Raw genomic sequence first — 57,671 nt, forward strand, 5'->3', positions numbered from 1 at the left:
GTGACCGATCAACCCGAGCACTCCGGAGGACTGTGGGACCAGGTGGTCTCCATCCTGACCTCCCCTACGGGGGCGCCGGAGCTAGGTATCGCCCCATTGCGCGCACCGCACAAGGCTCTCCTCCGATCAGTTACTCACACCGGTGATTTTCCGGGGTTTTTCCTGCTCAGCACCGAATCCAACATTGTGCAGGCTCTTGTAAAGGAAGAGCTCAAGGGCACGATCGAAACTGTCCTAGAGCACTTGACGGGTGAGCAGCTGGAAACCGTCATCACGGTTGCGGATCCGGCCGAGGCTGAAGGTGATGACAATCGTGGATCCGGGCAATCATCCTGGGGAACAAGCCCGCAGGCAGCACAGGGAGCTTCGCCCTCGCAGCCGACACAGCCGGCACAGTCCGCTCAGCCAACACCATCGGTCGGGCACCACGAGGTCACGCATCAGGCTTCGGCGCGCGATGCAAGGGACCTCGGCACAAGAGATCTGGAAGCACTGGATGTGCCGACTGCGCAGACTACAGCGGCCTCCCACACTCACCCCGCAACTGCGGCTGACCAGCACAATCAGCGTCAATTCGGCGCCGTCAACCACGGCACCCCGGATCAGATGAGCAAGCCCTTCGAGGAGCCCACGCTCAACCCGGCCTACACCTTCGAAACCTTTGTCATCGGCCCGCAGAACAAGTTCGCTGCAGCAGCTGCAATCGCGGTGGCCGAGGCCCCCGGTCGCACCTACAACCCGCTATTCATCTCCGGCGGCTCTGGCCTGGGCAAGACTCACCTCCTGCACGGCATCGGCCACTACGCGAAGAATCTGTACCCCAACCTGCGGGTTCGTTACGTTTCCTCCGAAGAATTTACTAACGACTTCATCAACTCGGTGCGCGACGACGCTCAGGAGTCATTCAAGCGCCGCTACCGCGACTTGGACATGCTCATCATCGATGACATCCAGTTCTTGGAGGGCAAGGAAGGCACCCAGGAGGAGTTCTTCCACACTTTTAACGCGCTCCACCAGTCGAATCACCAGATTGTGCTGTCCTCGGACCGCCCTCCGCGAGAGCTTAAAACCCTCGAAGATCGCCTGCGTACCCGATTCGAATGGGGTCTGAATCCGGACCTGCAATTCCCGGATTTGGAAACGCGAATCGCCATTCTGTCTAAGAAGGCTCAGCTGTCCGACCTAACCGTGTCGCACGACGTCCTCCAGTACATTGCCGAGAACACATCTTCGTCGATCCGCGAGCTCGAGGGGCGCCTGCTGCAGGTCAGCGCGCATGCTTCCATGATTCACGAGCCCGTGACCCTGAAGTTTGCTCAGGAAATCCTGGGCTCGGATGCCGTGGAAGTGCAGATTACGCCGGAGATTATTATCTCCACCACCGCCGAGTACTTCGATCTGACCGTCGCCGACTTGATTGGGCCAGGTAAGACCCGCCCTGTGGCGCACGCACGTCAGATTGCGATGTACCTGACTCGCTCTTTCACGGAATTGTCTCTGCCATCGATTGGCCGTGAGTTCGGCAACCGAGATCACAGCACCGTCTTGCACGCCGAACGCAAGATTGTGAAGGAAATCGCGGAGAAGAAGCCCTCAAAAGACCAGGTCAACGACCTAACTACGCGAATTCGCGACCGCGCCCGCGGTAATTCCTAAACAGCTGCAGCAGCCTCCCTCTTCCTTTTCGTCGAGGGAGGCTTAAAACTTGTGATTAACCCGCCAATTTCAGTGCACAGATCTGTGGATAAAAATCAGAATCTGTGGATAGAGTTCGTTTCTCCGAAACTATCCACAATCCGCGGAAGTTATCCACAATCCTTCCAACGGCTTGCGCACAGGAGAAAAAGCCTGTGGAGCAGCGACGATGGGTGAATTACACAATGTGCACAGCCCCTATTACTACTTCCAACCCTTAAGCTCTCAAGAAACTTTTGTTAAAAGGGGCCCTGCGTACAACCCCGAGCTAATCCATGAATCCTGTAATTCCAACTCCAGGTATCAGTTCCATTGCGCTCCTGTGCGGCCAGTCCGCTAGAGTTGTACGTTGAATTACTCGTAATTTCACGGTGGAGGAACGATGGAGCAGACCGAAGTCCGTATTCGCGCGGCAAAGGACGATCTCGCGGGTGCAGTGAGCTGGGTTGCTCGTAATCTGCCCTCTCGTCCGACTCAGCCGATTCTTCGAGGAATGGTTTTCCTCGCAGACGATGAGGGGCTTCAGCTCGCCGGATACGACTACGAGGTCTCAACTCAGATTCGCATTAGCGCTGAGGTTGATGAGCCAGGACGCTTTGCAGTTAACGGCAAGCTGGTCTCCGATATCGTCTCGAAGCTTCCGAATAAGCAGGTAGAGCTCCACTTCAATGGTACGAAGGTGATTGTGAAGTGTGGTTCTTCACGCTTCGAGCTGCCCAGCCTGACACTGGAGGACTACCCGCAGCTTCCGGTCGCCCCGGCCGACACCGGCACGATTGACGCCAGCCTGTTGGCCGAGGCCATCAGCCAGGTAGCCGTGGCTGCTGGCAAGGATGAGTCGCTTCCGATGCTGACCGGTATCCGTATGGAGACTGACGGCAACGAGGTAACTCTCGCAGCCACTGACCGTTTCCGCCTTGCGGTGCGCACTTTCGAGTGGAACCAGATTCCCGAGGGCGAAACTAAGCTACTCATCCCGGCGAAGACCTTCTCGGAGACCGCCCGCACCCTCGATACCAGTTCCAGCGAGCCCGTGACCTTGGCCTTTGGTGACGGCAGTGATGGCCGCGACATTGGCTCCGAGGGTATGCTCGCGATCCTCGCCGAACCCCGCCGCACCACCACGCGACTCCTCGATGCGGAATTCCCCAAATTCCGCCCGCTGCTTCCGAAGCAGCACACCTCCATGGCCGTCGCCCGCGTCGACCAGCTGCAGGACGCCATCCGCCGTGTTTCCCTGATGGCCGACCACGGCGCCCAGATTCGCATGGACTTCAGTGACGGACAGGTTGTCCTCTCTGCACACGGTGATGAGGTCGGCCACGCGGAAGAGGTCGTGGCCTGCGATTTCCACGGTGAACCGCTGCTCATCGCGTTCAATCCGCAGTACCTGCTGGAGGGACTCTCCGCAGTTCGTTCCCACCGCGTCCTCCTCGGCTTCACCCAGCCATCCCGTCCGGCAATCCTCATTCCGGAGCCGGAGTCTCTTCCGTCTGCCGACGAGGACGGCCAGTTCGCAACTCCGGAGACCGACTTCACCTATCTCCTGATGCCGGTCCGCTTGCCGGGCTAATGCATATTCGGTTTTTGTCCCTGCGTGATTTCCGCTCCTGGCCGGAGGTGGAAATCGACATCGAGCCCGGAATCACCGTGTTTACCGGGCAAAATGGCTACGGCAAGACCAATATCGTCGAGGCTGTCGGATACCTTTCGACGCTCAGCTCCCACCGCGTCTCCACCGACGCCCCGCTGGTGCGCTCGGGGTCCTCGTCCGCGCGGATCTCTGCGACGGCGGTCAACGATGGCCGCGAGCTGTCCGCTCACCTGCTGATCAATCCCCACCGCGCGAACCAGGCACAGATTAACCGGACTCGACTGAAATCCCCGCGCGAGCTTCTGGGCATCGTGAAGTCCGTGTTCTTCGCGCCGGAGGATCTCTCGCTGGTCAAGGGTGATCCCGCAGGTCGCCGCCGGTATGTGGATGACCTTCTCGCTTTACGACGCCCCGCTATGGCGGGCACGCGCATCCAGTACGACAAGATTCTGCGGCAGAAAAATGCCCTGCTGAAGTCGGCCGGTGCATCGCTGCGACGCGGCTATTCCTCGTCTGAGGGGCAGGCGGCGCTGGCGACCCTGGACACCTGGGATGCGCAGTTAGCGCAGGTAGGCGCTACTTTGATGGCGGCGAGGATGGAGCTCATCGAAGAACTGGCCGAACACGTCGCAGTGGCCTACCAAACGTTGGCACCTCACTCGCGTCCGGCGTCGATTTCCTATGCCCCGAAGCTGGATGCGTCAGGACCGGAGGGTCTGCCTGGAGACCCGGAGCTTTTGGAGGCGCTGCTTCTGACGAAAATGGCCTCGCGTCGCACAGCCGAAATTGAGAGGGGATCTTGCCTGGTCGGCCCTCACCGCGACGACCTGGAACTGGTTCTCGGCAATGATCCGGCCAAGGGTTTTGCCAGCCATGGCGAGACGTGGTCTTTTGCTCTCGCATTGAGGTTGGGCGCTTACTTCCTTTTAAAGTCCGAGGGCCCGGACCCCATCTTGGTGCTGGATGACGTTTTTGCCGAGCTCGATAGGCTCCGTCGTGAAGCGCTGATGGAGATTGCTCAGCAGGCGGAGCAGGTTCTAATCACTTCGGCGGTGGGAGAGGAGCTGCCGAGGGCGCTGGTCGAGGACTCCTCGGTCGCGTATCACACGGTGACCGTGGAACAGACTGAGCAGGGGCGAATTTCACTGCTGGATGCCAATCGGGCCGGTGCCGAGGCTGATTCGGACGTGGAACTATGAGCGACAAAGACCTGGTCAGTGACGTTTTCAACCGCATGCGTGAGGCTGCGAAAGAAGGAGGTCACAAGCTTCCCAACTTGCAGCGGCCACCGAAGAAGAACGGTGCATGGACTGGTCTCGAGGCACCTGCGCCGAATAAGGCTGCGGCGGAGATAGTTGGCGACGTCGAAAAGCAGAGGGAAAAGCAGGCGGAGGTTAGAGACCGCGCGGGCACGATGATTCCGCCGAGTCTGCTGCGTGAGAGTGGCATTCGGCTGTACCGGAAGTACGACCGTCGGCCCGCGCCGATTGGTGCGGTGCTGAACAAGGCGATTGTGGACCGTGGCTGGCAGATTCACATCGCGCACGGTGTGATTATGACCGAATGGGAACAGATGGTCGGCAAGGTCGTCGCGGAGCATTCGCAGGTCCGGGAGTTTAAGGACGGAACCCTGGTTGTCGAATGCAGGTCGACGGCGTGGGCAACGCAGCTGCGGCTGGCGCAGCGGCAGGTGCTCAAATCGATTGCGGACCGCGTCGGTGACGGAGTCGTGGAGGAGCTGAAGATTCTCGGCCCGAAGGCACCTAATTGGCGCAAAGGCCGCTTGCATATTGAGGGGCGAGGGCCGCGTGATACGTACGGTTAAAGCGACTATCGCCAAAAATTGCCTAATTTGGGCATTTTAGCGACCTGGCCCTCACCACAGTAGGGGACTACGTGGGGTAAGATGGTGGGGAATGTCGGCAGGCGACCAAACTCCCAACATTTCGGGGACGTGTCCGTCGGCCTGCTTTTCGTGCGCCGATTGTGGCGGGCGGAAGAAAGAAGAATAGGAGACGCGCCTACAGTGGCTGCTACCGAACATCATTATGACGCCTCATCGATCACGATTCTCGAGGGTCTGGAAGCTGTGCGTAAGCGACCGGGCATGTACATCGGTTCGACCGGTGAGCGCGGCCTGCACCACCTGGTGTGGGAGGTCGTAGATAACTCCGTCGACGAGGCCATGGCCGGTTACGCGACAAATGTCGAGGTCACCCTTCTGGAAGATGGCGGTGTCGAGGTCCGCGATGACGGCCGTGGCATTCCGGTGGAGATGCACCCGACGGGTATGCCGACCGTCCAGGTTGTCATGACTCAGTTGCACGCCGGCGGCAAGTTCGACTCCGAGTCCTACGCGGTCTCCGGTGGTCTGCACGGTGTCGGTATTTCGGTGGTCAACGCGCTGTCGACGAAGATGGAGACCGAGGTCATCCGCGACGGATACACCTGGTACCAGAACTTCGATCACGCGGTCCCAGCGGAGCTAATCAAGGGTAAGAAGACCCGCGGCTCGGGCACCACCCAGCGCTTCTGGGCTGACCCCGAGATTTTCGAAACTACCGAGTTCAAGTTCGACACCATTGCCCGTCGCCTGCGCGAGATGGCGTTTTTGAACAAGGGCCTGACCATCACGCTGGTGGACAAGCGTGTCTCCGAAGAGGAGCTCGAGGCCGAGGCTCTGGCTGAGGAAGCTGAGACCGAGGCTGCAGCGGTCGCGAAGGACGCGGACGAGGAGCAGCAGGAAAAAGCCGAAAAGACCTCTAAGCCGAAGGAAAAGCGCAAGGTCTTCCACTACCCGAATGGCCTGCGTGACTACGTCGAGACCCTGAACAAGTCGAAGACGATCATCCACCCGACCATCGTTTCCTTCGACGCGGCAGGCGAAGGCCACGAGGTCGAGATTGCGATGCAGTGGAACTCCGGCTTCTCCGAGTCGGTGCACACCTTCGCCAACACGATCAACACCATCGAGGGCGGTACCCATGAGGAGGGCTTCCGCTCCGCACTGACCTCGCTGATGAACCGCTACGCCCGCGAGCACAAGCTGCTCAAGGACAAGGAGAACAACCTCACCGGTGAGGACTGCCGTGAGGGCCTCGCCGCGGTAATCTCCGTCAAGGTTGCGGATCCGCAGTTCGAGGGTCAGACGAAGACCAAGCTGGGTAACACCGAGGTTCGCTCCTTTGTCCAGCGCATGGCCAACGAGCACATCGGCCACTGGCTGGAGGCCAATCCGGCCGAGGCCAAGGCGATTGTGAACAAGGCAATCTCCTCGGCGCATGCCCGCCAGGCGGCTCGCAAGGCCCGTGACCTGGTGCGTCGTAAGTCCGCGACGGATCTTGGCGGTCTTCCGGGCAAGCTGGCGGATTGTCGCTCGAAGGACCCGAAGCAGTCCGAGCTCTTCATTGTGGAGGGTGACTCCGCAGGTGGTTCCGCGAAGTCGGGCCGTAACTCGATGTTCCAGGCGATTCTGCCGCTGCGAGGCAAGATCCTGAACGTGGAGAAGGCGCGCCTGGACAAGACCCTGAAGAACGCCGAGGTCCAGGCGATTATTACCGCGCTAGGTACCGGTATCCACGACGAGTTCGATATCGAGAAGCTGCGCTACCACAAGATTGTCCTTATGGCCGACGCCGACGTCGACGGCCAGCACATTGCCACGCTGCTTCTGACCCTACTGTTCCGCCTGATGCGCCCGCTTATCGACGAAGGCCACGTCTACTTGGCTCAGCCGCCGCTGTACAAGCTGAAGTGGGGCAAGGGTGAGCCGGGATATGCATACTCCGACGCAGAGCGCGATCAGCTGGTGGAGGAAGGACTGGCTGCTAACCGCAAAATTAACAAGGATGACGGTATCCAGCGCTACAAGGGTTTGGGTGAGATGAACGCCTCCGAGCTGTGGGAAACCACCATGGATCCAACTCACCGCGTGCTGCGTCAGGTCACCCTGGAGGATGCTCAGAAGGCCGACGAGCTATTCACCATCCTGATGGGCGACGATGTCGCGTCGCGTCGCTCCTTTATCACCCGCAATGCCAAGGATGTCCGCTTCCTGGACGTCTAGCTGATCTGCTTCACGCATAGAAAATGGCCAAACCACTGATGTTGAGGTTTGGCCATTTTCGTGTTTAGGGCAAAAGCTAGTGCCCAAGTTCTTTAAATTCCCTGGCAGCTACCGGAAACCGGAACGTCATTGAACTTGGACAGGATGAAAGTCAATCCAAACGGGGCACCAGAGATTGCCTGGGCAAAATGGTTGTACCCTTTGATTTCAGGCAGGACGTCATCGCGATAGATAACTTCACCACCGAGGGAGCACCAGTTACGCGATAGGGTACGGGCCTGGCCGTATTCGACATTTAGGTCGTGCTTGCCTGAAACCACCATAGTTGGGACGCCGGGCTTCACAGATCCAATAAATTGTTCCTGCATTGCCTGGCGGCCAGTGGGTACATCGTCGAGAAGCTGATCCAGGGAACGCCCATCCTTCGTCCACGTGCTGGTGGTCTGGTGACCGTAGGCCGAGACAATCTCATTGGTGCACATGGTTGCAAGGTCATCGAGAGTCTCTTGTCCCTTTTCTGACAAATGCTTCTTCATGTCATCGGCCACGGCGGGGTAGCGGGCCACAAGGCCATTAATTGTAAACCCAATAGCCCCAACTAGATCGGAGCCGTCAATATTTGCTTGCACAGCATCCAGATCAGCCGGTGGTGCAGATGCGTAGGCAGCAGCACCGTCGAGATCCGGTGCGTAGGAACTTATCATCTCTGCCGCAGCAGCGGATGCCCCGCCACCTTGAGAGTGGCCATAAAATGCAACTTTACCTGGGGCTTCGCCTTTATCTCCAGCAAGGTTCAAAGCAGCGCGAGCACCGTCGAGCATGGCGTGACCCTGCTCCTTTCGGTTCATATACGTATGAATGCCCGGTGTGCCCATACCGACATAGTCAGTGACGAAAACGCGGACGCCCTCTGCGGCGAAAGCCCAATCATAGAGTCCCTCTAGAGCTACTAGGCGATTCGATGAAATGGGATCGGGCTGACCGTTAAGTGGCCAGTTGCGGCTTGGCGCGCATTTGTCACCTTGTCCAACAGTGCCGCGACCAATCACAACTGTGGGACGTGCGCCTTTGCCAGTCCACGGGACAGATGGCTCGACAAGGTACCCGCTGATTGCAGTTGGAGTGCCGTCGTGAAGCTTGGAAGAGTACAGGACTTTGGTTACGGAAGATGGTAGTGGATAGTCGATTCCCTTGGGCATCGGCGCGACTGGGGCAGATTGAGTTCGCAAGACGCTGCCGGGCTTGCCGATGGCGACAGTGGAGGTGTCGTAAAAGGGATCGTATTCGTCGTCCTGGGTACGTGGATCTGGCTGCTTCTTTTCTTCTCCATCGCCCGTTGGACTCTTCAGAGTCTCCGGATCGATGCTTAGGTCATTGAATTGGGGCAACTTGGTTTCTGCGCCACCGATACTGATTGATGGGTCAGAGTAACCAAGCGGAATACCAAATTCAGGCAGAATCGGTGCGGCTGTCGCCGGTGTTGCGGTGAATATGAGTGTTGATGTGGTGGCAGCAGCGATTGCGCCACGCAGGAGGCGTCGAGCCAACCTATGAATTATATCGTTTTGCATAGTTTAGTACTGTCAGTAAATGACTCCTTTGGTGCTGTTTTGGCAAATTTTGGGGCCAATGTGACAGCTCGTAACCAAACCGTTATTATTCTCGGCATGCGTGATAAGTTTGATATCCAAACTAAGCGAGGCGTGATGACTGATGGCCAGCCGTCTCGCGACCCGCTGTTGGTCCGTCAACAGCTTCCAGATGGCTCAATTACTCCGATGGCGCTACGTCGCCCTGATGGAACACCCCGTGGAATAGTCGTCCTGTGGCCGGGCTTTGGTATGGGTGCGAGGTACTATCGGCCGATGGCTCAGGAGCTGCAGCGTCGCGGTTTTTGCGTGCTCACATCAGAGTTGCGCGGTCAAGGAGCTCAAACTGCAGTGGCTTCACGACGACACGATTGGGGCTATCACGATCTTGCATCCATTGACTACCCGACTGCAGTGAATGTGGCTCGTCGGGAGTTTGAGTCCGAAGAAACGGGGCGGCTGCCCGTCTATATGATGTGTCACTCCATGGGAGGACAGATTGCATCGCTGTATCTGAGTCGACCTGAAGCAGACATCGACGGGCTTATCACCATTGGTTCTGGAACGCCGCACTATATTCGTTTTAAAGGGCGGGAGTACAAGCGTTTGCGTTGGGGTGCTCCATTGATGCAAGTCATTGCCCGTATTTTTGGATACTGGCCGGCTTCGAAATTGGATTTAGCGGGATACGGCCGTCAGGCTGGTACTCATGTGCGTGAGTGGGCAGGGTTTTCTCGAACTGGTCGTTTACAGGTGCATCATACGAACTTTCAGTACGAGCGAGAGATGCAACAAGTAACCACTCCCACATTGATGATTACGTGTGCTGCTGATCGTGATTGTCCGCCTGATTCGGCAATGGATCTGGCTTCGCGCCTACCGCGCGCTGCGAAGTTTACGTTCATTGACCAGCGACTAGGCCATAATCGATGGGCACGCGAACCGCAGGCAGTAGCGGACAGGTTTGAGCGGTTTATTGAAGAAATTCCCACTTGGTCGGTGTACGAGGACTAGCCATATTGCTCGACATCGGGCAGTATTCCTTGGCCAATTGTTTCTTCAAGAGTCATCTCTTCTCCCGAAAAATTAAGTACTAGCACCGCTAATAATCCAGCGAGTGCTAGATTTCCTGTATTTAAGGGGGCTAGCCGCAACGTTGCCTCTGCCGCTGTATGCGCCGCATGTTGTGGATTCCTGTGAAATACTTCTCCGCAAACAGGCTTCTGAATAGCTGCAACAAGCGCCGGAATTGCCCATGGACGATCTATGCGTAGGTTGTCTAGCTCGGTCAGCTCAGCGCGCAGTGCATTTATGGCGGCGAGGATGACACCCTCATGCAGATGTTTCACATGAAACATGCAGTCTCCTTTTTATGGTTCTCCAGGTAAACTCCCTGATCAAAGCAGTGATCGAAGTAGTGCGAGTTCATTGTCGGTAACTTGAGCAATGATTCGGCGGGCCTCGGTTGTGGTCAAGCTACGGCGCGCTTCGTTGGTGATTGCTCGTTTCACTGCCTCTTGTTTAGAGATTCCCTGACTGCCAGCAAGAAGGTTCAATGCAGCATCTTCTTCTGTGCTGAGCCTAAGTGTCATTGCCATAGATAACTTGCCTCGTGACCTGTCTTTCGGTTTTAGCGGTAAGCATCCTTGATGCTCGCCATAGTGATACCATAATGATACCGATATTGAGTTTATGGTGGGTTAAAACAGCGTGTAAAGGCCTGTAGTATTAAAGGGACTACTTTTTGAAGAAAAGGAATCCCTAAGTGAGCGACGACAATAACAACGATGGCTCGCTCTTCGGCGATGGAAATTCAAGCGACCAAGTTCGTCCGATAGACATCAATGAAGAGATGCAGTCGAGCTACATCGACTACGCCATGAGCGTCATCGTCGGCCGTGCACTGCCGGAGGTCCGAGACGGCCTCAAGCCGGTGCACCGCCGCATCCTGTACGCGATGTTCGACAACGGCTACCGCCCGGAGCGCGGCTACGTGAAGTCAGCGAAGCCGGTCTCGGACACCATGGGTAACTACCACCCCCACGGTGACGCCGCGATTTACGACACCATGGTCCGCATGGCACAGCCGTGGAACATGCGCTACCCGCTGGTCGACGGCCAGGGTAACTTCGGTTCCCGCGGTGACGACGGCCCCGCGGCAATGCGTTACACCGAGGCCCGCCTCACCCCGCTGGCCATGGAAATGGTGCGCGACATCCGCGAAAACACCGTCGACTTCCAGCCCAACTACGACGGCCGCACCACTGAGCCGGTCATCCTGCCCTCGCGCGTGCCGCAGCTGCTGATGAACGGCTCCGGCGGTATCGCCGTCGGTATGGCCACCAACATCCCGCCGCACAACCTGCGCGAGGTCGCAGATGCCATCAACTGGTGCCTGGACAACCCGGACGCGGACGAGAAGACCACCCTCGATGCGGTCATGGAGCGCATCAAGGGCCCGGATTTCCCGACCGCTGCGCAGATTGTCGGCGACAAGGGCATCAAGGAGGCCTACACCACCGGCCGTGGTTCCATCCGCATGCGCGGTGTGACGACGATCGAGCAGGAGGGCAACCGCCAGTCCATCGTCATCACGGAGCTGCCGTACCAGGTCAACCCGGACCGCATGATCGCCAATATCGCAGATCAGGTCAAGGATGGACGTCTGCAGGGCATCGCCTCCATCGATGATGAGACGGACCTGAAGTGGGGCATGCGTATCGTCGTCAAGCTCAAGCGAGACGCGGTGCCGCGCGTGGTGCTCAACAACCTGTACAAGCACTCGCAGCTGCAGACCAGCTTCGGCGCGAACATGCTCTCCATCGTCGACGGTGTGCCGCGCACCCTGCGCATTGACCAGATGGTCACGCTGTATGTGGCGCACCAGATTGAGGTCATTGTCAGGCGCACCCAGTTCCGCCTGGACGAGAAGGAAAAGCGCGCACACATCCTCCGCGGTCTGGTTAAGGCCCTGGACATGTTGGACGAGGTCATCGCCCTCATTCGCCGTTCTGCGACGGTTGATACCGCTCGCACCGGCCTAATGGAACTGCTCGATATCGACGAGATTCAGGCAGACGCCATCCTGGCGATGCAGCTGCGTCGCCTGGCAGCTCTCGAGCGTCAGAAGATCATCGACGAGTTGGCCGATATCGAGGAAGAGATCGCCGACCTGAAGGACATCCTGGCCTCCCCGGAGCGCCAGCGCGCCATTGTTAAGGCCGAGCTGGCCGAGGTCGTCGAAAAGTACGGCGACGAGCGCCGCACCCAGATCGTTGCCGCAGAAGGCGACGTGACAGAGGAAGACCTGATTGCCCGCGAGAACGTCGTTGTCACGATTACCTCCACCGGCTACGCCAAGCGCACGAAGGTCGATGCCTACAAGGCTCAGCGCCGCGGTGGCAAAGGCGTGCGCGGTGCAGATCTGAAGCAGGACGATATCGTTCGCCACTTCTTCGTCTGCTCCACCCACGACTGGATCTTGTTCTTCACCAACAAGGGTCGCGTCTACCGGCTCAAGGCCTACGAGCTGCCCGAGGCGACTCGCGCTGCCCGTGGTCAGCATGTGGCCAACCTGCTGGAGTTCCAGCCGGAGGAGCGCATCGCAGAGGTTCTTCAGATCCAGAGTTACCAGGACAGCCCGTATCTGGTCCTGGCCACCCACGAGGGCAAGGTCAAGAAGTCTCGCCTGGAGGACTACGAGTCCGCACGCTCCGCAGGCCTGATCGCCATCAACCTGCGCGAGGGGGACTCCCTGATTGGCGCTCGCCTGTGCTCGGCTGACGACGACCTGCTGTTGGTCTCCGAGCGCGGCCAGGCCATCCGCTTCAACGCCTCCGACGATGTGCTGCGGCCGATGGGCCGTGCCACCGCAGGTGTGACGGGTATGCGCTTCAAGGGCGACGACAAGCTGCTCAGCATGGTTGTTGTCGAAGAGGATCACAGCCTGCTCGTTGCTACCACCGGCGGTTACGGCAAGAAGACCAAGCTCGCCGAGTACGCGGCTCAGGGCCGTGGCGGTATGGGTGTCCTGACTCTGAAGTACGACCCGAAGCGCGGGCCGCTGATGGGCGCGCTGGTCGTGGACAACGACGACGAGATTTTCGCCGTCACCTCCGCCGGCGACATCATCCGTACCAACGTCAACGAGATCCGTGCGACCTCTCGCGCCACCAAGGGCGTGCGCCTGGTCAACCTCGCCGACGGCGTGGAACTGCTCGCTATCGACCGCAACGTCGAGGAAGAGGGCGAGGAGACCGCATCTAAGGTCTCCGAGACCGGAACCCTGGACGTCGTCCCGCAGCGAAACACTAACGTTGCAGGCGACAACGGTGATTCCGCCGGGTCGGCGTCGGACTCTGAGAAGGAGTAGCTAATGGCTGACACGCAACTCGTGGTTCGCAAGGTGAGCCCGTGGTCCGCCTTGAAAATCACGTCTGCCGTCGGCTTCATCGCCTTTCTGGTCTGGATGGCGGCCGTGGGGCTGCTGTACCTGATCCTCGCTGGGATGGGGCTCCTCGCCCCGATTAGCGAACTTGTCGGCGGTGAGGACACCATTAGAGCGGGACTCGTGCTTGGCATCGCTGCGGCCGTAGGGCTGCTGTGGTGGATCCTCACCGTTGGCCTCATGGCGATTGGCGCTGTCGTCTACAACGCCTGCAGTGATTTGGTTGGCGGCATTAAGGTGTCGCTTTCCGACGATGCTTAAAACTGCTAAAAAATATGCTCCTGACCAGGCGATTTGTGAAGTGCACGTGTTACGGGTTAAGTTATATCTCGTTCCACGGGCCTATAGCTCAGGCGGTTAGAGCACTTCGCTGATAACGAAGGGGTCGGAGGTTCAAGTCCTCCTAGGCCCACTCCGAACAAATAGTTTGGTCGGGAACGGGGCTTTAGCTCAATTGGTAGAGCACCTGCTTTGCAAGCAGGAGGTCAGGGGTTCGATTCCCCTAAGCTCCACACTGGAACAGGAAAACCCAGGTCGTTTTTACGGCCTGGGTTTTTCTTTATGCGGTGGGGTTACTCGTCGGGCGGGTCTGGTTGCGCGCGCGTGTTTTTTGGGGCGAAGTGGGCGCTGGGTTGTTTGGCGGGCGCTTAGTGGCGTTGTGAAGGTTCTTTGGGCCTTTCACCAATGCGGGGCGCTCCTCATCGTCCAATTCCACCTGTAGGGACGATATTCACTTGTAGGTGCGCTACAGCGCGCACACAACATGATTCCGCACCGACAAGTGGTGGCAGGTGCCGATAAATGACTGATCGCGTGCCAACAAGTGCCGGGGAGGACGCATTAAGTGCCCCGACACCCAGGCACCTCACAGCGCCTTAGGGCACCATGAAACCGAGCGTGCCCTGGGACTGCAGGAATACGACGATCCCGAGGAAGATCAGCAGGCCAATCGAGTACCGGAACGTATGCGACAGAATCTTCGACTCGCTGCCCTCGATATGAACCGTGGCTGCGGCAAGGGCGACGGTCTGCGGGGAAACCATCTTGCCCAGCGGGGCGCCAGCTGTGTTGGCGCCGACTAGCAGGTGGTCGGGCACACCAATGGTGTGAGCGGACTGGACCTGCATCTGCGCGAAAAGGGCATTGGAGGAAGTCGCCGAGCCTGTGACAAAAGTACCCAGCCAGCCGAGAACCGGCGAGATCAGCGGGAAGACGGCACCCGCGGAGGCGAGGAAGGCGCCGATAGCCGCCGTCTGCCCGGAAAGGTTCATGACGTACGCGAGCCCCATCACGGAGAAGATGGTGACGTAGGACCACTTCATACGGTTAAGTCCAATGAAAAGCTGAGCCAGCCCGACCTTCGCGTTGAACTTTGTGCGGTCGTTGTCCTTGGCTGCGGTGTAGACGAACATGGTCACCAGTCCGCAGAAGAACAGGATGGTGCCGGGCGACGATAGCCAGTTGAAGGTGAAGTTCGACGCGGTTGACGGGGTGCCGTCGACGGTGAGCAGCCTATCTGCCAGTCCCGGCCACTGGAATTGGATGTCGGTGGAGGCAAGGGCCTTGGGAATATTGACGCCGACAGTCCACAACTTCGTCAGTGAGAACACCACGACAATGAGGATGTAGGGAAACAGCGCTAGAGCCGTGTGCTTCGGGTCGAGGTCGGAGTGGTCGAGGTGCATGTGCGAGGCCTGATCCTCCGGGGTAGTCGGACCCCAGAACCGCAGGAATAGCAGGCCGAGACCCAGGGAGGCCAGGCAGGCGACGACGTCGGTTAGTTCGTAGGTGAAGTAGCTGGAGGTGAGGAATTGGCCGCCACCAAAGGCAACACCTAGCACGATGGCCATCGGCCAGCACTGCCGCACGCCGCGTAGGCCGTCCATGATTAGCAGCAGCAGGAATGGCGCGATAAGTGCGATAAGGGCGACGTTGCGCCCGGCCATCGCAGCCAGCGTGGAAGCGTCCATGCCGCCGAGCTTCGCGCCGGTTGTCACCGGAATTGCCATCGCGCCGAAGGCCACCGGGGCGGCGTTGGCTACCAGAGTCACCAGAACGGCCTTCAGAGGCTTCATTCCGATTGCGAGCAGCATTGCAGCCACGATGGCGATTGGCGCGCCGAAGCCGGCCAGAGCCTCGAGGAGGCTACCGAATGCGAATGCGATCAGCATCGCTTGGATGCGCATGTCGCCGCGGCCAATCTTGGAGAAAATGACGCGCATATCCTCAAAGCGGCCGGAAGCCACCGTCAGGTCGTAGGTCCACACTGCCATCCAAATGATGTAGATGACGGGGAAGATACCGAATGCCACGCCCTGGCTGAGGGACAGGAACGCTAGGTCCGTCGGCATGCGGAAGGCGAGGATTGCGACTAGCAGTGCGACAACCACGGAGGCAATCGCGGAGACGTGCGCCTTCCACTTGAGAACCATCAAGAAAATAAAAAACGCCACCAACGGCAAAACGCCGGTGGCAGCGGACAAGGCGACGGAGCCTGCGACAGCATCGGTGGCTGGGGTGAAAGTTGAAAACATGGGGATCTCCTGAGGGATTCACCGAGCGAAAGCCATGCAAAAATAGCTTGCCCAATTTTCTCAACTTTTTCGATTAAGCGGTAGGCAGGAGCAAGGAATGAGGTATTTGTCATAAAAGTTTTGCGCTTACCGACGAAAAGTCCCCGTTCAGCAAACGAAAAGGCACCCCGTGAACAAACGGGGTGCCCTAACGCGGAAGGCTTGAGATTTACTTGCGTGCCTGGCCCTGCTTCGGAGCCTTGTTAGCCGGCTTCGCGGAGATCTTCTTCGCGTCGGCTGCATTTGCCTTGTCGGCGGCCTTCTTCTCGACCTTAATCTGAGCCTGCTGGGAAGCCTCGGTCACCTTCTCCTCGGTGGCCTCCTTAGCTTCAGAAGTCTTTTCCTTGACCTCGGCGGCCTTGTCAGCAGCCTTCTCGGCGACGTCCGCAGCCTTCTGCTTAATCGGTGCCGGGTCGACCGGGAGCTTGTCAGTTGCGCGCAGCTTCCAGACGATTACGCCGACGATAGCGGCGACAACGGCGAAGACCAGGGAAGCAGTGGCGATGCGGCCGTTCTTAGCGCGCTCCGCCTCCTTGCCGGTGACCTTGTCGATGGCCTTCTGCGCACGCACCTCAAGATCCTTGCGGTTCTTGCGTGCTGCCTTCTCCGCCTTCTTAGCTTCCCTGCGGGCCTTGCAGCGGAGCTTCTTGCCGTCCTTCTGAGCCTGTGCAGTCTTCTTTGAGACCTCCTTGGAGACCTCGTCGACCTGGGCGACGACCTGCTTGCGGGCATCGGCGACAGCGGCCTTAACATCCTTACGGAGCGCCTCGGTGTCGACTACAGCCTTTTCACGAAGATCGGCGGCTTTCTCCTTAGCGGCTACGTTCTGGGCTGCAGCGGCTTTCTTGGCCTCCTGCATGGTGTCGTAGAGTTCCGCGGCCTTCTTATCTCGGTAATCGGCGTAGGCACCGTAGGCCTGCTTCACTCCCTTGAGCGCGAGAGAAAACGCTGCTGGGTTCATGACTTCTCCTCCTATTAGCAATTTGTTCGCTGTACTACAAAGAGATTTAGTCGTAGAAACAGCATGGCTAATTCCAGCTTAGGCATTTGCCTAGGCTAGTGGGGCGATGTTTAAGCAACTTTCGGTAACTAATTGAAGCGTTTCGCTGCAAGCGTCGGTATTCTATGGGACGTGACTATTAAGACTGCTACTGCAACCGTGCACACTAACCACGGCGATATCGTGATTGACCTGTTCGGAAACCACGCTCCGAACACCGTTGACAACTTCGTGGGCCTGGCTGAGGGCACCAAGGAGTACCAGGGCCAGAACGCTGCTGGTACCGAGTCCGGCCCGTTCTACGACGAGGCCATCTTCCACCGCATCATCGCTGGATTCATGATTCAGGGCGGTGACCCGCTGGGCACCGGCACCGGCGGCCCGGGCTACAACTTCGATGATGAGATTCACCCGGAGCTCCAGTTCGATCGCCCGTACCTGCTCGCCATGGCAAACGCCGGCAAGCGCGGCGGCCGCGGCACCAACGGATCGCAGTTCTTCATCACCGTTGTTCCGACCCCGCACCTCAACGGCAACCACACCATCTTCGGTGAGGTCGCTGACGATGCCTCCAAGAAGGTTGTCGACGAAATCTCTCGCGTTGCCACTGATCACTGGGACCGCCCGCTGGAGCCGGTCGTCATCACCGGTATCGATATCGCGAAGTAACCTGTATAGGACTTCCGTGGAGTAACTCCCGTACATTAAAAAGCTAGTACGTAGCTTTTAGCCCGCCTGCAGACCCGGAAAAGGGACGGCAGGTGGGCTTTTTGCATTGGTTTGCGGCCCGTCCGACCCAGATCCTGCGCGGTAGAGCTAGCGAGTCGCAGGGGAGGAGGCGTCTTGGATCTTTAAAGTATTTTCCGCGCTTAACCGTGTGCCGAACCTAAATGTGAAGTTTAGGGGTAGCGAGGGGTAGTAGTGAAAGAACGTATTTATCAACATGTCAACAGGGCTGTGGATAACTTGTTCCACTGTTTACCTAGGTGAACTCCTCTGTCTCGCCGCGTTACGGCTCAGCTTTTTCAAAGAGTTTGCGTATCCACAGTTGTCCACAGCTTTGTGCACACGTGTGGATAATACCAAACTTGTAATTTACGAATTCCCGTTCGAAAGGGTAGAAAATTGGCTGTATAAGCCAATCATGCACAGAGTGACTTGCAGAAATGTTACTTGTTCACAGAGTTATCCACAGGGTGTGGACACTGTGGAATCTTCGAAGCGGAGAGAAATTGGTTCCCGTTACGGTTTCGAAGATCGACCCTGTGGATAACTCAGGCGGTAATTTCTCCACAGTTATCCACAAATTACATGATTGTTACACAGGATTCTGTGGATAACTTTAAACACTGTTCCCCATAGTCACATCCGTAACATTCGAAAAACATGTTGGATTCGGGTGCACTAGAGGGGGTAGCTCTAACGTCGGGTTTTACAATCACGTCGGCTTATAGGCGTGGACCGATGCAGGGTATTCGCCGACATCAAGAAAGCGACCCGGGCCGGAAAAAGGGCAAAGAAAAACCGCATGCCTCAAGTGGCATGCGGCGAAAAGGAAGAAGATTAAGCGAACTAGCGCCAACCCATGGTCATCAACAGACCGACGATAAAGAGGCCGAACCCAATAACGTAGTTCCACGCGTTGAGATCAACCATCAGCGGAATCTTCGGACCGGCAATGTAGTTGACCAGAAGCCACCCCAGGCCGAGGAGCATGAACCCGAACATCAGGACCTTGTACCAAACCGGGGTAGAGGTGTTATTAATCTTGACCGGAGTGCGGCTGACGCTGGAACCGCCGGACTGCGGCGAACTGGTGCTATCGATCTTTGCCTTAGGCATGGGCGCTCCGATTCATGAATTCGTTAAACACTGGTTTGTTAGGGACAAACCTCTGATGAGTTTTCGCAACCTAACTTACCAGCCGGTCTGCCAAGCAGTAGAATTCCGATTTATGCAGATTCTCGTCGTCGACAACTATGACAGCTTCGTGTTCAACCTGGTCCAATACATAGGCCAGCTAGGCGAAAACGTCACAGTTTGGCGCAATGACGATGCTCGGCTGGCTGACGTAGACGCCGTCATCGAGCAATTTGACGCAATCATGCTCTCGCCGGGCCCCGGTGAGCCTGCCAATGCCGGGCACACGGAGGATATTCTGAAGGCGGCCACCCGCGCGGAAGAGCCAGTGCCGATTCTAGGTGTCTGCCTGGGCCATCAGGCGATTGGTGAGGTCTTTGGAGGCAAGGTTGTGCGCGCGGATGAGCTACTGCACGGCAAGACTTCGCCGGTTACACACGACGGATCCGGGGTGCTTGCGGACGTGCCCAGCCCCTTCATCGCGACGCGGTACCACTCGCTCACCGTGGATCCCTCCTCGCTTCCTGACGAGCTGATCCCCACGGCGTTCACGGACTCCGGCATGCTGATGGCGATGCGTCACCGCGACCTGCCGATTCACGGGGTTCAATTTCACCCGGAATCGGTCTTGACGCAGTATGGTCATCGGATGCTCTCCAACTGGCTGAAGTTGGCCGGCGGGAGTTACCCGGAGGAGCTGCTGAGCGAGCTAGAAAAGCAGCAGGCCGGCTACCAGAGTGCCTTTTGCGGACGTCCTAGCTAGCTAGCCTGCTGGGTCGGGTGGGGCCGGGGCGCACCCACTACCTGGGCAGCGGCAACTGCGGAATTGGGGGAATTAGCGGGCGGTTGCGGTCGGAGTCCTCCGAGTCCGAGGGCTTCGACGAGGGCAGCAGCTCGAACTTGTAGACCCGCAGGAGCACCTCGCCATTCTTATTGATGGTCGAGTTTGCGGACGGCGCGGCCTTATCGACCTTGTCGTTCTTCGAGATGTCGTTGGTGGCGACTTCCTCGAAACGAATGGTGCCTTCGAATCCGGCATCCTGCAGCATCGACTCAGCCTCCGACCTGGTGCGGCCCTCGACCTGCGGCATGCGGATCTGGTTTCCGCGGGAGACCTGCAGCTCGACAGTGGTTCCCACGGTTAGCTCCTCGCCGGCCTGGGGCACGCCGATGACTTTTCCTTCCTCCTGGTCGGAGTCGACTTCGGTGACCTGGACGACGAAGCCTGCGGACTCGAGGGTCGCACGCGCGGCATCGAGACTCTGGTTGGTGACGTTCGGGACCACCTTGGTCTCCAGACCAGTCGACACGGTCAGGGTCACGCGGGTGCCCTTCGACACCTGGGAACCTGCGGCGGGTGACTGATCGATGACGTTTCCGCGCGGAATCTCCTCGTGTGGCTCCTCGCGCAGCTTCGGATTGACAATCAACCCGGCCTTCTCCAGAGCGCGACGTGCGTCCTCGGCCTTCATATCGCGGACATCTGGTACCCCGGTAATCGCCGGGCCAGAGGACACGCGCAGTCGTATTCGTGAGCCCTTGGGGATACCGGAGCCGAAGCCCGGCTCGGTAGCGATGACGACATCACGCGGGACATCCGGGTTCGGTTCGTCGATGCGGGTGACCATGAATCCGGCATCCTCGAGGGTGGCGGTGGCTTCATTGGCGGTCATGCCGGTGACCTGCGGGATTGCCACGTTTTCCACATTTGCGGACGGGTCGAACAATCGGTAGGCACCGTAGCCGACACCGCCGAGGCCCACAATCGCCGCGATGGTCAGTGCGGCGATCTTGCCCGCGCTCTTCTTCTTCGGAGCCTTGTTATGCGACTCCGCAGAGGAACCTGAATTGGCGCGCGGGGGCGCCGGCGTCGACGCAGGTGCTGCAGCTGTTGGTGCGGCCGGCTCCATTCGCGTCGGTTCCTGCGCGAAATCGGCGTCGGCGTAAGCGTCGTCGTGGTTGGCGGATGCAGCTCCAGCAGCACCTGCACCAGCAGCGCCCGCAGCAGCACCTGCCACGCCAGCCGCCGGCATGAACTCGGTGGTCTTCGCGTCCTCGTTGTGGACAGTGTGGTGCGCCAGCGCTAAGGGCTTTTCACGCCGGCTGATGCGGCGCAAATCATCCGCGAATTCCTGCGCCGAGTCGTAGCGCTCCATCGGGTCCTTGGCCATGGCGGTCAATAGGACGGCATCAATCGCCTTAGCCGTCTCCGGATCAGAATCGGGCATCTGGGCCGATGGCTGCGGCGGCTGATCCTGAACATGCTGGTAAGCGACGGAAAGAGGAGTCTCGCCGGTGAATGGTGGATTGCCCGTTAGAGCCTCGTAGAGTACACAGCCGACGGCGTAGATATCCGAGCGAGCGTCCGCGGTCTTGCCGCGCGCCTGCTCGGGCGACAGGTACTGAGCCGTGCCAAGTACCGCCGCAGTCTGCGTCATAGTCGTCGAATCACCCAGCGCACGGGCGATTCCGAAGTCCATCACCTTTACCTTGCCGGTGTTGGTGAGCATGATGTTGGCGGGCTTGACATCGCGGTGGATGATCCCAGCCTGGTGGGAAATCGCCAGCGCCTCGCACACGGATGCCATAATCTCGGCGGCGCGCTTGGCCTCCAGGTGGCCCTCCCGGCGCACGATATCGCGCAGCGTCTCGCCCTGAATCAGCTCCATGACGATGAAGGGAACGAGGCCCATGGGGCTCTGCGTTTCACCCGTGTCGTAGACGGACACAATCGAGGGGTGGTTCAGCAGCGCCGAGTTCTTGGCCTCCCTGCGGAACCTCGCCAGGAAGTTTTCATCCCTGGCCAGGTCCGCGCGCATCATCTTCACTGCGACGGAGCGACCGAGGAGAGTGTCTTCAGCCTCGTAGACATCGGACATGCCTCCAACGCCGATAAGCTCGCCAAGCCGATAACGGCCGGAGAGTAGGTCGTCATTGCCAGACATCGTTAGTCATTCCCTTCGGAAGTCATCCGCGCGGAGGAAAAATCGCGGTGAACTGCTTTTTCTAGAATATTACTGGGCATTATTACCGCCCGACGTATTACCTGACTCATTCCCGCCGGCATTTCCACCACCATTTTCAGTGGCACTGCTGTTTCCGGTCTCGGCGCCCGAATTTCCGCTTGTGCTTGACGACGAGCCCTGGGTCTCACTCGGCTGCGAATCCTCGGTGTGGTTCTCGGTAATGCTCGGAACCCCGTAGTCCGGGGAGGATCCGTAGCCGGAGCCGGTGCCCCAACCCTGGTTGTTGTCCGGAGCCCACTGCTGACCTTCGCCTGCGCCAGTGCCGGTGTCGGTGCCGCCATCGGTCGTCTGCTCCTGCGATTGCGAGGGCAGCAATTCGTTCAGCGCCGGGATGTTGGGGATTGAACCGGTGCTCATGATGGCGTAGAGAACTGCGATTGCGCCGGCCAGCAGTGCGAGGAGAATCAGCAGGATGAAGCTGCCGCAACCGCAGCCACATCCGGACTTTTTCTTCGGCGCGGACGAGCTCGACCTCGGCGCAGGTGCCGGAGCCGGGCGCTGGGGAGTCTGCGGCGCTCGCGACGTCGGCGCCGGAATCGGACGCGGGCGCGTCATGGCGCCGAGCTCGCTGGTCGCCGGGTTCGCCGCATTGGACTGCCGGTGCACCGTTGGGGGCACGCCGCGGGGCTGCGGAGGCCTATGTCCCGCCCGCACCCGCAGGACGGCCTGCGCCAACTCGCGGCCGTCGGCGTAGCGGCGCTGCGGATCCTTGCGTAGCATAATGCCGATGAGCTCGCGGACGTGCGGATTCACCGTCGGAGGCAGAGCCGGCGGAGCCTCGGAAATGTGCGCGACGGCGACGGCCACGGTGGAGTCGCCCTGGAAGGGGCGACGGCCGCCAACCATTTCGTAGGCGACACAGCCCATGGAGTACACGTCGGTGGCAGGAGTAACTGCCTTGCCCTGAGCCTGCTCCGGGGATACATACTGCGCCGTGCCGACGACCATTCCGGTGCGGGTCAGCGGCACCGCCTCGGCGGCCTTGGCAATGCCGAAGTCAGTGATTTTCACCGTGCCTTCCGGGGTGACCAAGAGGTTGCCCGGCTTGATGTCGCGGTGAATCAGGTTGGCGGCGTGAATGGCCGACAGGCCGTGCGCGGTCTGCTCGAGTACATCGAGCACGAGGTGCTCCGGCAGCGTCTTGCGGCGCTGCAACACCTGCGACAGAGACTCGCCGCGGATGTACTCCATGACGATGTAGCAGGCGCCATGGCTTCCCGCCATGCCCTCCTGATAGGTGACGATCTGCACGACGTTCGGGCTGGAAACGCTCCGCGCGGCGGACGCCTCGTTTTGGAAACGCTGCCGGAACTCGACGTTGTCGGAGAGCTCCTGATTGAGCAGCTTGATGGCTACGAGTTTCCCGGACGTGGTGTCGTCGGCAAGCCAAACGGTGGACATGCCGCCGCGGCCGAGCAAGCGCTGCACGCGGTAGCGCCTGCCGACGAGATTTTGTACCTGGGCTGCGTCCATTCCTATCGACCCGCCTGCTCGACGGCGGAGATGAGCGCGCGCCCAATCGGCGCGGCGACCGATGCGCCGGTCGCGCTTTGACCCTGGCCGCCGCCATTTTCGACGACGACCGCGACAGCCACGTCGGAGTCCGGTGCGAAGGCGATGTACCAAACGTGCGGAGCGTACTCACCGCGGACGGCTCCGTGCTCGGCGGTACCCGTCTTGGAGGCGATGTGCGCGCTATTGCCGCCCGAGTGCGCCTCGGAGCCGCGCATCAGATCGGTGAGCGTCTTGGCGATCTCGGGGGAGACCGCTTCGCCCGCTTCGCGCGGTTTGAAGGACTTAATCTCGGACAGGTCGGTGCCGCGGATCGACTTGATAATTTGCGGTTCCATGCGCACGCCGCCGTTGGCGATGGTTGCGGCAATCATGGCGTTGTCCAGCGGGGTGAAGGACACGTCGCGCTGGCCGATGGAAGTCTGGCCCAGCGAAGCCTTGTCCGGGATGTCGCCGACCGTGGAATCCTCCGAGGGCAGGCCCAGGGAGTCGTGGTGCTCGCCGATGCCGAATCGCTTGGCGACATCCTTCAGCGCGTCAGCGCCGGTATTCATGCCCAACTCGGCGAAGGCCGTATTACAGGACTGGGCGAAGGCGTTGCGCAGCGTCGTGGTGGCACCACCGCAGGTCGAGCCTCCGTAGTTCTCCAGCGTGGTCACGCTGTCTGGAAGCGTAATCTGCGGCGCTCCTGTGACCTGAGTCTGCGGGTTCGCACCATTTTCCAGTGCGGCCGCGGTGGTCAGCACCTTGAAGGTCGAACCCGGGGGCAGCGGACGCTGCGTGCCATGGTTGAGAAGTGGCGCACCCTCGGTGTTGTTCAGCTTCTGCCACGTGTCCTGATCTCCCTGTGCGATCGGGTTCGGATCGAAGGAAGGCGTGGACGCCATCGCGAGAATCTCGCCTGTCGACGGGCGGACCGCCACCGCTGAGCCCACGTAGCCGCGCTCGGCCAACTGGTTGTAGGCGGTTGTCTGGGCCTGCGGGATGATGGTCAGCTCGGGGGAGGCGCCCTTCGGCTCTTTGCCGGTGACCACGTCGATGGCGCGGGAGGCGAACAGGGAGGGGTCGGTGCCGTTCAGGATGTCATTCTGGGAGCTCTCCAGGCCGGAGGAGCCGTAGACATCGGAGAGGTATCCGACGACCGGGCCGTAGGCCTCCGGGTTGGTGTCGTAGCTGCGGTTGAAGAATCCGTTTTGGTCCTTCTCGGAATGCGCGAGGATTGCACCCCCGGCGGTAATTTGGCCGCGCGGCCGGGATTTCTCCTCGAGGAACTGGCGGTTGTTCAGCGGATTGTAGGCGTACTTATCCTGCTGGAAACCCTGCACGTAGGTGAGGTTGGCCAGCAGCAGAACTATGAGTCCGAGGACGACGGCGAAGACCTGTCGAATTGTCTTATTCATTTACTGGTTCACCTCCTGGCTGTGGGCTGTGTCGAGTTCCTTCTGGGCATTGTTGGGAAGGGCCGGGTTGGCGCCCGCGGCGCCCCAGGGGCGGTGGCCCTCGTCGGAGATGCGCAGCAGGATCGCGAGCAGGATGTAGTTGGCCAGCAGTGAGGAACCACCGGCTGACATGAACGGGGTGGTCAGGCCGGTCAGAGGCATCAGCTTGGAGACGCCTGCAACGACGACGAAGAGCTGAATCGCCAGAGTGAACGCGAGGCCGGCTCCGAGGAGCTTGCCGAAGGAGTCACGGACAGAAAGGCCGGCGCCAACTCCGCGGGAAATCAGAATCGCGAAGAGGATGATGATGGCCGCCAGTCCTGTGAAGCCCAGCTCCTCGCCGAAGGCGGAGAGAATGAAGTCCGAGTGCGCCACCGGGATCTTGTACGGGTAGCCCTGGCCCAGGCCGGTGCCACCAATTCCGCCCCAGCTCATGCCGAACAGGCCCTGGGAGAGCTGGTAGCCGCCCTCGTCGAAGGAACCGATGGGGTCGAGGAAGTGCGCTACACGCGCTTGAATCTTGGAGGAGACCTGATAAACGGCGACACCGGCGACAGCGACGAGACCGAGGCCAATAATCAGCCAGGACCCGCGCGCGGTGGCGATGTAGAGCATGGCCAAAACGGTGCCGAAGAGCAGCAGCGCGGGGCCGAAGTCATTTTGCATCGCCATGATGGCCGTGGCGATGCCCCAAATCAGCAGGATCGGGCCCAGGTCGCGCAGGCGTGGGAAGTCGATGCCGAGGAAGCGCTTGCCGGCCACGTTGAACAGGGATCGCTTGTTGACCAGAAGCTGCGCGAAGAAAATCAGCAGCAGTACCTTGGCGAACTCGCCAGGTTGGACCGAGAACGGCCCGATGGAAATCCAGATGCGCGCGTCGGCGTTAATCGACGAAGGCCACACCAGCGGCAGCGCCAGCAGAATCAGGCCCGCAAGTCCCAGCAGGTAGGAGTACTTGGACAGGGAGCGGTGATCACGCAGGATCGCGATTACGGCGATGAACATGGCGACACCCAGAATCGTCCACATAATCTGGTTGCGCACCAGGTTCGTGTCGTTAGCGAGGTCCAGTCGGTGAATCATCACCAGGCCCAGAGCGTTGAGCGTGGCGGCTACCGGAAGCATCACCTGGTCAGACCAGGGAGCGAAAAGAGTCAGGGCAATGTGCGCCACCGAAAAGGTCACGATGAAACCGCCGATGATGTAGAGCACGTCGGCCGTAATCGAGTTACCCTGCGCCAGCTCCAAAGAGACGAGCGCCAAAAGCAACAATCCTGCTGAGAGCAGCAGGAGAAGCATTTCCTTAACCCGGAGTGGGCGTTTTACTGCGGTATCACTCATTTGGCTACCTCCCTGCAGTTAACCCCTGGTTCGGAGCCGAGTTTGTTGTCCTGAGTATCTTTTTTGCTATTGCTCTTGTCTTTGTTGTCCAGCGTCAGGCATACCGGTAGCGCGGATTCTGCCAGCCGACCAATCTGCTCGCTGACCCCGTCGTAGGAGTCGGCGGGAAGGCCCTCCAGGGAGCTGCGCGCAGCGGGGGAAAGATCCTTCGGCGACATGATGTGGCAGTCGACCTTGTCCTTCGCGGTGCCGGCCGGCGGCAGCTGCACCTTGTTGTCGTCGGTGAGACAGACGAACTGGTGCGGCTCCTGTAGCTTGAACCCGAGCAGCGACCCCGGGACACCGTGCATGAGCTGGACCTGGTCGTCGACCACGGCGAGGTGATACATCGACTCCTTCTTGTTCCAGCCCCACACGCCGATGCCGGCCACGGCGACGACAAGCAGCGCCACCACAGCAACGACCAGCCAGGTGCCCTTGGACTTCCGCTTGACCGGCTCCGTAGTCACCGCAATCTCCTGCGACTGACGAGGCCTCAGCGCCGCCGCCCGGCCCGCCGCGGTGTTCGGCCGCGGCAGCTCCTCCTCCGAGTTCCGCAGGGCACCCGCCAGGGAGGGTTCGGACGGTGTGCTTGCCGACGAATCCACCACGTCCGCGACCACAACGGTCACGTTGTCGGGACCGCCGGAGCGCAGGGCGAAGTTGACCAGCTTTTCGGCGGCCTCGGCGGGAGTGCCCTCCGATAGGGCATCCCGAATGGTCTCCGCGGAGACCGGATCAGACAGGCCGTCGGAGCACAACAGGTAGCGGTCGCCCTCGTGGACCTCGCGGTAGGAAAGGGTCGGCTCTACCGGGCGACCGGTCAGGGCCTTGAGAATCAGCGAACGCTGCGGGTGGACGGAGGCCTCCTCCTCGGAGATCTTGCCGTCGTCCACCAGTGACTGCACGTAGGTGTCATCGCGAGTAATGCGGATCAGCTCTCCGTCGCGCAGGAGGTAGCCGCGTGAATCGCCGACGTGGCACATGCCGAGACGCGTACCGTCGAAAAGCAGCGCGGTCAGGGTCGTGCCCATGCCCTGCGTGGCGGGGTTGTCATCGATCTCGTCGGCAATCGAGTTGTTGCCGGCGAAGCAGGCGCGACGCAGCGCGTCGAGGAGGTCCGCGCCGGGCTGATCGTTGTCCAACCGGGAAACGGCCGCAATCATCAGCTGCGATGCGACTTCACCTGCAGCGTGGCCTCCCATGCCGTCGGCAAGCGCGAGAAGGCGCGAGCCAGCATAGGCCGAGTCTTCGTTGTTCTGTCGGACCAGGCCCCGGTCCGACAGCGTGGTGTAGTCAAGTGCAAAACTCATGGTTGCAACCTCAGCGTCGTGCGGCCAATGCGGATTTCCATGCCAGGGGTCAGCCGTTCTGGTTGCTCAACGCGCTGGCCATTGAGGAAGGTGCCGTTGCGGGAGTCGAGGTCCTCCAGATACCAGACGCCATCGCGGCTGATGAGGCGGGCGTGCTGAGACGATGCGAAGTCGTCGTTGAGGACGAACGCGGAGCTCTCCGAGCGGCCGATGGTGATATCGCGCTGGTTGTCCAAGTTCATGCGCGATCCAGCCAGGGGCCCAGCGGTGACGAGAAGCTGCCGCGGGGTCTGCGAGCGCTGGAACCGCTTCGCGGGTGCGCCGCCACTCGACTGTTGGCGCACAGGCCGCAGGGTGGCCGAGCCGTTCGTCTCCGTCCGCAGCGTGCGCAGCGTCATCCAAATGAAAAACCACAGGACTACGAGCACGCCGATGCGCGAGAGCAGAAAAACAATGGCCTCCACGTCCGGGGAACCTCCTTATAAAGCGTTCGTGTACAACTTCAGCAACATACGAGCGCAATTATTCCAGGTATTGGCCGTCAAACCTAGAGAAAGCCTTTTAATTAGAAGTTTTAAGCCGGAGGTCGCGGGCCTATCGGATGCGGACCTCGAGCAGGGAATGACCGAGTGAAATGGTGTCGCCGTCGGCGAGGAGCCAGTTATCAATCTGCTCGCCGTTGACAATCGTGCCATTGGTCGAGTGCAGGTCAACCAGCACAGCGTCCTGACCATCCCAGGTAATCTCAGCGTGCTGGCGGGAGACGCCGGTATCCGGCAGGCGGAAGTCCGAGGCGGTGCCGCGGCCGATGATGTTCGAGCCCTCGCGGACCTCGAAAACACGGGAGGATCCGTCCTGTAGCAGCAGGGACACGGAGCGGGTCGGCGCCTGCGCCGGTGCCTCCGGCTCTGGATTCACGGCCGGGATTGGGCGGGAGGCGGTCGGGAACTCTTCTACCTCGGGCTCGGGTCCTGGCTCCGGTGCGGGCTGGGGCTCTGCAGGCAGGGCCGACTCCGGCTCCGGGCGGTAGGACGCCGAGGTAGCGGCGACATCGCCCGAGGGGGCGACACCAAGCTCCGGTGCCTCGCCGTCGAGCCCGATGAACTCCGAGTGTTCGGTGGTGTCCTCGGTGAAACGGCTCGCGGTCTTCAGCTGGCCGGTGTGGAGGGAATCCAGCGCCTGCAGGCGCACGGAGATAACGCCGGAGAAGCCCCAGCCGTTGTTACGGCAGTAGCGGGTCATTCGCTCGGCCAGCTGGCGCGGCAGGTTCGGATCGCCCTCGGAGAGGTTTTTGAAATCCGCAGCGCTGACGCCAATGCGGAAGTCGTTGGGAGCCAGGAATTGCCCGTCGGCATCTTGCATCAGGAAATCTTCAATCTCCTGCTTCAGGCATTCTTCCAGCTCATTCGGGACAACCTTGCCGCCGAATACGCGCGCGAAGCTGTTATCGAGCCCGCGCTGCAGCGAGCTGTCGAGCTTGCGGATGCGTCCTAGGAAATCCATATAACTTACGAAATTCGCCTTCTCCCACCAGGGTGCGATGGGTTGCATAGAAATTACACTTTGAAAAACAGTATAGAGCCCTGCACCTTTAGTTGAGGCCTAGCGATGGCTCAGGTTATCCAAATGTTGCCGAAATTATATGACTGCGCACGCCTTTAATTGCTCGCTTTTCGACGCTTACAGACCACGAAAAGGTGCCCTGTACTGCGAGTTTGGTGTTGTGTTGGCCGTGGGTGTTATAGTTTTCTTCGTTCCCACGGGCGAGTGGCGGAATGGCAGACGCGCTGGCTTCAGGTGCCAGTGTCCTTTACGGACGTGGGGGTTCAAGTCCCCCTTCGCCCACAGCGAGATTCCCGGAAACGTTGACTTAAAAGACTTAGCGTTCCGGGAATTTTTGTGTTGGTCGTGCAGGGTTCGTGGGTGTTGCGCGTGGTTTAACGCCAGAACTTGGTCATTCCTTCCTTTTCCTTCATATTGAATTCGATCATTTCTCCCAGCAGGTCCAGCGGCATGGAGGTGGCGGAGCCGTCGGCAGGCCAGGGGAAGCGGACCATCATTTTGCCGTAGGACAGGCCCCTGTGGTCGAACTCCTCGGAGAAGTGCTCGATGCCTGCGCGCTCGGGTGCGATAGACATGTGCTTCTTCGCGTAGGAGAAGCCAATAATGAAGGTCTCACCGAGGGTAAACATCGGCTGATTCCAGGCGATGCGCACCTTCAGTGCGGGGTAGCGCTCGTGGACCCACTCGAGGACTTCCAGGGCGACGGCGCGTTGGGTGTCGTCGTCGACGTGGGAAAGGTATTCGGCGAAGAATTCGGCGATTGTCTCGTCGGACATGTGTTGGACTGCCATGCGGCGATACTACCGTAGTTGCGCATATGTGCAGGTGGTGGATAGGTAGCGCTGTCGCCCACAGAGATTAGATGTCATGACAACTAATTTGGGGCAGGGGGCTTGCCTAGTTCTTGCATTGGGTGCAATATTCTTTGAGTGAATACATCAACAAACGAATTCGATAGCAAGCAGGCCTGGCCGGCACTGTGGACCGTGCTGCTCGGCTTTTTCATGATTCTGGTCGACGCGACAATCGTCACTGTCGGCATTAACACCATCCAACACGACCTGGGTGGCAAGCTTGACTCCGTCATGTGGGTGACCTCGGGCTACCTCCTGGCCTACGCGGTGCCACTACTAGTTACCGGCCGACTCGGAGACCTGTGGGGCATTAAGAAGACCTACGTCGCGGGCCTTATTATCTTCGTCCTGGCGTCCTTGGCCTGTGGCCTCGCGCCGAGCATCGGCATGCTGGTGCTGGCCCGCGTGGTGCAGGGCTTCGGCGCGGCACTGCTGACTCCGCAGACGATGGCGCTGATTACCCGCATGTTCCCGCCGACTCACCGTGGCGCTGCGATGGGCCTGTGGGGCTCGGCCGCCGGTGTCGCGGCGCTCACCGGACCGCTCGCGGGTGGTCTACTAATCGACCTGCTCAACTGGCGCTGGATATTCCTCATCAACGTGCCCGTCGGACTGATTGGCCTGTTCTGCGCCTTCCGCTTCGTCCCGACCTTCGACACGAACCGTCACAAGATCGACTACCCGGGCATCCTGCTCAGTGCCGTCGGCATGTTCCTGCTGGTCTTCGGCATTCAGGAAGGCGAGTCCGCCGGTTGGGCCGGCTGGATTTGGGCGTTGATCGCCGCGGGCATCGTCGTGCTCGCCCTGTTTACCCTGTGGGAGGCGAAGACCACCTCGGAGCCGCTGATGCCGCTGTTCCTGTTCAAGGACCGGAACTTCACGGCGTCGTCACTTGCGATTGCGGTGATGGGTGCGCTTGTGGTCTCCGTCGGCTTCCCGATCATCCTGTATGCGCAGAACGCGCGAGGCTTGACGACGATCTCCGCGGCGCTCTTGCTGGTGCCACAGGCGCTGATTTCTGGCTTCATGTCCCCGTGGACCGGCAAGCTGCTGGGGAAGCTGAAGTTCCGGGAATTCGGGCTGATTGGTTTCGGCGCTTCGCTGATTGGCATGTTGGGATTCCACTTTCTCATGCGCGAGGGCGTATCCGTGTTGTGGCTGCTACTGCCGTCGGCGGCATTTGGTGTGGCTAACGCGTTCATCTGGGGCACGCTGTCCACTGCAGCGACCCGAAACATCGACGGTACTCTGGCGGGCGCTGCCTCCGGCGTCTACAACACCATCCGCCAGATCGGCAGCGTGCTCGGCAGCGCCCTGATTGCGACCGTCATGGCCGCTGCACTGAGCGACAATCACGGTGATTTCACGCCGTCGATGAGCCTGGCGATGTGGCTGCCGGTCGCCTTGTCGGCAGCGGGCATTGCGGCTTCGCTGATGATCAAAAACCCGTCTGAGCAGAGCTAGTAACTAGGAACCAATGCGTCAGATTAACCGTAGGAGTTTTATTAAATTTGCGGGGGCACGGCCGGTACCGGTGCGGCGATCTCAACGACCACTGTGACGGCGACCGTGAATACCGCCCCGAGTGGGTGATGTCCGCTGCCGATTTCCGGAATTGGTGCGTGACACCACTTTCGATTTGGAGGCCAACCCGCATTTGAGGCCCTAGTCGACAACCTTTTCGTGGATGTGGCTGCGGTTTGGCTGTGGCCGCGGATTGACCCTAGTCCAAGTTCCTCTCGAACCCCGCGATGATGAAGTCGACCTTGCGATCGACCCAGCCACGCTCGCCCCACTGTTGAGTTGGGACAATACGAAACTCATTCTCGACGGCTGCGGTATCGGATTCTGTGGTGTGTGCTTCGGGGTTTTCCGACAGCTCGTCGCCGAGATGCTCTCGCAGCGCGACGAGCTGAAGGTGAGCGGCTAGAACAGTATCGCTGACGAAGTTGAGAGCGAACATCACTCGGCTGGGGCCGCCGTGGAAGCCCCGCTCGAGAATCATCTTGCCGATGAACTCGAAGAGCTGCACGAAGTGGGTGTGCGCCGTAGCTCCGAGCAGTACGCGGTCCAGGCCTTTCACCTCTTCCAGCATGGACCAAAGGAGATTGGTCATCGCACGGATGCAGTCCTGCCAGGTTCCGTCGATAGATTGCGCGCGACGCAGCATCTCCGAGTTGACGTCATCAAGGCACATCCCGACGAGGTCTTCCCTCGAAGAAATAACTCGGTACAGAGATGGAGTGGCGACCCCGAGGCGTCGCGCTACTTCGGAGAGCGTAAAGTTTCCCAGTCCGATTTCCGTTGCGGCACGCACAGCATCGGTCGCAGTGAAGGTTGGTTTCGGACCAGTTTTTTTCGACATAGATACGATTATTCCTTAAGTGATAACAATGCGAAAAGATAGATATCGAGAATCGGGGGGACGTTTCTGTAACGCTGCAGGGTGGCCTATATAACTGTGTTGCGCTGGGGTATATCGAATGTTTCACGTGGAACATTCACCGAAGCGCTCAACCATGTAATCTGCGATTCCAGTCGGGTCTTTGAGGAATTCACGAGTGGCGCTGACCGCGTTAGTGTCTTCGAAGCCGGTGATGGTGGCGTCGTCAAGCGAAAGAATGGTTGCCTCGGGGAGCGCCAGAAGAATGGGGGAGTGGGTGGCGATGATGATTTGCGCGCCGCGCTCGGCGAGGGAGCCAAGTCTGCCGAGGAGCTCGAGTTGGCGGAGGACCGACAGGCCCGCCTCAGGTTCGTCGAGGAAGATGAGTGATTCTGGGCTGAACCGGCGAGTGACCAGTGACATTATCGACTGTCCGTGGCTCATGTCGACAAGGTCGAACAGTTTGCGGTCGCCGATTTCGGAGTAGTACCGGGCCAGGTTCAGGTGCGCATCCCCTCGGAAGAAGAAGGTATCCGGAGGGTTGCGTTTGGTTAGCGCGAGGGGGAGTGCGGAGCGGTTGCGTTGTGTTTTGAAGCGAGATCCACCGTCGGTGTCCACGCCCATAGCCGAGGCGATGGCCTCCAGAATGGTGGATTTTCCTCGCCCGTTCTCGCCGGTCAGGACTGTAATTGCGGTGGTGAATTCCAATGGGAACGGCAGCTCGAGCCGACGGATGTGCTCCGGGATGTCGGCATCGTCGTGGATTCGGGCGTGGCGTAGGTAAATCACGGCAATTTGTCGATTTGCTTCAGTAGTTCGTAACCGTCCGCGCCCTCGATGAGTGGGACGTGCGTGCGCTCCAGGCGGTCGATCGGGAACGTTGTGCCGTGGGAAAGAATGTGTTCGCTAGGGGTTAGGTTGCGGATCGCGATGCCTGCGACGCGGTCCGGGTGTTCAGCTGCAATCTGGCCGTAAATTAGTGGGTCGTGCTGCCCGTCGTCGCCGACAAGGACCCACCTGATGTCGGGAAAATCGATGAAAAGATTTCTCAACTGAACACGCTTATGCTCCTGGCCAGAGCGGAAGAGCCCCGTCGGGGTCGGGCCCCAGTCAGTGAGGAGCAGCGGACCCTTGGGTAGAGCATTCGCTTGCAGGAACCTGCGCAATGTACCGAACGTGTTCCATGCGCCGGTGGAAAGGTAAAAGACGGGGGTTTGGGTGAGCGTATGGCGGTTTGGAGTATGGCGGCGGCGGAGTTCGGCGTAGAAATCGCTGAATCCGGGCACCGCTTTGCGGCTATCTGTGCGTACAAACCACGAGTTGTACGCGGCAATGAGCGCACGCGGGAGCATCGTGACTATGACGGTGTCGTCAATATCGGAAACAATTCCTACCTTTGCCGATGGGTCGATGATGAGGACTTCGGCGGAGGCCGATTGTTCTTCCGTGGGGCTATCGGCTGGGGCGATAGTGACTTCATGCCAGCCGGGCGTGAGTCCGTGACCTTCAACGAGGACCTCCAGATATCCGTTGTCATCAGTGACTGCCTCGATAGTCTTATCGCCGGCGGTGACACGAACGGGGAAACCGCCTACCTGGATCGTGAAAAACTGCCTAAACCCCCTGGCCGCGGCCGTGCGAGGCTCGCGGTGGGGAGCTCGCATAAGGACCCTGGCGAAAACGCGCACTTGTTCCTCGTTGCCGTAACCGGTGTAGCCGATGACCGACGGTACCCAGCCCGACTTTTTTGACCGATGAGTGTTGAACGCGTTGATTTTCGATTCGGCTTTCCGGACCACATCTGCCAGTGACATGCTTCCAGGATACGGGTTGGTTTCTGGAGCGCTGGGTTGACAGACCAGGGGGCATCTCGCGTAGGTTGGGCCGCCAAGAGAAGAAGTCAACCCATAGGAGTGTTCTCTTTTTATGCGTTTTTCGTCTAAGAAGTCCATTGCATCCGCGTTCGTCGTAGCAGCTGGCCTCGTTGCCGGCCCCGCAGCGGTCGCATCCGCTGCGCCAGTCGAAGCGTGGGACCAGGTCGCTGCGTGCGAGTCTGGTGGCAATTGGCAGACGAACACCGGTAACGGCTACTACGGCGGTCTGCAGTTCTCCGCTGAGACCTGGAACGGCCACGGCGGTGGAGAGTACGCGCCGACCGCTGACCAGGCCACGAAGGAGCAGCAGATTGACGTTGCCGAGCGCGTGCTTGCTTCGCAGGGCCCAGGTGCTTGGCCGAACTGCGGTGGCCCGCTGGGCTAGCAGAATCTAGGCGGGTTTATTCGGCCTCCGATTCGGGGCTATCGCTGTCATCGGCTTCGGTGCTTTCGATAATCTCGGTGTCGGACACTGAAAACGACATCAGCCAATCTATGTAGTGCTGTTGTCTCGCCTTGGTTCTGCGCGTTGCGCGTTGGTCAAAGGTTTGGCACCCGAATCCCGCCATTGGCCCAGACGGCACAGTCGTTGCGACTGTGCCGTCTACTGATGACCACACCTCCGTGGCATCCCTAAGGGAAGTGATTTCCCATAGGTGATGCGTCTTCAAATTGTGGTGCTTTCTGCACAAACAGTGGAGATTTTGGGTGTCGGTCGGACCGCCGTCTTGCGGGTTCTCTAGGTTGAAAGGCTGGATATGATCCACGTCGCAGTGGTGAGCCAGCACTTCGCAGCCGGGGAATCGGCAGGTGCCATCTCGACCTCGGACGCGGGCTATTTGTGCTTCAGTGGGCCTGTAAGAGTCAGTGGCGCTGTCGGCGGATAGGCATAAGTGGGTTACCTTTGTCATCCACTGCTGGGTAGCGAGTGCTGAGAGCCAGCCGGCTCCATCTAGCCATGCTTTGTCCGAGCCTGGCTCACGATAAATGTTAAGGGTGACATCTGCGCTTGTGTTTCCGCTGACTAAGTCGACGAGTGCCTGTGCTTGAGTCATGCCTTCTCTTGCGCGGCTGGCACTGCCTATAGCGGACATAATCTCAAGCGCCCGGTCAGAACGCAGAGTCGCAATAATTTGCGAATATTTGCCCCCGTTTAAGGTCATTAGCTGTACGGATTCACCCTTGATGATGGTTGGAATCGTGCCATCTCCGCGGGCTCAATCGTCATACTCGGCGACGATGTCCCCAATTTTGTTGGTCAGTGACCTGGGGCCAATCATGGCTTGGCGGGGCCTTGACGGGGTGACCAATTCCAGAACTTCAGTCTCGACAGCGTGAATCTGCTCGTCCGCGATAGTGCAGGTCCCGTGAGCGATTATGCCCAGTTGTCGCGGAGTTAGTGAATCTGTTGATTCAGCGCGCTGCGCCAGTCGTGGCATCCGTCGCAACATAAGACCTATATCGCAGATACGCAGGGCCTCTCCGCGAGTAATGCCCAGTCGGACACTAATCTTCGCCGCGTGGTGCTCGACGTCGGCGTCACCATTTGGGCAGCAGGCCCTTATCAAAGCGAGCTGAGCGCGGTTTGCCTCCCGGGCAAGTTTTGAGAGCTGGTCGGACGGGGTTTGTTGAGCCCAATATGCTTCGGTGAATGGTTGCTCTTTGTTGTCGTCAGAATTGCTTTGAGGCTGCATTAGAATCCCCCTGTATTCCTCGGCTAATGCCTCTGGCCGCAGGTTGTGGCCATAGATTTCAGTTCGCTAAATCCCCACAATTGTTTCGAACTCACTTGCTATCGTACATGCGTTCGTATAGTTTGTAAATAGGCCGTTTAGGGAAAATCTCCGAAAGGTGAAGGGGGCGTTGGGGTGGGGTGCTAAGAATGGCAATATGCTTACAGGTGCGTCGATAACCAGTGTTGTGGTGATGATTATCGGTTCCTTGGCAGCCGGTTGGGTTGACGCTGTAGTGGGCGGCGGTGGTCTGATTCTCGTCCCACTAATCATGATCATGAACCCGGCTTTTTCGAACGCACAGGCCCTCGGGGTGAATAAGGTAGCGGGAGTTTTCGGAACGTCCAGCGCGGCCGTGGTTCTTGCCCGCAAGGTGCCGTCGGCTCGCGGGGCGCTGAGGTTTGCGCCGCTTGCTTTGGCGGGCTCCATTGGAGGGGCGCTCCTGGCCTCGATGCTCGATAAGGCTGTTATGCGGCCAATCATTATATTTGCGCTGGTTGCGGTGGGAATTTTCGTTGCCCTAAAGCCTGAGTTTGGACAGGTCGCAATTCCTCGGCGGAAGACTCTCGCGGTATGGGCCGCAATTGCTGCGCTGATTGCGGTGATTGGCTTCTATGACGGTGCTTTTGGCCCTGGCACCGGCATGTTTTTGATTCTTTGCTTTACGACGCTCCTGGGTATGAATTTCAGGGATAGCGCGGCATGGGCAAAGGTGCTGAACGTCTTTACCAACCTCGGAGCACTCGTGACCTTTGCAGCGCAAGGGGAGGTGCTGTGGCTGCTCGGGTTGGTATTAGCTGCTGCGAACGTGATCGGCGCGCAGATCGGTGCCCGAATGGTGTTGACGAAGGGGTCGGGCTTTGTGCGTGCTGTGATTCTGGCGGTGGTTGTGGTTATGGCGTTGAAGCTGGGAATGGACCAGTTTGGTGTGAACCCTATCGGGTAGTTCTACCGAGATAAGGGCCTTTGCTGTGTTGCCTAAACCGACTCCGTCGCCCCCTTCCACTGATTGATGCCGCGGTCGATGGCCCACTTGTCAATCTCGGCCAGCTCCTCATCGCTAAATGGCGCGGCCTCCAGCGCACCGAGATTATCCTCCAACTGCTTGACCGAGGACGCTCCAATCAGTGCAGAGGTGATCTCTGGGCGACGCAGGACCCAAGATATGGCCATTTGCGCGAGCGACTGACCGCGTCGTAAAGCGATCTCATTGAGGGCGCGGATTGCGGCAAGAGTGTCCTCGCCCAGGAAGTCGGAACTCATCTTGTGCGCGCCGAGGCGAGAGTCTGCGGGGACTCCATCAAGGTAGCGGTCGGTGAGCAGCCCCTGTGCCAGCGCGGAGAAGGCGATGATACCCATGCCTTCGTTTGCGCAGGTGTCGAGAAGTTCATCCTCAATCCAGCGGTTGAACATGGAGTAGCTTGGCTGGTGAATGGTCAGCGGGGTGCCCAGCTCGCGGGCGATAGCCTGGGCACGGCGGGTCAGCTCGGGCGAATACGAGCTCACACCGACGTAGAGCGCGCGGCCCGAGCGCACCAAAAAGTCGAGTGCTGCGACGGTCTCCTCGATGGGGGTGTCCGGATCCGGGCGGTGGTGGTAAAAGATGTCCACATAATCGAGGCCCATGCGGTGGAGCGAAGCATCGCAGCTGGCCACAAGGTATTTTCGAGAGCCGCCGAAACCGTAGGGGCCGTCCTGCATGTACCAGCCGGCTTTGGAGGAAATAATCATCTCGTCGCGGTAGGGTGCGAAGTCCTTCGCCATGATTCGGCCGAAGTTTTCTTCGGCGCTGCCCTGTGGCGGGCCGTAGTTATTGGCGAGGTCGAAGTGGGTGACCCCGCGGTCGAAGGCCGCGCGCAGGATCTCACGCTGGGTGTCCAACGGGCGGTCGTCGCCGAAATTGTGCCAAAGCCCCAGCGTAATTGCCGGAAGCTTCAGGCCGGTGCTGCCGGACCGGTGATACGGCATGGTGTTGTAGCGGTTGTCGTCTGCCCGGTAGATATCTGGGTATGTCATGTGGCCGAGACTACGCTCGCTTGTCGACGATTTCCCGGTTCTTAGCGGGGATTTTATCTAGATGGCTACCCCAATGAAGATAAAAAATTAAATTCAACGGGAACAACTCTTGCTGGGTGTCCGACTAATAGTGCATGACTTCAATAGCCACAGGAACTGCCGCTGAAGATTCAGCCGCAAAACCCGTCGCAGAAAACCGTAATGACCGCAATGGTGGCCCCCGAGGATTCCTGCATCGTATGCATACGATTGCCGGTATTCTTGTCGCGCCCCTGCTTGTCATTGCGGCGGTAACGGGCATCGGATACGCGTTGTCACCGTCGATTGAGAAGGTCGTCTACTCCGAGCAGATGACCGCGACCTCTTCGCTTCCACCTCGTTCACTTGAACAGCAGGTTGAGGCCGCCCGCAAGCTGCATCCAGACCTTCCAGTCGATGCAGTCCAGACCTACGATGAACCCGGTCGTACCACTCACGTGCTCTTCGCGGATTCGTCCTTGCTTTCCAAGTCCTACCGCCGAGTCGTATTTGTCGATCCTGGTGACCTCTCAATCAAGGGCGATACTATTCAGTACGGTTCTGCCGCGGCATTGCCAGTGCGAACTTGGATTTCCGAAGGGCACAAGCGCCTGTGGAGCGGAAACAACATTGGGCGTCTCTACTCCGAGACCGCCGCGGCCTGGATGGGAGCCCTGACTCTGGCCGGCCTGTGGCTGTGGTGGGACCGCAGCCGTCGTGGACGTAACAAGGGAACGAGTAAGCGCGCGCACCATATGAGTCGTCATGCGCGTGTCGGTGTGTGGCTGAGTATTGGTTTGCTGTTCCTGACCGCGACTGGGCTGACGTGGTCCTGGGTCGCGGGATCGGGAATCAAGCAGGTCCGCGAGGCAATGGACTGGTTTGCCCCGAAGCCGAACACCGCGATTACGGCTGCTGCGACTCCGGGTGCGGCGGCGACGGATGCGCATGCCGGGCATGGTGCTTCTGCAAGCGCCGCTCCTGTTGAGGTGTGGAACCAGGCCGATACGGTGAACCGCGTGGCCAGGGACTCTGGTCTTGTTGGCAAGATTGAGCTGACCCCGCCTGCCGACGGTGATGCGTGGGTCGCTAAGGAAGCGCGCCAGGAGTGGCGGCTAGGAATGGAGACCGTCGCAGTTGACGGTTCGAATGGCAACATTGTCGATCGCGTGGCCTTTGCTGACTGGCCGCTGGCTGCGAAGTTGACCGAGTGGACGATTAATGCCCACATGGGGATTCTGTTCGGTTGGGTCAATCAGCTGATCCTGGTAGCGGTAGGCATCGGACTCATCGCAATTATCATTCGCGGTTATGCCATGTGGTTCGGCCGTGGCCGCGGTCGGCGTCCGGGTCGGCTGCCCTTGCCGACGAGGTGGCGCGACATCCGCCCCTCTGTTGCGGTGGCCATCATTGTGGCGCTGGTTGCTTACTCTGTGATTGCGCCGCTATTTGGCGTCACGCTGGTGTTGTTCGCTGTTGCGGATTGGGTGTGGCGAAAAATGCGTGGCGCTACAGGCGTGAAGAAAGACTAGACAATTACTTGCCAATACCCCCGGAATTGTTATGTTCAATTCTGGGGGTTGACTTTTTCTAATTCGTCGCACTTAAGGCAGGGGGTGCTGTTGTGTAGCAGGCCTCCGCGAGATGTTTCGGCGAGATACGTGCCGGGTTTGGTGCTTACTGTGCTCAGGGTTACGAGGAGTGGGGAACAAGATTGCGCAGAAGCATGTCCGGGCTGCGATTACGCCTACCTCCCGCAGGGGACTTCCGAGTTCACGCAGTATCTGAAGGAGCTGGGCTGGGCCGCGTGGGGTCGATGAGGTCAGTGACGTGGAAGTGGTACACCAACTGCGCCAGGTGCTGAATGTGAAGGGGACGTAAGAGGCGTCAGTGCGAAGTCAGAAGGAGGGAAACTCACCTGGTTTAACTTGGCCTGAAGTCTATTTTTCTTGGTCGACCAAGGCCGATATCTCAGTTTGCTGACGCGACCAAGTGCGAGAGTTTGGGTACTAGCCAGGCATCGAGAAAGCGCAGAAGTTCGAAATATTGTGCCTAAATTGGGTGAAGTGATTGAGAGTCGCGGAGCCTAGAAATATCCCAGAGAATCGCTGGGAGGGGAGAATAGAATTGCGGGATTGCACTGATATCCCCTGATAGACTTCGCCGACACCAACAAACCTCAACCCACCCGCTGGGGATTGGTTCTCATTTCCCCTGATAGACTTCCGTTCAATGCCGTCTACCACGCGGAAAGGCTGGGGATTGGTTCTCATTTCCCCTGATAGACTTCATCCGCTGGCAACCCCGCCTACCCAACGGCTGGGGATTGGTTCTCATTTCCCCTGATAGACTTCGCATCAGCCACGCCCTTCGACCTACCGCGCTGGGGATTGGTTCTCATTTCCCCTGATAGACTTCGAAAAAACAAAGATGGAAGCAACAGAAGGCTGGGGATTGGTTCTCATTTCCCCTGATAGACTTCCCGGCTTTCGCACCGTTGACCAGCACACGCTGGGGATTGGTTCTCATTTCCCCTGATAGACTTCCCACTGCAGCATCTCCCACCCGAGAGTCGCTGGGGATTGGTTCTCATTTCCCCTGATAGACTTCGTGGCTGGTCGATGGCCCACCGGTTGGGGCTGGGGATTGGTTCTCATTTCCCCTGATAGACTTCGCGAGGGGTAGCTAAAGATGTCCTCGTCGCTGGGGATTGGTTCTCATTTCCCCTGATAGACTTCGCGACGGCGAGCAGGATTGTCGCGTTACGCTGGGGATTGGTTCTCATTTCCCCTGATAGACTTCTTCTCAATCTTTGTTGCTTTGCCAAGTGGCTGGGGATTGGTTCTCATTTCCCCTGATAGACTTCGGAGACGGCAGTTGACCTAGCAGCGTTCGCTGGGGATTGGTTCTCATTTCCCCTGATAGACTTCGCACGGGCTTTTAGCCTCAACGTCCTAGGCTGGGGATTGGTTCTCATTTCCCCTGATAGACTTCAAAGGGCCGTAAAAAGGCTTTCTGAGCAGGTTTATCAGGGGATTTTTATTTAAAAAATCTCGAGCTGTTCGGGCGTTTTTTCAACCTTCTTTGGTGAAGCGTTAGAAAAACGAAATGCATTTGACCACTGTTTGTCGGTGAGTGGGACGATTCGAACTTCTCCTTCATGGGGAAGCTTGGCCTTAATGTCTTTTGCAATTTTTGCTAGTTGTGCCCCGAGAGGAAGGTACTGGACATAGACGCTGTATTGGACGCGGCTAAAACCGCTATCCAATAGATAGTTGCGAAACTTGGTCGCTTCCTTTCTTTCTGTCTCAGTCTTTACTGGCAGATCGAACATAACTATGCACCACATCCGCTTATCTCCGGGCATTATTCTTCAGCCTTAAAGGGACCGCACCACGTAGGCACTCTGAACTGTTGAATATCACCTTCTGCGTACAAGCCGAACTGTTGTGCAAGTGAACCGAGCATTGTTGATACGGTACGGCCGTCAGCGTGAAACTGAGAGCTAGAAGCAGAAACGAGCTTCCGCCGCGTTTCGGGGTCCTCCATTGCGGAATTGCCAGGAAGCTGCGCTACGTAGTAATCAATGGCGGGGCGAAATGGCTCGAGGAGATCATCAACCAAATTGAAACCATTCGACCGCGAATGGTGAAAAACCCCCAAGGCAGGCCAAAGCCCTGCTTCGGTGACCGCTCGGATGCAGTGCCCACGAAGGATTGTGTATCCGTAATTTAGCGCGGCATTTAAGAGATCGCTCCCCTCTTGGTCTCTGCTTTCTCCTTCAGAGAAGTAGGCCGACCAATATAGTCTTGCTGCCTGTGCTTCGACATTAGAGGGGTCCCCAGATCGTACTGTTGAAGTGAGCGCTTCCAGGTCTTTAGCTTCTTGAGCGTGTCCGAGCGCACGAATTGTGTTGGCTTGTCCTCTAACTTTTGCTCGGACAAGATTCGCCCACGCTGCTTTTCTTCGTGGAAGGGTCATTTTTGACTGGGCGATTTGGCGCGCCCCCACACGCGTATGTGTGGACCAACCTGAAGCGACACTAACTGGAACGCCACGCCAGTCAGTGACAACCACTGGGATTCCATTTTGGCCGAGCATACTTAGGAGCCCTGAGGAAACATCAGTTTTATCTGCGATGACTAGGACTGCAATCTCCGCAAGGCTGACCTTCTTCTCGGATCCGTCACGGTATGTAGCTTTTATACGTCCGCGCTCGTAGCTGATACGACCGTTGAAAGACGTGAAGTCGAGCACCCGCCAACTCATAAGGAATCAATCTGGATGGAAACTGGCAGGTTACCGCGAGCTGATAGTCGAGGTCGACCATGGGCATCTCGCCGAACGATTGTTACCCCTCCAAGGCCAAATATTTTGTTAACGGCGGGCAGCCAGCCAGGACTGTCGATGACTTTTTTACAGTCTGTATCCATTTCATCCGTAATGCCTTCTGCAGATAGAACTGCTGGCTTCAACCGTAGGCGTGCATCAGAGTAGAACCCCTTAACGGTCCATGAACGAATGTCTCCGAACTCTGCAAGGAATGTTTCCGCCTGGCCAGTAGCTACCTTCGAGGCATCGAAGTGTAGCTCGTCGCCAACCACAAACCAGGTGATGTACTCTGCTGTTCCCTCTCTTAGCGCCTTGCGTAGTTTTGCTTCGCATTGGCGAACTGAAATGGTTTGCGGAGGAAGATCAACGGTAAACAAATCCTCGTGCTGATGCCGAACCAAATCCACGGTGTACACGCGCATCATGCAATAAGCATGACGCTTCCCGACTGGAACACGGTATAGGCGTGCATGGTGGAAGGATGCTCCCAACTCTGCATATCCTCCACGCACCGCGATGGCACCAGCCTTGACACCGAAAAACTCAATTTTGTCTTCCGAATTCAGATGAGTGCCGTTGACAACGATGCTTCGCGTCGGATTCTCTGGTAGTCCGTCCTTCCAGTCGAAGTCGGGGAGCCGTGTCAAAGCGCACCATAGTGCTGGCGAAGCTGCTCGGTCGATAAGCGCGACCGGAAGAGCATCACCGACTTTCGCAGAGTCCAGCTTCCCAATCCCCGCTTCATGGGCTTGTCCGTTGCCCAATCGTAGTCTCAGGTTTTGTGTGACCGCGATTCGATGCTGGTCTAAGGCCTCTTGAAGCATTGGAACTGCGGATTTCATACGCAAATTCCACTGCTCGAAAAGGTACCTATCCTGTTGATTTCGGCCTTTGTATTCTTTCCATGTACCGAAGTCGGTATCGGGTTTCTGAATGATGTTTTCTGCTCGTCGAAGGTTCTCTCGTTCGAGAATTGTCTGCGCCGTAGTGTAATTCATCAGTGCAACGACTGCGGCGTCAATCGCATGGTGGCGACGGTCTAGGCGATTCTTGCCATGACCGCCCCCAAGCATCGTAATTTGCTTTTCGATTCCAGCAGCTTTTCGAGCTGATGCTGTCACAGTTCCGCTGAACACGCGAATCTTTGGAGTTGACCTGCCCTGCTTCGCAAAATGACTAATCATGCGGTGCCGCAGCTCGATGGCCATCCACGCGACGGATTCGATACTGCGTGCATCAATCTTGTCGTCGCTGGAAGTTCGCTTCAAGTTCTTGATGACCGATTGCTGAAAATCCCTCATTTCCCGCGTAGATAGGCCGCTATCGGTCGGCCATTGATTGACACGATCGATTGCCCCTTCGAGAGACACACTAGGACCAGACTTTTCGCTGTTAGCCCAGACGGCAAAAGGAAGCTTGCCTTTGCTTAAATTGCATCTATGGCACGCGGCGAGCAGATTATTGCGTCGATTGGTAGAACCTGCTCCTGCACGAGGGACGATGTGGTCCATTTCTGCGGACTTGAAAGTAATCGTGGTGCCACAGTAGGCGCACTGTCCGTTCTGTCGCTGGATTGCCTGGTAGCGAAGCATATCACTGCTTCGGACGCGCCCTTCGATTCCCAGTTTTTCTGCAATTGCCTGTCTGGTTTCAAGGTTCCGCGTTGCCCGTTTGCTGTTTCCCCGCTCAATTTCTCGAGCTACAGATGCACTCTTGAAACCATCGCGGGCCGTCTCGATATTCACTGACAGGGGCGTGCCCCATCGCTTTTCTGCGAGCAGGATCCAGCGGTTGATGGCAGACAGTGTCCTATCTACTGCAGGGTTTCCAGTAGGTTCCGCAATTGGTGCAGCGGCTGGCTTCCAGTGGGCATCTACACCAAATATTTCTTGCCGGGCTTCGTGGAGGTCGGCCTCGTTGTTGAGGATATATTTGGCGATCTTGTCCAGAGTTTTAACTGAGTAGGCGGCTCGTCCATGAGGAAGCTTGACTGTTTCCAGTTTTTCCATTTCCTCGGGTGGTAGCGACCGAATGGCTGTAGCTGCAGCAATCGATTCAGGAGACCCTTCCTCGGGAGCCTCAACGTTCGAGAGTTCCGAGATAAGGGCGCTACGCATTGCAGTACTTCCCTTCCTCCAGAACTCGCGTAATGACTTCACCTGGCAGTTCCACATGATCTGATGTGTTTGGTTGATTGGCGGCGTCGCAGACATTCTCTCGCCATCGTCGTTAGCGCTGGCAGTGCCCTTTAGCAATCCCCGATCAATGCCAAACAATTCTGCAATGTCGGTCCACGTCGGGCTAGTTTTTTGCGTCCAGTTGTTAAGAAAGTTGAATGCCTTCTGCCGTTCATTAACCGTTAGTCGGCGCTGAGCAAAAGTCGGTGACGAAGGGTCGGCAATTCGCACGTTAGCGAGAAGACTGATGATTCGATACTCGTTGAAGGCGAGTGTTGCGCGCCATGCTCGTGGTTGTGACGGATCGAGCTCGTCCTTGCCAACGAATTTTTCCGCGGAACCTTTGGGGCTTTTTGCGTAGAAGACCTTGAGCAGGAGTTCGTGGACAAACTGCGGTTCGAGGTCCTGCACGGATGCGATCTTGAGTAATTCGTTGGCGAAGTCCTGCTGGTTGAGAGTCTCTGATAAGAATCCGTTCTCGCCGCGCAATTGTGTTGCGCCATGCGGAAGAGCACCCACCAATTGGGCCAGGGTCGGCGTCGATGGGATTGGCTTCCGGGCAGCCTCTCTAGCCTTTTGCTCGAGGATAGTGAACTTATCCGAGGCTTTGCGTTGAGTACACAAACGCTCCGCAGGGATGTAAGGGTTCCGCCATCCACGGTGGCGAGCAATGTGTCGGACAGCAATGGATAGCAGCTTCTTCATCTGCTCGTGGTCCTCGACCTTTTCAGTTGCCAAAGTAGCTCGAGCCGACCACGCGATTTTGTCAGCTTCCTTTTCCAGGTCAATCAATGGGAAATCATGTTGTGTAAGGAAGGTATCCAACGCGGCTAGGCGCTTCCTTCGCGCCGCGTACAGCCTTCGGGTACGTCGCGCAACTCCTGAAACAGCTTTGCGGGTCTTTGCTTCTTTTTGGCTATTTGGGTCTAAGCCAGAGTCGTGGATGAGCGACATTGAGTTGAGGAGCCGAACCGGCATTCCCTTTTCATCGACCTCGATAGCGGAAAAGCCCACCGAGAAGAGTCCGACATCGATTCCAACTACGTAACGCGTTGTCATTTTTGCTCCAAAAGATTAGGGCCCCGAAGGGCCCTAAGGAGCAATCGGAACCGCTAACGAGGCGGTCCTTACTGAGGATTGGTTCTCAATAAGAAATGATAGCACAAAGCCCAAACGCAAAGCCTAGGAAGGTAGACGCTTGTTAAGGAAGCGACCTTTCACCTGTGTAAATAATACTCACAAAAGAGTACCAAAACATTTGGATTGCAAAGTGTTTGAGCTAGGGAACAGGTGTTTGATTCTTTTGGCTAGTGACTTTACAGGTGGATGTTGTATCCGTGACTAAGCTCATCCCCACTCCCACCCAAACACTGCTAAACTTTGTGAAACGAAACCTCCAGAATCAGCCTCTACCGGAAAAGCTTGACCGCGCAGGAGCCCCTCATGCAGTACTTTCTCACCGTCCACGGCCGCAAGGACATCAATGCCTACGACTCTGACGAAGAGATGCGCGCTGCATTTGAGCGCGTCGGCAAGTTCAACCAGAAGCTGCAGGACAACGGGCATTGGGTGATGGGCGGCGGCCTAGTCCCGCCGGAGCAGGCCGTGACTATCATGCCGGACGGCACTCAGGACGCGGCGCCCTACTACGACGCTGAGACGTTCCCCTCGGGGTTCTGGATCATTGAGGTCGAGGACGAAAACCAGGCCATCGACCTATCCCATGAGGCAGCGAAGGCCTGCGCGCAAGGTGTCGAAATGCGCGCAATCGCGGATTAGCGCAGTCCGTGCACCCGCCGCATTAGCGTCAGCATCGCCTGCGTCGGAATCGCCCGCACCAAGGACACAACAACGCGTGCCGACGACCCCTCGGCCACCAACGCCACCGGCCTTTCTGCGGCAACCTCTCGCATGACAACGTCCGCAATCTGGGAGGCCGGAATGCCCTTGGCCTCATTCGCGTCAAGACGTGTCAGCATCCGCTTCACATCGTCGGCGTAGACGGATTCTTCTTCGCCGTACTTCGTGCGGCGCTGCGAAATGCCGGTATTAATCGAGCCCGGCTCCACCACCGTGACCCCAATGCCGAACTGTGCAACCTCGCCGCGCAGGGCCATCCCGAACCCTCGGATTGCGGCCTTCGTCGCCACATAAGAAGAGCGATACGACAGCGGCAAACCGCCCAACATCGAACCGACCAGCACGACCCGGCCGCGCCCTGCGGCACGCATGTCGGGCAGCAGCTTCTGCAGCAACTCGACCTGCCCTAAGACATTGACCTGGAATAGTCGCTCGAGGGCATCGCGAGGCAACTCCTCAAAGGGGCCCGACTGGCTCTCGCCGGCATTGGCAACCACGACATCAAACGGGCCACGCGCAGCGATTGCAGCAATGTCGTCCTGGCTCTCCATGTCCAGGGCCAGCATCTCCACGCCATCCGGGTGCGGCGCCTCCGCGCCTCGGCGCGAGGTGCCTATCACCTCGAAACCGGCCTTCATCAGAGCCTCCGCGCAGGCCCATCCAATTCCCGATGAGGCCCCGGTCACCAGCGCGCGAGGCCTGCTGTCGGGATCAGTGCCGCGTGAATTGCCGATAACCTGCGGTAACTTCGGCCCATGCGTCAGCGTCGTGCGGAAACTCATGCGTGATCCGCCTGAATGGTCATGCCGTTTTCGCGCAAACGCCGAAGCAGAGCATCGCCGAGGGCAACCGTCGGCGTGAGGACGCCGGAGACATCGGGAAGCTCATCGTGGGCCAGAGCCAAGGCGCAGTTGGAGATCATCATGGCGGTGCCCTCGTAGCCGGGGTCCTGCTCCAGGGACACTAGCGATTGCCAGCGCGCACCGGAGGTATCGGTGGTGTAGCCCTCGATAGTGAAGCGACCCTCGGCACGTTCGGCCTCGGAGGGGCCCTCACCGGGCTTCGGCAGCTTCGCATCCAGCAGCTTCGCGGTCGGCGGGAAGGACAGTGCCGCTAGGCCTGCCAGCATGCCGAACTTGAAAGCGAACGCGCGCAGCAGCCCCTTGACTCCGCGGCCGACGTTCATCAGCTCGCGGTAGCGGAAGCAATCGCCGTATCCGGTCAGATGCGCCGAGCGCTGCACAACACGGGTGTTGTACGGGCCCATGAAAAACGGTGCACGCCATGCACCGCGGAAACGCGCCGGGCGCAGGTCCTTGCCAAAAGCACCCTGGTCAGGGCCGGGGGCGGCAAGCGCGTATGGGTTAGCCAGGATGCGGCGCAACTTCGGGTCGGCCTTCGCCGCGGCAAGCTGGGTGCGCACCGAGTCGATGGTGCCTCCCGACGCGCCACCCTTGACGTGCTTGACCAGCAGGGTCGTCTCACCAAGGCTGGTGTGGGCGGCGTCGTAAAGCGCACGGACGGTGATGTCCGAGGGGATTGAGTCGAAGCCGCAGGAGTGGACGATTTTCGCGCCGGTGGACTGTGCGATTTCGTGGTTTTGTGCGATGGAGTCGTGGGCGAAAAGAACTTCGCCGGTCAGATCGACGTAGTGCGTGCCGGCCTTCGCGCACTCGGCGACCAGCGTCTTGCCGTACTTCCAATAGGGGCCGACAACTGTCAGAACCACCTTGGTGTCGGCGGCAATCTTGGCCAGCGCGGCTTCGTCATCGGCGTTGGCGACAATACGTGGCCAATCCTCTACGTCGGCCTCGCGCGCAACCTTGGTCAGTCGCGCAGGGCTGCGGCCCGCAAGTGCGACCTTCGTGCCTTCCGGGGCGTGCTGGGCCAGGTAGTCAACTATGAGGCGACCGACGAAGCCGGTCGCGCCATAGATCACGATGTCGTAGGGGCGACTGTCATGTGAGGTGCTCATGCATAAGGAGGGTAACCAACTGCTCACTCGTTCGCTGACAAAACCATAAGTTTATTGGCATTAAGCATTGATGCAGGTAATTTTTACGGTTCATTTGTAGACCGCTTGGTCTATGTGCATAATCACACCATGACGAAAAAAGACCTGACGAAGAACTCGCGACGCTTCTCCACCGCCGCAGTCCGCGCCGGCTACACCCCGGATTCCCTCCATGGATCCATCAACATGCCGATTTACGCCAGCTCGACCTTCGTCCAGGACGGAATTAACCAGCTCCGCGGCGGCTTCGAATACACGCGCTGTGGCAACCCGACCATCGCCGGGCTTGAGCGCGCCATCGCAGACCTTGAGGGTGCTAGCTACTGTCGGGCCTTCTCCTCCGGCATGGCCGCCACCGACGCAATTCTGCGTATCCTGCTCAAACCCGGCTCCCATATCGTCATGCCCAACGACGTCTACGGCGGCACCCACCGCCTAATCGATAGCGTATTCGGAGCCTGGGGCATCGATCACACCGTCGTCGACATTGGCGACGCCGAGGCCGTCGCCGCTGCGATCCAGCCTAATACCACCGTGATCTGGGTGGAGACGCCCACGAACCCGTTGCTGACCATCGCCGATATTGAAGCGATCGCCGCGGCCAAGGGTGAGGCGAAATTGGTCGTTGACAACACTTTCGCCTCCCCGTACCTGCAGCGCCCGCTCGAGCTTGGCGCAGACGTCGTTTTGCATTCGACCACCAAGTACCTCGGCGGGCACTCCGACGTCGTCGGCGGGGCGCTGGTGACTAATGCCCCTGACCTCGACGAGGAAATCGACTTTATGCGCGGCGGCACCGGCGCCATTCCCAGCGTCTTCGACGCCTACCTGACAACCCGCGGCATCAAGACCCTGGCCGTGCGCATGGAGCGCCACTGCGACAACGCCGCCGCTGTCGCCAAGTTCCTCGCCTCCCGCCCCGAAATCGCCGAAGTCTACTACCCGGGTCTTGGCTCCCACCGCAACCACGGCGTCGCCAAGCGCCAGATGTGCGGCTTCGGCGGAATGGTCAGCGCCCGGCTTGCCGACGCCACCAGCGCCAATCTTCCCCACGGTCTCAGCGGACAAGAGGCGGCCGAGCAGCTCTGCCTCAAAACAGTCGAGTTCGAGCTTGCCGAATCCCTCGGCGGCGTTGAATCCCTGATTGAGGTCCCCGCAGGAATGACCCATCAATCGGTTACCGGAACCACTCTGGAAATCCCGCGTGACCTTGTGCGCCTCTCCGTTGGTATTGAGGACATCGACGATCTCATTGCCGACCTCGCCCAGGCTCTGGACAATCTGGGTACGTAGACTCCCCGCGCAGAGGCGATAACCGGTCGCGTTAGGCTGGAAGGTGTGAGTAGCGCAGCAGGAAGCCAGGAAAATCAGTCTCTCCCCGCGGGCCTTACCCCGGGCGACCCCGGATTCCGCCGCGCGCTCGTCGCCGTGCTCTTCGCGGGCCTGGCGTCCTTCCAGGCTCTCTACGCGACGCAGGCGCTGCTGCCCACGCTTTCCGACGACCTCTCCGTCGACCCCGCGACAGCCGCCCTGACCGTGTCGGCCACAACCGGTGGCCTGGCCTGCGCGGTCATCCCAGTGTCCATCCTGTCCGAACGCTTCGGCCGCAGGCGCGTGATTGTAATCAGCGCCTTCGTGGCGACACTGCTTGGCCTCGTCGTTGCCGCGTCGCCTGGAATCGGTTCCATGATTGCGTTGCGATTGCTGCAAGGCATCGTCATTGCCGGTGTCCCCGCCGTTGCGATGGCGTACGTCAGCGAAGAAGTCCATGCCGACCACGTCAGCCGCGTGATGGGGCTCTATATCTCCGGCACCACCGTCGGCGGACTGCTCGGGCGTATTATCCCCTCGATTGTGCTGGAGTTCGCCGGCTGGCGAATGGCGGTCGCGGTCTCCGCGGCAGTGGCCTTCGTGTTCGCCATTCTGACCTGGTATTTCCTGCCCATCCAGCGCAGGTTCCACCCCAAGGCGCTGTCCTTCTCCGGCGAATGGCAGGCAATCCGCCGCCACCTTGCCGACCCGCGCATCCTCGCCCTGTGCGCCCTGGCATTCCTATTCATGGGAGCGTTCGTCTCCCTCTACAACTACCTGGGCTTCAGGCTCGGCGACCGCTTCGGTCTGTCACCCGCGCTCGCCGGGTTTGTCTTTGTACTTTATTTGTCGGGGACGTGGTCGTCGGCACGCGCGGGTGTGTGGGCGAAAACGGTGAGTCGGCGCAGGCTGATTGCCATCGCAACGGTTGGTGCCTGTGCGGGCTTGGGGCTCGTCGCGGTGCCGTGGCTGCCGGCCGTAATTGTGGGTGTGTTGGTGTTTACTGCGTCGTTCTTTGTGGCGCATTCACTGTCGTCCTCCGGCGTGGGGCTGGTGGCGCAGCGTGACCGAGCCGAGGCGTCGTCGATGTACCTGTTTAGCTACTACGCGGGTTCGTCCGTGGTGGGGTGGGTCTCCGGGATGGTTTTCGGCGGACTCGGCTGGGGCGGGCTCGTGCCGTGGCTGGTGGCACTGTCGTTGGTCGCAGGCGCTTGTGCTGTAGCGGGTTTGAAGGCGCGATAGCGCTACTTCTGCCCGACAATCAGCTCCGTTCCGTTGGCCGACAGCGGCGCCTCGCCCGCGGGCTGGCGCGACGGGCCAGCGATAACCTTGCCAGTCGCGATGTCGAACTCGGAGCCGTGGTTCGGGCATATCATGACACCGTCACGAACCTCGGTGATGCGGCCATTCTGATGCGGGCACACGTTGGAAAAAGCGGCGAACTTGCCCTTCTCCGGCTGTGTCACCACGTAGCCACCAACCACAACACCCCCGCCCACGGGAATATCCTTCGCGGCAACCTTCTCGACCGCAGACTTCGGCGCGCATGCCGCAATCAGCGCACCCGCTGCAGTCGCAGCCGTACCGAGCAGAAAACGTCGACGGGAACAGGGTGAAGTTTCAGCACTCATGCCCTCGAGCGTACCCCGCACCGCTATTTCTGCGGATAGGAGCGCTCCCCGAAAATAGCGCGGCCGACGCGCACCGTCGTGGCTCCCTCCGCGATTGCCTCGAGGTAATCGCCGGACATGCCCATCGACAGCTCCTCCAGGCTGACGCCATCCGGCAGGTCACCCAGCAGGCTGTCGCGCAGCTCGCGCAGCTCCGCAAACGTATCGCGCACGCGCGGGTCACCGGCGGCGGCGATGGTCATGAAGCCACGCAGCCGCAGGTTCGGATACTCGCCACCCTCGCCGAACATCCGGACAAACTCCGCTGCGTGCTGAGGCGCCAGCCCCGACTTCTGCGGCTCCCGAGACACATTGACCTGGATTAATACGTCCAAAGTTGACTCGGCAGGGGACTCCAGCGTCTCCAGCCGGCGCTGCAACGCAGCCGCCACCTTCGGACGGTCGAGCGCCTGGAATTCGTCGGCACAGCCCACCAAGTGCCCGGCCTTATTGGTCTGCAGCGGGCCGATAATCGCGATGCGCGGCGCAGTAGCCGTGGTGCCCGTCGTAGCAGGCGCATCAGTACTGGCCCCGAACGCGTCCTGGAACGCTGCAGCTTTCCCCTCCGCCTCCTGCACCCGGTTTTCCCCCAAAGTTCGGCAGCCCGCGGCATGGAGGGCGGGCCAGTCGTCGATAAGAGAGTCGGCAGGCACGGTCTTGCTCACCGGCAGCAGGCGGACTTCCTCGGGGCGGCGGCCGGCGCGTCGGCAAGCGTCATCGATATCGGAGCGGACCTTCAGATAGCGTTCGGCAACGACATCGGAGGGCAGGATGTTCTGGGCTGACATAACTCCCACTCTAAGACTTCGGCCGAGGTCGGGTGCGGTACATTCGAGACATGCTCATGGACAGACTCTCGAGCCTATCGGTTCTGCAGCGACGAATCCTCACAGCCGTATTCGGACTCGTCTCGGTGGCGGTGGTCGTTGCCTTCATCTATCGAGCGGCGACCTACTACATGATGGACGTCGAAGTCTTCCAAGACGCCGGCTGGGCATTCCGCCGTGGCCAGGACCTCTACTCCGAGGACTTCCCGACGCGCTCCGGATTCCGCTTCATCTACCCGCCCTTTGCGGCGTTGCTGTTTTATCCTCTGACCTGGGCGGGGCCGACGACGCTGCAGATCATTTGGACGATCGCGACGATGGCAGCCGTGTGGGCAATGCTGTGGATGGTGACAAAGCGGCTGCGCGCCGACTACCCAGAGCTGATTGCCACCGGGCTGCTCGGAATCGTGCTGCTGCTCGATCCGCTGCGGGCAAATGTGCTCTTCGGGCAGATCAATGTGTTCCTCGCGCTGCTGATCGTGGCCGATGTGCTGGGATTTCTGCCGAAGAAGCTGCGTGGCCTCGGCGTGGGTGTCGCTGCCGGCATCAAGATCACGCCGGCCGCGTACGCGCTGGTATTCCTGATGCGTCGCGACTTCGCTGCCGTGGCCAAGAGCTTCGGCTGGTTCCTGGTGACGGTAGCCGTGGGCTTTGCCGTGCGCTTTAGGGAGTCAATCTACTTCTGGACCGAGGAATTCTTCTCCTCCAATCGCGGCGGTGCCCCGACGTATGAGGCCAACCAGGCATTCAGTGGCCTACTTGCACGCGCCGGGCTAGAGGGGACTGCGCTCGAGGTGGGTATCTATGGTTTCTTCCTCTTCGGCGCTATCGCTGCGGCGTTTGTGGCATGGGTGTTCCAGCGTGAGCAGTATGACGTCTCGGCGCTGGCCTTCGTGGCGCTGGCCGTGAGCTTTGCCGGGCCGTACGCGGTCAGTCATCACTGGTCGATTGTCATGGTGTTCTTCCCACTGCTGCTTTTCTACCGCGAGATTTGGCATGTGGCGGTTGGGGTGCTGTTCTTTGTGGCCAACTGGTGGGCGCCGTACGAGGTGTTCATCGGCAACGACTTCGGACGGGCCAATAGTGTGGGGCAGTGGTTCTACGGAAACATGCAGGGCGTGATGGGATGCGTGTTGTTCTTCGCGTTCCTGTGCTACGCCATCTACTTGTGGCGCAATCCGCGCAGGGTGCGGGTATAGGGCGGCGTGTTTTTTTTGGGGGGTGCATTGCTGCACCTGTATTGCTGCAGCTGCATTACTGCACTTTAGCGCTGGTCGGTGACTGTAGCGCTCGCTCTCGGCTGCTCTACAGTCACCGACGAGCGCTAGAGTGTGGATTTTGGGGCAGGGGAGCGGGGTAGGGCGCTGCTGGGGGGGGCTGGAGCGCTGGGGGCGGGGCAGGTTATCCACAGATGACGAAACTATCCAAAGGCAACGCTTAGCAGCTGTACTTCGGCAGCCGGAGCCGCGGGAAAATAGCTACTCTTGCCGAGCACAGCGCACACCAAGCACGGTGCCCACATGCACAGCTCACAGATGCACGGCGCACACCGAGCACCGTGCCTTACTCGACGCTGTGTCCATAAGGGGAGGGGACAAACGTGATCGACTGGCATCGCGACGAGGACAGCATCATCCGGGCCGGGGCACAACACGACGGAAAGAGTCCGTGCAGCAGATACATGGTTGGCCGGGCAGGTGTCGACAGGGATGAATGGATCCGCAACCATACAGAAAAACAGCAGCCGGAAAAACGCAACAACGCCCTAATTTGGCTGGCTCGCGGCGCGTATTATCCGGTCAACGAATGGCTAACCGCGCCACTCAGCGAGCGCTTCACCCTCCAGGTAAAGGCGCTCATTAGGCGCGGCAGCAACATCATCATCGCCGGTGAAGCCGCGGCCGCACTGCATGGTTTCCCGCTGCTGCTTCGACACGCGCGCATCGCCGTCGCAGGTACGGGGCGTCGGCCACTTTCATCCGTGAAAGGCCCAACATCCCACAGCCGCCTGCTCCATGTCACGGGGCGGTTGGAACCTGTGGACGTCGTAAAGCGAGAAGGGCGGTGGCTCACAGACATCCCGAAGACAGCAGTGGACCTGTGCCGGGCGCGGACCTCGGAGAATGGTGCGGTGGTAGCGGACGCGGCGCTGCGCGGGCACTGCACAGAGGAGGAGCTGTGGGCGACGTTCGACGCGTACCCGCGCTCGCCGGGGAATGTGCGGGCGCGGAAGCTGCTGACGGAGGCGACGACGGGGGCGGAGTCGATAGGGGAATCGTTGGTCAAGCAGGCGGCTATTGCGGCGGGGGTCGCGCACCCGCAGAGCAAGCGTTCCCCGCTACTGCAGCAAGTAGCGTTTTATGATGCGCACGGGTTCATCGGGAGGGTCGACCTATTCGTGCCGGAGCTGGGTTTGGTGATTGAGTTCGATGGGAATGTGAAATACGGGGCCTCTTCGGGAGAGACGACTCAGGACGCGATCAGTAAGGAGCTCGCGCGGGAGAAGCGGCTGAAGAACTTGGGCCTGATTGTGGTGCGGATTGTGTGGAGTCAGGTGCTGCGGGGCTCGGCGGAGGAGATAATTCGGCGGGCTGCTGAGGATGTTCGAGCGCAGATGGACCGGGGGTGGTCGGTGTACTCGGGAGAATATGAGGTGTGCGAGCCGTATTTTGAGGTCGAGAAGGAGGCCATTGACCTGGCTATTCAGCGTAGGAAACGCTGGGCGGAGGTGGGTCGGTTGTATTAGGACGGTTGCTTGCTGTGCGGTTGCCTTTTTGGCTGTGCTTTGCGGCTAATTTATTGCACTTTAGCGCTGGCTGATGACTGTAGCGCTTGCTCTCGGCTGCTCTACAGTCGCAAACGAGCGCTAGAGTGCGGATTGGGGGGCAGCCCGCCGCCTGTCGCCCGTCGTCGCACCAACTCCGCCGCCCGCACCGCCCGCCATCGCTTAACGACGCTTCGTGCGCGCCGTGGCCTGTTCCTCCCAAGGGTTTTCCGGCCAGGGATGCTTGGGGTAACGCCCCCGCATCTCCGCGCGAACCTGCGAATACGCGCCGTTCCAAAAGCTGGACAGGTCCTGCGTCACGGCCAAGGGACGGCCGGCGGGGGACAGCAAGTGCATGGTCACGGGCACGCCCAGCACCTGCGGCGTCTCGGCAAGTCCGAAGCACTCCTGCAATTTCACGGCCAGCACAATCTGGGCGTCCTCGCTGGCGGGGTCGGCTGGGTACTCCAGGCGAATCCGTGATCCAGAGGGGACCTGCATCCGTTCGGGCACCAGCGAATCGAACTCAGTGGCCTCCGGCCACGGCAGAAGGCGGCGCAACTTCTCGGAGTCCAGTCTCGGCACGCGGGGCTGATCCAGCTCGCCCGCGAAAAGTACGTCAATGCTCGCCGCGAGCCCGGCGCTCGACACGTCGGGCCACGGCTCGCCCTTATGCACATGGGCGAATGCCATGCGTCGCCGCAGCCCCTCGGTGTCGGCCGGGGCCGTGAGGTGGGCGTCGGCAAGCCAGGCAGAGTTGGCGGAAACGCACTGCTCAGGCGTAGGTTGTGCGGGGCGTGAGGATAGCTCGATCGCGCCGAGCAGCTCGCGCTCGCGCGCCCGGAAGCGACCGGCCTCGATGAATGCCGTGGTCTCGGTGCGGGCGAGGTGCCCGGCGGCGAGCATCGCGATCTCCAGGTCGATTGGTTCGCTGGCGCGGATCAGCGCGCGGCCGTTCGACTGTCGCGTGATCTCCGACGCCGCAATCCATTCGTGCCCGCGCGGTCCGGTCGCTGCGGTGCCGCCGGTGAAGAGGAACTCGTCGGTATCCGCGCCGCGCCGCTTGCCCACGAAGTCCGGCCAGGCAAGCGCGGTGACCAGGGCGGGAATGTCGCTGGGCAATAGATTGAATGACGACGCCTTCCCGCCATGCTCCCTGGCGTGGTCGCGCGTGATTTTCGTGAGGCCTCTCGCATCGGTGAGCTTCTCGACGGCGCGGGCAACCTTGTCCGCGTGCTCGGGCATCAGTTCCGAGGCCGCGAGCAGGGCGCGCCCCATGCGCGGGTGGACCGGCAGCGTCGCGAGCCTGCGGCCGAGGTCGGTGATTGCCCCGGTGTCGTCGATAGCCCCGAGACCGGCGAGAACCTCAAGGGCGGCATCGGTGTGGTGGGCGGGAGGGGCGTCGAGAAGCTTCAGGCCTTCCATGCGCGGCGTGCCCCAGGCGGCGGCGTCGAGCATCGCCTGGGTGAGGTCGGCGACGGCGATCTCGGGGGCGGGCCAGGCAGGAAAGGAGCTGAATTCGGACTGCGAGACACAGCGGATTACGATGCCCGGGCCCTCACGGCCAGCGCGGCCCGCGCGCTGATTTGCCGACGACTGCGCGCACGAGGTGGTGACCAGGCCCGAGAAACCGCGGGCGACGTCCAGACGTGGGCCGCGGGTCAGGCATGCATCGACGACGGCGCGAACGCCCGGAACGGTTACCGAGGACTCCGCGATTGAGGTCGACACGATGACGCGGCGGGGCTGGGTGGCAGTTGCGGTGGCGCTGGTCGGGGCAGTGCTGGCGGCGCTGGTCGCGTCGCGGCGGAACACGCGATCCTGCTCTTCGGCGCTTTGGCGGCCGTGAAGGGTCAGGACCTCGAAGTTTGTTGCGGTGAGCAGGCCCTCTACGTAGCCTGCGCAGCGGTCGACCTCGCGGACGCCGGGGAGGAAAACGAGGACGTCGCCGTGCGCATGTGCGACCAACCCCGCTGCCTGTTCGGCCACGTGCCGGAGGAATTCGTCGGTGACGCCACGCGAATCCAGGCGCTTGGGAAAAGGCGCGTAGCGGATGTCCAGGGGGAACATCTCCGCCTCCGCAGCGACGATTGGCGCGGCGCCGGCGCCGGCGGTGCCGGCACCCAAAAGCTCCGCGAACTTCGGCGCATCCACGGTCGCCGACATCGCGATAATGCGCAGGTCCTCGCGGATATCCCGCAGGTCACGGAGCATCGCCAGCACCAGGTCGGTGTCAAGGCCGCGCTCGTGAACCTCATCGATGATCACGGCGTCGGCCTCGATGTCGCCGTCGCGCAGCAGCCTGCGCAGCAGCACGCCGGGCGTGACAAACTCGACCCGCGTGTGCCGCGAAACCTGAGACTCGCCACGCACGGTGAAACCAACTTCCTCGCCCAGCTTCGTCCCCGACAGCTGCGCCAGCCGCCGCGCCGCCGAGCGCACCGCCACGCGCCGCGGCGCCGTCACGACAACCCGCCCGTACTGCCCGTGCCACGCGTTCGCCACCGCAGGTGGGACGAGCGTGGTCTTGCCTGTACCCGGCGGCGCTTGGACTACAACATCGCCGTGGCGCACGGCGTCGGCAAGCGAATCCAGCTGGGAGGCAAAGGGCAACCCGACAGCGATGTTCGTGAGTTTGAACTGGGAAAACGGCGTCATAGAACTGGTCGGACCTCTGGGTTGGCGGGTAATATCACCGCCCATGCAGGACCTATCCCGGTACGGCTGGCTCTCCGTCGGCGCGGCGCTCGCCACCATCGCACTGAAGTTCTGGGGCTACAG

General features: G+C 59.7%; 46 protein-coding genes, 3 tRNA genes, 1 pseudogene and 1 CRISPR repeat array (1 of these 51 running past the window's edge). Of the genes and pseudogenes, 24 read left to right on the forward strand and 26 right to left on the reverse strand.

The features are described 5' to 3' along the window. The 5 genes from dnaA (at nucleotide 1) to gyrB (ending at nucleotide 7,355) form a co-directional block, all read left to right on the forward strand. Complete coding sequence (gene dnaA / locus CLAC_RS00005; protein WP_053411170.1) at nucleotides 1–1,656, forward strand: chromosomal replication initiator protein DnaA; 1,656 nt, start codon at nucleotides 1–3, stop codon at nucleotides 1,654–1,656. A gap of 421 nt (nucleotides 1,657–2,077) precedes the next feature. Then, nucleotides 2,078–3,268: a DNA polymerase III subunit beta gene (gene dnaN / locus CLAC_RS00010; protein WP_053411171.1), complete on the forward strand. Its 1,191-nt coding sequence runs from the start codon at nucleotides 2,078–2,080 to the stop codon at nucleotides 3,266–3,268. Continuing rightward, the gene (gene recF / locus CLAC_RS00015; protein WP_053411172.1) at nucleotides 3,268–4,488 is read left to right on the forward strand and encodes a DNA replication/repair protein RecF; all 1,221 of its coding nucleotides are present in this window, start codon (nucleotides 3,268–3,270) and stop codon (nucleotides 4,486–4,488) included. The genes dnaN and recF overlap by 1 nt, the downstream gene beginning before the upstream one ends. Beyond that, nucleotides 4,485–5,114: a DciA family protein gene (locus CLAC_RS00020; RefSeq protein ID WP_053411173.1), complete on the forward strand. Its 630-nt coding sequence runs from the start codon at nucleotides 4,485–4,487 to the stop codon at nucleotides 5,112–5,114. The genes recF and CLAC_RS00020 overlap by 4 nt, the downstream gene beginning before the upstream one ends. Before the next feature lie 201 nt (nucleotides 5,115–5,315). Then, the gene (gyrB, locus tag CLAC_RS00025; RefSeq protein ID WP_053411174.1) at nucleotides 5,316–7,355 is read left to right on the forward strand and encodes a DNA topoisomerase (ATP-hydrolyzing) subunit B; all 2,040 of its coding nucleotides are present in this window, start codon (nucleotides 5,316–5,318) and stop codon (nucleotides 7,353–7,355) included. A gap of 92 nt (nucleotides 7,356–7,447) precedes the next feature. On the opposite strand, the gene CLAC_RS00030 is transcribed toward gyrB, so the two are convergent. Beyond that, nucleotides 7,448–8,902, reverse strand: coding sequence for a lipase family protein (locus CLAC_RS00030; protein WP_245621898.1), 1,455 nt, complete (start codon nucleotides 8,900–8,902; stop codon nucleotides 7,448–7,450). Between the two features lie 3 nt (nucleotides 8,903–8,905). On the opposite strand from CLAC_RS00030, the gene CLAC_RS12145 reads away from it, so the two are divergent. Further along, the gene (locus tag CLAC_RS12145; protein WP_245621899.1) at nucleotides 8,906–9,958 is read left to right on the forward strand and encodes an alpha/beta fold hydrolase; all 1,053 of its coding nucleotides are present in this window, start codon (nucleotides 8,906–8,908) and stop codon (nucleotides 9,956–9,958) included. Here CLAC_RS12145 and CLAC_RS12150 read toward each other — a convergent pair. Continuing rightward, on the reverse strand, nucleotides 9,955–10,302 hold the full coding sequence (locus CLAC_RS12150) for a hypothetical protein (RefSeq protein ID WP_082312910.1): 348 nt from the start codon (nucleotides 10,300–10,302) through the stop codon (nucleotides 9,955–9,957). The genes CLAC_RS12145 and CLAC_RS12150 overlap by 4 nt on opposite strands. A 494-nt stretch (nucleotides 10,303–10,796) precedes the next feature. On the opposite strand from CLAC_RS12150, the gene gyrA reads away from it, so the two are divergent. From gyrA to CLAC_RS00050, 4 genes are all read left to right on the forward strand, one after another. Continuing rightward, entirely contained in the window at nucleotides 10,797–13,316 is a 2,520-nt protein-coding gene (gene gyrA, locus CLAC_RS00035; RefSeq protein ID WP_245622049.1) for a DNA gyrase subunit A, read from the forward strand. A gap of 3 nt (nucleotides 13,317–13,319) precedes the next feature. Further along, nucleotides 13,320–13,652 carry a DUF3566 domain-containing protein gene (locus tag CLAC_RS00040; RefSeq protein WP_053411177.1) on the forward strand — a complete coding sequence of 111 codons (333 nt, stop codon included), beginning with the start codon at nucleotides 13,320–13,322 and terminating at the stop codon, nucleotides 13,650–13,652. Nucleotides 13,653–13,729: 77 nt separating this feature from the next. After that, nucleotides 13,730–13,803 (forward strand) — tRNA-Ile (locus CLAC_RS00045). 27 nt (nucleotides 13,804–13,830) lie between these two features. Beyond that, nucleotides 13,831–13,903 (forward strand) — tRNA-Ala (locus CLAC_RS00050). Nucleotides 13,904–14,266: 363 nt separating this feature from the next. Here CLAC_RS00050 and CLAC_RS00055 read toward each other — a convergent pair. Both CLAC_RS00055 and CLAC_RS00060 read right to left on the reverse strand, forming a co-directional pair. Further along, entirely contained in the window at nucleotides 14,267–15,925 is a 1,659-nt protein-coding gene (locus tag CLAC_RS00055) for an L-lactate permease (RefSeq protein WP_053411178.1), read from the reverse strand. Between the two features lie 208 nt (nucleotides 15,926–16,133). Further along, nucleotides 16,134–16,925: a hypothetical protein gene (locus CLAC_RS00060; protein ID WP_053411179.1), complete on the reverse strand. Its 792-nt coding sequence runs from the start codon at nucleotides 16,923–16,925 to the stop codon at nucleotides 16,134–16,136. A 171-nt stretch (nucleotides 16,926–17,096) separates the two neighbouring features. Between CLAC_RS00060 and CLAC_RS00065 the strand changes: the two genes are divergently transcribed. Next, nucleotides 17,097–17,633, forward strand: a complete 537-nt coding sequence (locus CLAC_RS00065; RefSeq protein WP_053413132.1) for a peptidylprolyl isomerase — start codon at nucleotides 17,097–17,099, stop codon at nucleotides 17,631–17,633. Nucleotides 17,634–18,536: 903 nt separating this feature from the next. Here the strand turns inward: CLAC_RS00065 and crgA are convergent. After that, nucleotides 18,537–18,806, reverse strand: a complete 270-nt coding sequence (gene crgA / locus CLAC_RS00070) for a cell division protein CrgA (RefSeq protein WP_053411180.1) — start codon at nucleotides 18,804–18,806, stop codon at nucleotides 18,537–18,539. 112 nt (nucleotides 18,807–18,918) lie between these two features. On the opposite strand from crgA, the gene CLAC_RS00075 reads away from it, so the two are divergent. Continuing rightward, nucleotides 18,919–19,587: an aminodeoxychorismate/anthranilate synthase component II gene (locus CLAC_RS00075; RefSeq protein ID WP_053411181.1), complete on the forward strand. Its 669-nt coding sequence runs from the start codon at nucleotides 18,919–18,921 to the stop codon at nucleotides 19,585–19,587. Nucleotides 19,588–19,624: 37 nt separating this feature from the next. Here the strand turns inward: CLAC_RS00075 and pknB are convergent, their stop codons facing one another. From pknB to CLAC_RS00110, 7 genes are all read right to left on the reverse strand, one after another. Next, nucleotides 19,625–21,769, reverse strand: a complete 2,145-nt coding sequence (gene pknB, locus CLAC_RS00080; RefSeq protein ID WP_082312916.1) for a Stk1 family PASTA domain-containing Ser/Thr kinase — start codon at nucleotides 21,767–21,769, stop codon at nucleotides 19,625–19,627. Nucleotides 21,770–21,838: 69 nt separating this feature from the next. Then, the gene (locus tag CLAC_RS00085; protein ID WP_053411182.1) at nucleotides 21,839–23,323 is read right to left on the reverse strand and encodes a serine/threonine-protein kinase; all 1,485 of its coding nucleotides are present in this window, start codon (nucleotides 23,321–23,323) and stop codon (nucleotides 21,839–21,841) included. Between the two features lie 2 nt (nucleotides 23,324–23,325). Further along, nucleotides 23,326–24,762, reverse strand: coding sequence for a penicillin-binding transpeptidase domain-containing protein (locus CLAC_RS00090; protein WP_053411183.1), 1,437 nt, complete (start codon nucleotides 24,760–24,762; stop codon nucleotides 23,326–23,328). After that, nucleotides 24,763–26,142 carry an FtsW/RodA/SpoVE family cell cycle protein gene (locus tag CLAC_RS00095; protein ID WP_053411184.1) on the reverse strand — a complete coding sequence of 460 codons (1,380 nt, stop codon included), beginning with the start codon at nucleotides 26,140–26,142 and terminating at the stop codon, nucleotides 24,763–24,765. Beyond that, nucleotides 26,139–27,494: a PP2C family protein-serine/threonine phosphatase gene (locus CLAC_RS00100; RefSeq protein ID WP_053411185.1), complete on the reverse strand. Its 1,356-nt coding sequence runs from the start codon at nucleotides 27,492–27,494 to the stop codon at nucleotides 26,139–26,141. The genes CLAC_RS00095 and CLAC_RS00100 overlap by 4 nt, the downstream gene beginning before the upstream one ends. Next, nucleotides 27,491–27,958, reverse strand: a complete 468-nt coding sequence (locus CLAC_RS00105; protein WP_053411186.1) for an FHA domain-containing protein FhaB/FipA — start codon at nucleotides 27,956–27,958, stop codon at nucleotides 27,491–27,493. Before CLAC_RS00105 ends, CLAC_RS00100 begins: the two co-directional genes overlap by 4 nt. 130 nt (nucleotides 27,959–28,088) lie before the next feature. Next, nucleotides 28,089–28,997, reverse strand: a complete 909-nt coding sequence (locus tag CLAC_RS00110) for an FHA domain-containing protein (protein WP_053411187.1) — start codon at nucleotides 28,995–28,997, stop codon at nucleotides 28,089–28,091. Between the two features lie 258 nt (nucleotides 28,998–29,255). On the opposite strand from CLAC_RS00110, the gene CLAC_RS00115 reads away from it, so the two are divergent. Continuing rightward, nucleotides 29,256–29,339, forward strand: a tRNA-Leu gene (locus CLAC_RS00115). A 92-nt stretch (nucleotides 29,340–29,431) separates the two neighbouring features. Here CLAC_RS00115 and CLAC_RS00120 read toward each other — a convergent pair. After that, the gene (locus CLAC_RS00120; protein WP_053411188.1) at nucleotides 29,432–29,848 is read right to left on the reverse strand and encodes an iron chaperone; all 417 of its coding nucleotides are present in this window, start codon (nucleotides 29,846–29,848) and stop codon (nucleotides 29,432–29,434) included. Nucleotides 29,849–29,986: 138 nt separating this feature from the next. Between CLAC_RS00120 and CLAC_RS00125 the strand changes: the two genes are divergently transcribed. Continuing rightward, nucleotides 29,987–31,375, forward strand: coding sequence for a DHA2 family efflux MFS transporter permease subunit (locus CLAC_RS00125; RefSeq protein ID WP_053411189.1), 1,389 nt, complete (start codon nucleotides 29,987–29,989; stop codon nucleotides 31,373–31,375). Between the two features lie 259 nt (nucleotides 31,376–31,634). Here the strand turns inward: CLAC_RS00125 and CLAC_RS00130 are convergent, their stop codons facing one another. From CLAC_RS00130 to CLAC_RS00140, 3 genes are all read right to left on the reverse strand, one after another. Continuing rightward, complete coding sequence (locus CLAC_RS00130; RefSeq protein ID WP_053411190.1) at nucleotides 31,635–32,276, reverse strand: TetR/AcrR family transcriptional regulator; 642 nt, start codon at nucleotides 32,274–32,276, stop codon at nucleotides 31,635–31,637. Nucleotides 32,277–32,399: 123 nt separating this feature from the next. Next, nucleotides 32,400–33,083: an AAA family ATPase gene (locus CLAC_RS00135; protein WP_053411191.1), complete on the reverse strand. Its 684-nt coding sequence runs from the start codon at nucleotides 33,081–33,083 to the stop codon at nucleotides 32,400–32,402. Beyond that, the gene (locus tag CLAC_RS00140; RefSeq protein WP_053411192.1) at nucleotides 33,080–34,108 is read right to left on the reverse strand and encodes an App1 family protein phosphatidate phosphatase; all 1,029 of its coding nucleotides are present in this window, start codon (nucleotides 34,106–34,108) and stop codon (nucleotides 33,080–33,082) included. The genes CLAC_RS00135 and CLAC_RS00140 overlap by 4 nt, the downstream gene beginning before the upstream one ends. A 112-nt stretch (nucleotides 34,109–34,220) precedes the next feature. On the opposite strand from CLAC_RS00140, the gene CLAC_RS00145 reads away from it, so the two are divergent. Next, complete coding sequence (locus tag CLAC_RS00145; protein WP_053411193.1) at nucleotides 34,221–34,553, forward strand: transglycosylase family protein; 333 nt, start codon at nucleotides 34,221–34,223, stop codon at nucleotides 34,551–34,553. Between the two features lie 832 nt (nucleotides 34,554–35,385). On the opposite strand, the gene CLAC_RS12855 is transcribed toward CLAC_RS00145, so the two are convergent. After that, nucleotides 35,386–35,862, reverse strand: a complete 477-nt coding sequence (locus tag CLAC_RS12855) for a hypothetical protein (RefSeq protein WP_211255360.1) — start codon at nucleotides 35,860–35,862, stop codon at nucleotides 35,386–35,388. A 196-nt stretch (nucleotides 35,863–36,058) separates the two neighbouring features. Between CLAC_RS12855 and CLAC_RS00155 the strand changes: the two genes are divergently transcribed. Then, the gene (locus tag CLAC_RS00155) at nucleotides 36,059–36,847 is read left to right on the forward strand and encodes a TSUP family transporter (protein WP_053411194.1); all 789 of its coding nucleotides are present in this window, start codon (nucleotides 36,059–36,061) and stop codon (nucleotides 36,845–36,847) included. 32 nt (nucleotides 36,848–36,879) lie between these two features. On the opposite strand, the gene mgrA is transcribed toward CLAC_RS00155, so the two are convergent. After that, complete coding sequence (mgrA, locus tag CLAC_RS00160) at nucleotides 36,880–37,917, reverse strand: L-glyceraldehyde 3-phosphate reductase (RefSeq protein ID WP_053411195.1); 1,038 nt, start codon at nucleotides 37,915–37,917, stop codon at nucleotides 36,880–36,882. 239 nt (nucleotides 37,918–38,156) lie between these two features. Here mgrA and CLAC_RS00165 point away from each other — a divergent pair, with 239 nt between their 5' ends. Beyond that, the gene (locus CLAC_RS00165; RefSeq protein ID WP_245621900.1) at nucleotides 38,157–39,467 is read left to right on the forward strand and encodes a PepSY-associated TM helix domain-containing protein; all 1,311 of its coding nucleotides are present in this window, start codon (nucleotides 38,157–38,159) and stop codon (nucleotides 39,465–39,467) included. Nucleotides 39,468–39,600: 133 nt separating this feature from the next. Next, a pseudogene (locus CLAC_RS12875) lies at nucleotides 39,601–39,740 on the forward strand (RtcB family protein); the annotation flags it as partial. A gap of 385 nt (nucleotides 39,741–40,125) precedes the next feature. Then, a CRISPR array of direct repeats spans nucleotides 40,126–40,929; the repeat unit is 36 nt; unit sequence GCTGGGGATTGGTTCTCATTTCCCCTGATAGACTTC. Nucleotides 40,930–40,978: 49 nt separating this feature from the next. Here CLAC_RS12875 and cas2 read toward each other — a convergent pair. From cas2 to cas9, 3 genes are read right to left on the reverse strand one after another with little or no spacing between them, the layout of a single operon-like run. Further along, nucleotides 40,979–41,302, reverse strand: coding sequence for a CRISPR-associated endonuclease Cas2 (cas2, locus tag CLAC_RS00170; protein WP_053411197.1), 324 nt, complete (start codon nucleotides 41,300–41,302; stop codon nucleotides 40,979–40,981). Continuing rightward, entirely contained in the window at nucleotides 41,302–42,204 is a 903-nt protein-coding gene (gene cas1, locus CLAC_RS12160; RefSeq protein ID WP_082312918.1) for a type II CRISPR-associated endonuclease Cas1, read from the reverse strand. Before cas1 ends, cas2 begins: the two co-directional genes overlap by 1 nt. Further along, complete coding sequence (gene cas9 / locus CLAC_RS00180; protein WP_053411199.1) at nucleotides 42,201–45,503, reverse strand: type II CRISPR RNA-guided endonuclease Cas9; 3,303 nt, start codon at nucleotides 45,501–45,503, stop codon at nucleotides 42,201–42,203. The genes cas1 and cas9 overlap by 4 nt, the downstream gene beginning before the upstream one ends. A gap of 384 nt (nucleotides 45,504–45,887) precedes the next feature. On the opposite strand from cas9, the gene CLAC_RS00185 reads away from it, so the two are divergent. Beyond that, complete coding sequence (locus CLAC_RS00185) at nucleotides 45,888–46,223, forward strand: YciI family protein (RefSeq protein WP_053411200.1); 336 nt, start codon at nucleotides 45,888–45,890, stop codon at nucleotides 46,221–46,223. Here the strand turns inward: CLAC_RS00185 and CLAC_RS00190 are convergent. Beyond that, nucleotides 46,220–47,086, reverse strand: coding sequence for an SDR family NAD(P)-dependent oxidoreductase (locus CLAC_RS00190; RefSeq protein ID WP_082312920.1), 867 nt, complete (start codon nucleotides 47,084–47,086; stop codon nucleotides 46,220–46,222). The genes CLAC_RS00185 and CLAC_RS00190 overlap by 4 nt on opposite strands. Continuing rightward, entirely contained in the window at nucleotides 47,083–48,279 is a 1,197-nt protein-coding gene (locus CLAC_RS00195; RefSeq protein ID WP_053411201.1) for a saccharopine dehydrogenase family protein, read from the reverse strand. The genes CLAC_RS00190 and CLAC_RS00195 overlap by 4 nt, the downstream gene beginning before the upstream one ends. Before the next feature lie 129 nt (nucleotides 48,280–48,408). On the opposite strand from CLAC_RS00195, the gene CLAC_RS00200 reads away from it, so the two are divergent. Then, nucleotides 48,409–49,611, forward strand: coding sequence for a cystathionine gamma-synthase (locus tag CLAC_RS00200; protein WP_053413134.1), 1,203 nt, complete (start codon nucleotides 48,409–48,411; stop codon nucleotides 49,609–49,611). 45 nt (nucleotides 49,612–49,656) lie between these two features. Next, nucleotides 49,657–50,871, forward strand: coding sequence for an MFS transporter (locus tag CLAC_RS00205; RefSeq protein ID WP_053411202.1), 1,215 nt, complete (start codon nucleotides 49,657–49,659; stop codon nucleotides 50,869–50,871). Nucleotides 50,872–50,873: 2 nt separating this feature from the next. Here the strand turns inward: CLAC_RS00205 and CLAC_RS00210 are convergent, their stop codons facing one another. Both CLAC_RS00210 and CLAC_RS00215 read right to left on the reverse strand, forming a co-directional pair. Continuing rightward, on the reverse strand, nucleotides 50,874–51,260 hold the full coding sequence (locus CLAC_RS00210) for a Rieske (2Fe-2S) protein (RefSeq protein WP_053413135.1): 387 nt from the start codon (nucleotides 51,258–51,260) through the stop codon (nucleotides 50,874–50,876). A gap of 23 nt (nucleotides 51,261–51,283) precedes the next feature. After that, nucleotides 51,284–52,087 (reverse strand): YggS family pyridoxal phosphate-dependent enzyme, encoded by an 804-nt coding sequence (locus tag CLAC_RS00215; RefSeq protein ID WP_053411203.1) that lies wholly within the window; start codon nucleotides 52,085–52,087, stop codon nucleotides 51,284–51,286. Nucleotides 52,088–52,137: 50 nt separating this feature from the next. Between CLAC_RS00215 and CLAC_RS00220 the strand changes: the two genes are divergently transcribed. Together CLAC_RS00220 and CLAC_RS00225 are read left to right on the forward strand one after the other, a co-directional pair. After that, on the forward strand, nucleotides 52,138–53,325 hold the full coding sequence (locus tag CLAC_RS00220; protein WP_053411204.1) for a glycosyltransferase 87 family protein: 1,188 nt from the start codon (nucleotides 52,138–52,140) through the stop codon (nucleotides 53,323–53,325). 401 nt (nucleotides 53,326–53,726) lie between these two features. Then, nucleotides 53,727–54,872 (forward strand): PDDEXK family nuclease, encoded by a 1,146-nt coding sequence (locus CLAC_RS00225; protein WP_053411205.1) that lies wholly within the window; start codon nucleotides 53,727–53,729, stop codon nucleotides 54,870–54,872. Nucleotides 54,873–55,073: 201 nt separating this feature from the next. Here the strand turns inward: CLAC_RS00225 and CLAC_RS00230 are convergent, their stop codons facing one another. After that, nucleotides 55,074–57,548 carry an ATP-dependent RNA helicase gene (locus tag CLAC_RS00230; protein WP_053411206.1) on the reverse strand — a complete coding sequence of 825 codons (2,475 nt, stop codon included), beginning with the start codon at nucleotides 57,546–57,548 and terminating at the stop codon, nucleotides 55,074–55,076. Nucleotides 57,549–57,591: 43 nt separating this feature from the next. On the opposite strand from CLAC_RS00230, the gene CLAC_RS00235 reads away from it, so the two are divergent. Further along, nucleotides 57,592–57,671: the 5' end (the start) of a cation diffusion facilitator family transporter gene (locus CLAC_RS00235; RefSeq protein WP_053411207.1), read on the forward strand. It continues 811 nt past the right edge of the window; 80 of the gene's 891 nt are visible here — the first part of the coding sequence; it begins with the start codon at nucleotides 57,592–57,594; the stop codon falls past the right edge of the window.

Source organism: Corynebacterium lactis RW2-5, from assembly GCF_001274895.1.
GTDB lineage: Bacteria > Actinomycetota > Actinomycetes > Mycobacteriales > Mycobacteriaceae > Corynebacterium > Corynebacterium lactis.

Coding starts and splice junctions, on each gene's coding strand:
- dnaN (WP_053411171.1), top strand. CDS start 2,078: ATGGAGCAGACCGAAGTCCGTATTCGCGCGGCAAAGGACGATCTCGCG.
- recF (WP_053411172.1), top strand. CDS start 3,268: ATGCATATTCGGTTTTTGTCCCTGCGTGATTTCCGCTCCTGGCCGGAG.
- CLAC_RS00020 (WP_053411173.1), top strand. CDS start 4,485: ATGAGCGACAAAGACCTGGTCAGTGACGTTTTCAACCGCATGCGTGAG.
- CLAC_RS12145 (WP_245621899.1), top strand. CDS start 8,906: ATGAATTATATCGTTTTGCATAGTTTAGTACTGTCAGTAAATGACTCC.
- CLAC_RS12150 (WP_082312910.1), bottom strand. CDS start 10,302: ATGTTTCATGTGAAACATCTGCATGAGGGTGTCATCCTCGCCGCCATA.
- gyrA (WP_245622049.1), top strand. CDS start 10,797: ATGCAGTCGAGCTACATCGACTACGCCATGAGCGTCATCGTCGGCCGT.
- CLAC_RS00040 (WP_053411177.1), top strand. CDS start 13,320: ATGGCTGACACGCAACTCGTGGTTCGCAAGGTGAGCCCGTGGTCCGCC.
- CLAC_RS00055 (WP_053411178.1), bottom strand. CDS start 15,925: ATGTTTTCAACTTTCACCCCAGCCACCGATGCTGTCGCAGGCTCCGTC.
- CLAC_RS00060 (WP_053411179.1), bottom strand. CDS start 16,925: ATGAACCCAGCAGCGTTTTCTCTCGCGCTCAAGGGAGTGAAGCAGGCC.
- crgA (WP_053411180.1), bottom strand. CDS start 18,806: ATGCCTAAGGCAAAGATCGATAGCACCAGTTCGCCGCAGTCCGGCGGT.
- CLAC_RS00075 (WP_053411181.1), top strand. CDS start 18,919: ATGCAGATTCTCGTCGTCGACAACTATGACAGCTTCGTGTTCAACCTG.
- pknB (WP_082312916.1), bottom strand. CDS start 21,769: ATGTCTGGCAATGACGACCTACTCTCCGGCCGTTATCGGCTTGGCGAG.
- CLAC_RS00085 (WP_053411182.1), bottom strand. CDS start 23,323: ATGGACGCAGCCCAGGTACAAAATCTCGTCGGCAGGCGCTACCGCGTG.
- CLAC_RS00090 (WP_053411183.1), bottom strand. CDS start 24,762: ATGAATAAGACAATTCGACAGGTCTTCGCCGTCGTCCTCGGACTCATA.
- CLAC_RS00095 (WP_053411184.1), bottom strand. CDS start 26,142: ATGAGTGATACCGCAGTAAAACGCCCACTCCGGGTTAAGGAAATGCTT.
- CLAC_RS00100 (WP_053411185.1), bottom strand. CDS start 27,494: ATGAGTTTTGCACTTGACTACACCACGCTGTCGGACCGGGGCCTGGTC.
- CLAC_RS00110 (WP_053411187.1), bottom strand. CDS start 28,997: ATGGATTTCCTAGGACGCATCCGCAAGCTCGACAGCTCGCTGCAGCGC.
- CLAC_RS00120 (WP_053411188.1), bottom strand. CDS start 29,848: ATGGCAGTCCAACACATGTCCGACGAGACAATCGCCGAATTCTTCGCC.
- CLAC_RS00130 (WP_053411190.1), bottom strand. CDS start 32,276: ATGTCGAAAAAAACTGGTCCGAAACCAACCTTCACTGCGACCGATGCT.
- CLAC_RS00140 (WP_053411192.1), bottom strand. CDS start 34,108: ATGTCACTGGCAGATGTGGTCCGGAAAGCCGAATCGAAAATCAACGCG.
- CLAC_RS00145 (WP_053411193.1), top strand. CDS start 34,221: ATGCGTTTTTCGTCTAAGAAGTCCATTGCATCCGCGTTCGTCGTAGCA.
- CLAC_RS12855 (WP_211255360.1), bottom strand. CDS start 35,862: ATGCAGCCTCAAAGCAATTCTGACGACAACAAAGAGCAACCATTCACC.
- CLAC_RS00155 (WP_053411194.1), top strand. CDS start 36,059: ATGCTTACAGGTGCGTCGATAACCAGTGTTGTGGTGATGATTATCGGT.
- mgrA (WP_053411195.1), bottom strand. CDS start 37,917: ATGACATACCCAGATATCTACCGGGCAGACGACAACCGCTACAACACC.
- CLAC_RS00165 (WP_245621900.1), top strand. CDS start 38,157: ATGCATACGATTGCCGGTATTCTTGTCGCGCCCCTGCTTGTCATTGCG.
- cas2 (WP_053411197.1), bottom strand. CDS start 41,302: ATGCCCGGAGATAAGCGGATGTGGTGCATAGTTATGTTCGATCTGCCA.
- cas1 (WP_082312918.1), bottom strand. CDS start 42,204: ATGAGTTGGCGGGTGCTCGACTTCACGTCTTTCAACGGTCGTATCAGC.
- cas9 (WP_053411199.1), bottom strand. CDS start 45,503: ATGACAACGCGTTACGTAGTTGGAATCGATGTCGGACTCTTCTCGGTG.
- CLAC_RS00185 (WP_053411200.1), top strand. CDS start 45,888: ATGCAGTACTTTCTCACCGTCCACGGCCGCAAGGACATCAATGCCTAC.
- CLAC_RS00190 (WP_082312920.1), bottom strand. CDS start 47,086: ATGAGTTTCCGCACGACGCTGACGCATGGGCCGAAGTTACCGCAGGTT.
- CLAC_RS00195 (WP_053411201.1), bottom strand. CDS start 48,279: ATGAGCACCTCACATGACAGTCGCCCCTACGACATCGTGATCTATGGC.
- CLAC_RS00200 (WP_053413134.1), top strand. CDS start 48,409: ATGACGAAAAAAGACCTGACGAAGAACTCGCGACGCTTCTCCACCGCC.
- CLAC_RS00210 (WP_053413135.1), bottom strand. CDS start 51,260: ATGAGTGCTGAAACTTCACCCTGTTCCCGTCGACGTTTTCTGCTCGGT.
- CLAC_RS00215 (WP_053411203.1), bottom strand. CDS start 52,087: ATGTCAGCCCAGAACATCCTGCCCTCCGATGTCGTTGCCGAACGCTAT.
- CLAC_RS00220 (WP_053411204.1), top strand. CDS start 52,138: ATGCTCATGGACAGACTCTCGAGCCTATCGGTTCTGCAGCGACGAATC.
- CLAC_RS00230 (WP_053411206.1), bottom strand. CDS start 57,548: ATGACGCCGTTTTCCCAGTTCAAACTCACGAACATCGCTGTCGGGTTG.